We start from the raw sequence: 56,531 nt of genomic DNA, 5'->3' as shown, positions 1-56,531 counted from the left end.
GCGACAAGATCAAGACCACCTTCGTCGAAAGCGTGCCCGAGGGCGCCGACGCAGAGCGTGTGTTCCGCGACATGGTCGGCCAGGGCAACAAGCTGATCTTCGGCACCACCTTCGGCTACATGGAGCCCATGCTCAAGGTCGCGGCCGACAGCAAGGAAGTGAAGTTCGAGCACGCCACCGGCTACAAGACCTCGGACAACATGCGCACCTATGACAGCCGCACGTACGAGGGCGCGTACATGGCAGGCGTCATTGCCGGCGCCATGACCAAGAGCAACACGCTGGGCGTGGTCGGCTCGGTGCCGATTCCCGAAGTGCTGCGCAACATCAACAGCTTCACGCTGGGCGCGCAGTCGGTCAACCCGAAGATCACGACCAAGGTCGTGTGGGTGAACGAGTGGTTCAGCCCGCCCAAGGAAACCGAAGCTGCCACTGCCCTCATCAACGGCGGCGCCGACGTGCTGTTCCAGAACACCGACTCGCCGGCCGTGCTCAAGACCGCACAGGAAAAGGGCAAGCGCGCCTTCGGCTGGGATTCGGACATGACCGCCTACGGTCCCAAGGCCCACCTGGCCTCGGCCACCATCAACTGGGCCCCGTACTACATCAAGGCCACCCAGGAAGCGCTGGACGGCAAGTGGGCCACCGGCCAGAGCTGGTGGGGCGTGAAGGAAGGCGCCATCGACCTTGTGTCGATCGCCGAAGACGTGCCGGCCGAAACCAAGGCCAAGGTCGAGGCCGTGAAGAAGGGCCTGAAGGACGGCAGCTTCGTGATCTGGAAGGGCCCGATCCTCGGCCAGGACGGCAAGGAAGTGGTCGCCAAGGACGCCGTGGCCGACGACAAGTTCCTGTCGGGCGTGAACTTCTACGTCAAGGGCGTCGAAGGCAAGGTGCCGGGCGGCGACAAGAAATAAGCTCGCCCCCAGGCTTCGCGCACTTCGTGTCGCTACGCCAACCCCCTACCGGGGGCGACACCTGAGGCCCGGCGGAGCCGGTTCCTCGGTGTCCGCGAATCGGCCACGTTCGCGAGCGAGGGCGCTTATACATTCAAAAGTTCTAACCTCCCGCGCGTTGCGCGGGTTTTCTTTTTTGGGGCGACCCAGTTGAAAAGTCCTCGCGTCCGCTACAGTAACAATTAGTGTCTAATTCGCGTTCCTGCCGCAGCGCAGATCGCGGCCGCAGCACGCTCCGGAGGACTCTCAACGATCCATCACGACGAGACTGAAATGCAGGATGCCGTCACCAACCCCACGCACGCAGTGTCGCAATCATCATTGCCGAATCCGTTGGAGATTCCGGGCTATGAGCTGCTGGAGGAGCTAGGCGCCGGCGGCTATGGCACCGTGTATCGCGCGCTGCAGAAGAACACGGGCACCGTGGTCGCAATCAAGGTCGTGAAGCTGCAGGTCGGCAGCCAGCGCGTTGCACGTTTCCACCGCGAGACCAAGCTCTGCGCCTCGCTGCACCACCCGCACATCGTCCAGTTGCTCGACAAGGGCGAGCAGGGCCCATGCGTCTATGGCGTCTTCGAGTACGTGCCGGGCGAAACGCTCACCAGCCTGATCCGGCGCAAGGGCGCGCTGACGGCCACCGAGACCGCCCACCTCATGGCGGAAGTGCTGGACGCGCTGGACTGCGCACACAGCGCAGGCATCGTGCACCGCGACCTGAAGCCCGACAACGTGATGGTCACCTTCACCGGCGCCGTCCCGCATGCGAAGGTGCTCGACTTCGGCATCAGCACCGTCATTCCCTCGAACAGGGGCGCCGAGTTCCCTACGCTCACGATGACCGACGAGTCTCTGGGCACGCCGGCCTACAGCGCGCCCGAGCAGCTGCGCGGCGAGCCGCCCGGCGTCAAGTCCGATATCTATGCCTGGGGGCTGATGTTCATCGAGTGCCTGACGGGCGTGCCCGCCATTCGCGGCGCATCGGCGGCAGAAATTCTTCACCAGCAACTGAGCCCGCAAGAGGTGCCTCTGCCGGCGGAAATCGCCAGCCATCCGGTGGCCTCCGTGTTGCGCCAGGCATTGAGGAAAAAGGCGGCCGACCGCAGCGATTCGGCGGCCACGCTGCTGGCCGAACTCGGGCGCCTGCGGCTTGACGACCTGGTGGGCGTGCTGCGATCGGCGAAGCAGGCGCAAGACGAAGCTCTCAGCCACACCGTGGCCACCACGCGCGGCTTTTCCGAAAAGCGGCAGCTCACCGTGCTGTGCTGCAGCGTCTCCGTCTGGCCGGACGCCGGCGCGGACGAAGAGGGCATTGACGACGCTTTGCCCTCCGACATCGAAAACCTGGAACTGCTGCAGCGCAACGAGCTCACCCTGTTCGCGGAAACCGCCACGCGGCGCGGCGGATTGCTGGCCGGCACGCTGGGCGACCGGATGATCGTGCTGTTCGGCTATCCGCACGCCAGCGACACCGATGCGCGGCAGGCCGGCATGACGGCGCTGGAGCTGATCGACCTGAGCCGCGAGCGCTCGGCCGCCATCGAGCAGGCGCACGGCGTGCACCTGGGCATTCGCATGGGCATGCACACCGGCATGGCGGTGGTGGCCGCCGGAGAAATCCCGTCGGGCCATGCCGTCAACGTCGCGGTGCGGCTCGAGGGCGTGGCCGATACCGGCACGCTGCTGGCAAGCGAAAGCAGCTACCGGCTGCTGGGCCGCCATGCGCGCTTCGACAAGGCCGGCAACGTGACCCTGCCGGGGCAGTCCGGCGGCATCCAGACCTACCGCCTGGGCGGTGAACAGCAGGCGCCCGCGCCGCATGGATCCGTGGAGCAGGCACTGCACAACGCGTGCATCGGACGCGAGCCCGAACTGCAACAGTTGCGCGCCGCATGGGCGCAGGCCCGGCAAGGCCACGGCGGCGCGGTGTGGGTCCGCGGCGAGCCCGGCATCGGCAAGTCGTGCCTTGCCGACGTGCTGCGCGAGCAGGTGGCGCGGGAAGGCTGGCAGACCGTCAGCGCGCAGTGCCAGCCCGAGAACCAGAACAACGCGCTGACGCCGTTCCTGACGCTGCTGCGCCAGCGCCTCGAAGCCGCGCCGGACGCAACCACGCCCGACGCCCGGCGCGAGCGGCTGCGCGAGGCCCTGCAGGCCGCCGGCTGCGATGCCGAAGCGGTACTGCCGATCTTCTGCGCATGGCTGTCTCTCCCACTGGGCGATCGCGCACCCAGCCAGGTGTCTCCCGCGATGCAGAAGGGATTGCTGCTGCAGTCGACCGCACAGTGGCTGCTGCACATGGCCGAGGCGGCGCCGCTGCTGCTCCTGCTCGAAGACGTGCACTGGGCCGACCCCACCAGCATCGAGTTCGTCGAGCAGCTGGTTGCCCAATTGCCGCAGCAGCGCGTGCTGCTGGTGCTGACCGCGCGGCCCGAATGGGTGAAGCCGCCGGCGCTGCAGGCCGAGTGCATCGAGGTGCGTCGGCTCGAAGACGCGCAGGCCGCAGAACTGGCCCGGCAGGCGCTGGCGCCAAGAGTCGCCGCGCAGCAGGTGATCGACAACGTGGTCGCGCGCACCGACGGCGTGCCGCTGTTCATCCAGGAAATGGCGCGCATGCTGCTCGACGCCTACCTGGTGGAACAGGAGGGCGTCTGGGTCTTCAAGGACACGGCGCAGCCGGCTGCCATTCCGGTCACGCTGCGCGACTCTCTGGTCAGCCGCTTCGACCGGCTGGGCTCCGTCAAGGGCCTGCTGCAGCTGGCAGCCACCATCGGGCGGCAGTTCGATGCCGAATTGCTGTGCGCCTGTTCGGGCAAGTCGCCCGAAGCGATGGACAAGGACATGGCCGTGCTGCTCGACGCGGGGCTCGTGGCCCCGGCCGGGCCGCCGGGCGCCTTCATCTTCCGCCACGCGCTGATCCGCGACACCGCCTACGAATGCATGCTCGACGCGCAGCGCCGGCAACAGCACCGCAACGTCGCGCAGACGCTGCTGAGCAGCCAGCCTCAGCGCGTGGCCAGCGAACCGGGCAGCGTGGCCCAGCACTGGGCCGATGCGGGCGAGCATGCGGAGGCCGTCGCGCTGGCCGTGCGGCAGCTGCTCATTACCCAGCACCGCTCGCTGAACGACGAAACCATTGCCTATGCCCAGCACATCGACGGCTGGATGGCGCACCTGGACAGCGCCGCGCAGCGCGAGGCGCGGCTCGATGTGAACAGCTATGTCACGCAGGCCATGATGAACAAGTATGGCTGGGCGCATGCGCAGGTGGTGGACCGCATCGCCCTGTCGCAAGAGCTGCTCTCCGACGACGTGGCGCGCGAGAAGCAGGTGCAGCACCTGTGGACGCTGATCACCTTCCACCACGTCGCGAGCAATCGCGCCGAGGTGCAGCAGCTGAGCAACCGGCTGCTCGACCACGCCACCCAGCAGCAGGACGAGGGCGTGTTCGTCGCGGCGCAAACGTACCTCGGGCTCGCGCACTATTCCGATGGCTATTTCGAGCGCGCCGAGCAGTCGCTGACGGACGGCATCGAGCGCTACAGCCCCGAGGGGCATGCGCACCATGCCGCCTACTTCGGCTTCGACACCCGCGTGTGGGCGACCACGGGGCGCGCACTCGTGCGCTGGTTCGCGGGCCACGACGCGGCCGCGCGCGCCGACGCCACCAATGCCGTGCGCTGGGCTCGCGAGATGTCGCACATTCCGTCGCTGAGCATGGCCCTGCTGTACCAGAGCCTTGGCCATCAGGGCCGCAACGACAAGGCGCGGGCGCTGGTGAGCACGGGCGAGCTGCTCGGCATCACCGAGCGCTATGGCCTGCCGGCATTCCAGGGCTACGCGGCAATCATCCGCTGCTGGGCTACCGGCGACGTCGACAACATCGCGCAGGCCGACGGCTGGGTGCAGGCGCTGTGGGGCATGGGCTGCCGCTATTGCCAGACCTACTACCGCGCCTTTGCCGCCGACACGCTGGCCGCCAATGGCCGCTGGAGCGAGGCGCTGGAGCGGATCGACGAGTGCCTGCGCCTGGCGGACGAGCTCAAGGAAGGGCTCTACAGGTCCGAGCTCCATCTGCAGAAGGCCCGTTACCTGCAGGCCTCGGGCGGCGAACACGACGCAGTGGCCGAGTGCTTCTCGCAGGCCGCCAACGTCGCGCGCGAGGGTGCGAAGTACAGAACCGAATACGAAGCCCTGGCGGCGTTGCAGGCACTGGCACCCGCCGGGCACAACGTGGCTGGACGCCTCAAGGAGCTGGCCGACCTGCGGCCGGAACTGTCGTCGCGCATGCCCGTGCATGCGCCTGTTTCTCGAACCATGTCTTGAACCAAGGATGAAGTCACCATGACCTTTCAAAGCCAAGCTGCCGACCCTTTGCTCGAATTCCGCCTTGCCTACCTGCGCGGCATTGCCAAATCGTGGCAAGACGACGCCTATCGCGCAAAGCTGCTCGGCGCGTCGGACATCCAGCAGATGCTGCACGACGACTTCGGCCTGCCGACGCAGTGGCCGCTGCTCGACATCTCGCTCTTCCAGGACCCCAATCCGGACATGCGCGCCGCATGGAAGCCGATGCTGACGTCCGGCTGGGTCGGCCCTGACGATTCCTTTGTCATCGTGCTGCCACAGGCACCGTCGTCGCAGCCTACGGAGGCCCTGGCCGCTTACTACCAGCTGTTCCCGGACTTCATGGGCCCTGCTGCCGCCTTCGAAACGCCGACCGGCCTCATTGGTGGCGCGCTGCCCACCGGCCTCGGCATTCCTGGCGGCGGCGACGGTTCGCTGCTGGCGTTCGGCGGCGTGGTGCTGCGTGCGGTCGCCCTCGCATGGCAATCGCCGGAGTTCCTTTTCGACCTGACGCGCGACCCCGACACCGACAAGGCGCCCGTGCTGAGCCAATGGCTGGGCTACAACAACCCGTTCAACTTCAAGATCCTGTTCACGACCAACTCCGCCTTCACGTGGGACGCGGCGAAGGGCGAATGGAACCTGAAGAACGCCAACGACTCGTTGATCAAGAACGGCATCCGTCTCAACTACCCGACTGCTCCGGTGGAAGTGGAGCTGCGGCCGATCGCGCTCACCTCGTACAACAACACGGGCCCGGCCTATCCCTTCACCTGCTGAGTCCGCTGCCGAACAGGGGCAGGCCACGGGCGCGCTGCAAGGCGCCTCGGCCACGCTCCTGCTGACGCTGGCCGCGCGTGCGGACTCCGGCAGCGTGGCCGAGGCGTCGGTGTTTTCCGATCCCGAGGCGCGGCGCATCGCGGCGTCGCTGCCTTTCGATCTGTCGGCCTATGCGACGGACGCGGCATTCGTCAGGAGCGTTGTCCTGCGCGCCGCACTGTTCGACCGCTACGCGGCCGAGTTCCTCGCAGCCCACCCTGCCGGCCTGTGCATCACGCTCGGCGCGGGGCTGTGCACCCGGCGCAGCCGCCTCGGGGCGGCCGTGACGGCGGATTCCCGCTGGCTGAACATCGATCTGCCGGAGGCCATCGCCCTGCGGGCGCAGCATGTGGTGCGCCACGAGAGCGAGAGCGACCTTGCGTGCTCGGTACTCGACGACGCGTGGTTCGACGTCGCCGGCCTGCCCGGCGAGCGGCCCGTGCTCGCAATGCTGGAGGGCGTCTGCCCGTATCTGCCGCAGGCGCCGTTGGAGGCGCTTTTGCGCCGGTTGGCCGGGCGCTTCGAACACAGCACGGCGCCATGTGTCGTCGTGCTCGACCACGTGCATCCAGTGTTCGCGCGCATGCCCATGGAAGTGGGCGGCATGCGGCTGCCGGTGGTGTCGGGCTTCGAGGATGGCGCCCGCATCGCAGGCCTGCATCCGTCGATGCGGGTGCTGTCCGAAGACCATATCTACGCGCAATTCTCGGAACAGCATCGGCTGTTCGAGGCGGCGTTCCGGGCCACGACGGGGGCCTGGCCCTACGCCGTCGTGCGCCTCGCGCTGGGCCTGAAAGACGATGAGTAGCGCTGCGGCGGCGCCGGATTTCTTCGGCGAGGTTTTTCGTTGGCACGACAAGTACCTGCCGCCGGTGGTGCTGCAAGACCGCCTGCTGCTGCCCAGCGAGAACGACCTGTCGGTGCTCGGTTCCCCGGGCGTCATGGCCGTCGAACGTGTGCTGCGCGAGCGCGTCAGCCTCGCCACCTATTGCCGCACCGAAGGCGCAGCCGCACTGCTCGCACAGATGCTGCATGCGCTCGAAGCATTGACGCGCCAGGGGCTCGTGCGACCCGTTGCGATGGACGGCGGCGAGCCGTACCTCGTGCCCGATTTTTCTGCGGTGCATGTGCGCACGGCCATCTCCGACCACGTGGATGTCATCGCGCTGTCGAACGCGGTGAGCGGCGACGCGGCAAGCGGCTGGGCGCAGGCGTTCGCCGACACCGGCCTCACCCTCGTTTTTTGCGACGACTACCTCGACCCCCGGCTCGGCACCATCGATGCGCAGCAGCGCGCCTCGGGTCGTCCCTGGCTGCTGGTCAAGCCCACCGGAGAACAGGCCATGGCCGGCCCATTCTTCAGGCCGGGCACGGCGACGGCCGGTCCCTGCTGGCATTGCCTCGCGCACCGCTGGCTGAGGAACCGGCCGGCGCGTGCATGGTGGCAGGCGCGGCATGGCACCCCGGGCAGCGGTCTGCCGGTGCGGGCAGGTGACCGGCTAGTCGCCGAACGTCTCGGCCAGTTGCTGCCCATAGCGCAGCAGATCGCCACGCATGCGGACGCACAGGTGCGGACGCTGGATTCACCGCAGCTGCATTCCGTCGCCGCCCGCCCCCAGTGCCCGCATTGCGGAACGCCGGGGCTCGTCGCGCAGCGGCAACGCGAACGCATCGTGCTGGCGCCGGGCCTACCCATTGGCCGGCGCGATGGCGGCTGGCGCACGGTGCCGGCCTCGGTCACGGTGGCGCGGCTGGCGCCACACGTCAGCCCGCTGTGCGGCGTGATCGCGCAGATCGCGCCGCTGAACGCCGAGTCGGAGGGCGCGCTGACGGTCTACCGCAGCGAAATCTTCAGGACGCCGCCGCCCGGCGACGACCTCTTGCCCGGCGCGCTGACCCAGATCTGCCTCGGCAAGGGCATGTCGATGGACCAGTCCCGCGCCAGCGCGCTGTGCGAGGCGGTCGAGCGCTATGCCGCCTTCCACCAGGGCGACGAAGCCTCGGTCGTGGCCTTCGCCGCCGACCTCGATGCGCGCTGCATCCAGCCGCAGGCGCTGGCGCTCTTCAGCGACCGGCAGCGCGAGCGATTCGACACGGCGCAGAAGCCTCCGCATGCCGTGGCGTCGTCCGTGTCGTCCGGGCCCGCATGGTGGACGCCTGCCTGGTCGCTCACGGCCGATGAACGCTGCTACCTGCCGCTGGCCTTCTGCTTTGCCCACGCGCCGGCGCAAAGCCAGTGCCACGTCAGCTGGACATCGAACGGCTGCGCCGCCGGGAACACGCGCGAGGAAGCCATCCTGCAGGGCTTTCTCGAACTGGTGGAGCGCGATGCCGCCGCCATCTGGTGGTACGGCGAAGTTCCCAGGCCGGCCATCGACCTTGGCGGCCTGTCCGACGAAATCCGCCAGCGCGTCGAGCGCACCTGCGGCCCGCAATGGGAGCGCTGGGTGCTCGACATCACCCACGATTTCGGCATTCCGGTGGCGGTTGCCATCGGCCGGCATCTGCAAACGGGCGCGTGGGCCATCGGCTTCGGCTGCAGCCCCGACCGTGCGCTGGCCTGCGAGCGCGCGCTCACCGAAATGAGCCAGCTGATCGCGGCCGGCAAGACCTTCGCGATGCAGCGTGCCGCCGGGGAAGCCAGGGAAGAAGGCCCGCCGCGCTTTCTCATGCCGTCGGGCGCGGGCAACGTCGTGCCGGCGCCAGCCGCGCGCACGGACATCGCCGGGGAGATCCGGCGCTGCGTTGCCATTGCCGCCGCGCTCGGCCTGGAAACCATCGTCCTGGACCACACGCGCCCCGACATTCCCCTGCACACTGTGAAGGTGGTCGTGCCGGGGCTGTGCCACATCTGGCCGGAGCTGGGCAATCCGCGCCTGTACCGCGTTCCAGTCGCCATGGGATGGCGCGACACTCCGGTGTGCGAAAGCGACCTGAATCCGCAGGCGCTGTACGTCTGATACGGTCCGATTTCAAGAGAAGGAGAAAAGGGAAAGCCGATGGCCATTTTCAGGAACAAGCTCGACGAGCGCGCCATCATGCTGCGACCCGTGCACGCCTTCGGCCGCCGCGCCTCGGCGTGCCAGACGGTGCTGAAGGCAGCGGACGTGTCGCAGGTCCATGCGATGGTGCGATGGAACAGGCACACATGGGAAATCGTCGACCAGAGCCGCAACGGCACCACCGTGAACGGCGAGCGGCTGCCCAGCGGCCGATGGACTGCCTTGCCCGTGGGCGCCGAAGTCCGCATGGGCGTGGGCGATGAAACGGCCTGGACCGTGGTCGACCTGGCACCGCCGGTCACCTGCCTTTTTCCTGTCGATGGAGGCGTTGCCCCGCTGGCGCTGGGCCTGCGCGAGAACCTGCTGCCGGACGAGCACCAGCCCGAAGTGAACGTGTATTTCCAGGACGGCAGATGGATGCTCGAGCACATCGACGGCATCGAGCCCCTGAGCGACGGTGCCATGGTCCGCACCGCGGTTCGCACGTGGGAGTTCGTGCTGTGCGACGACCTGGCGTTCACTTCCGAGAACCCGATCACGCCGTCGGCGCCGGGCTCGGCATCGGCGGATGTCGCGCTGCACTTCAACGTCAGCCAGAACGAGGAGCACACGAGCCTGAGCCTGGTGGCGGAAGGCAAGTCGGTATCGCTCGGCGAACGCATCCATCACTACACCCTCGTCACGCTCGCGCGCGTGCGCCAGAAAGACGCGCAAAGAGGAATCGCGCCGCAGAGCCAGGGCTGGATCGGGCTGGACGAACTGTCGCGCATGCTGGGCGTGGAGCCCTCTTACGTGAACATCCAGATCTTTCGCGCCAAGCACCAGATCCTCAATGCATTGCCGCCCCATCTGGCCGAGCCGCCGCTGGTCGAGCGGCGTCGCGGGACCGTGCGGCTGGGCAACTATCCCTTCGAGATCCAGGGCGGTGCACAGCCTGTGTAATCGTCTGTAATTCCATTCGACCCCTGCGCTCCCTAGAGTGACGTCAAGTTCGGTGCCGCCGTCGCGGCATGAACTGGCTGATCAACCACTTCCGGGAAGTTGTCATGGGAATGATCTATTCCGTCACGGTCAACAACCATGCGAGCCATTCGGCTTATTTCATGGTGTTCCAGAACGACCCGACGCAATGGGCGCCGAATGCCCTGTCGCTGGCCTGGTTCGCCAGGTTCTCGAACCCGAGCCCGACTTCGCGCGTCAAGTTCCAGTGGAGCATCGACACCGGCTTCTCCTGGGCCGAGACGGGCGAGCTGCAGCCCGGCATCCAGTTCATCGCCACTGAAACCTACGACCCCAGCGGCCTGAACAACAAGATCACGCTGGACTACAACGGCGCATACCGGTTCGTGAACCCCACCCAGGGGCCCGACCAATCCCGCTTCTATCTCGCCGAATCGCCCAGCATCCCGATCAGGTCCGCGGCCGCCGTGGGCGTGACCATGGGGGGCAGCACGGTGTATGCGGCGCAGGCGCGCCCCAACCAGAACCTGGCCTTCTCGCCGCGGCCCAAGTACTTCATCGCCTACGGTGACTACGAGGAGGGCGGCGTGATCGACGTCAGCACGGTCAACAACCCGCTGGAGCTGCCATTCCCGGCAGGCGTCTACGCGTTGACCACCACGCTGAACGCGGACGGTACCTGGGACCAGCCGGAGAGCCTGGCCCATTCCAATGCGAGCCGCCTGCGACTGCTCGCGGCCTGAAATTCCAAGCCTGTCACACAACGTGCGCCTCCGCCGAGGATGACGACCATGAGAAAGCCACGCCATGTTGCAATACCCCATGCCGCTGAGGCAGCCATCACCGCTGAAGTTCCGGAGTCCGGCGATGCACTCGCAGACCGCCGTTGAAAGAGTCGCCATGCGGCGCGTGTTCCTGGTGCCCCCAGGTGCCCGCCCGGAGGATCCCGGCGTCGACTGCCTGCCCATGGACGAAGAGGTCTGGGAGCGCGGCTACACGCTCGTGATCGACGAAGTCAAGCGCGGCCTGCTGCAGGACTTCTGGAAGAACTACTACGGCGCCTCCGCCGAAATGGCGATGTCCGGCGACCGGCTGATGGAGTTCCGCAAGGACATCATGGCGATCACGCCGGACTGCCTGTGCGAGCCGACCGTGTTCCGCTTTCTCGTGCAGCTGACCCGCATGTGCGTGCGGGCGTACAGCGTGCAGGGCAGCCTGCAGGTCGTCGCCGACTGACTGGGATTGACTAGGATTGCGCCGCCTGGAGCTGCGCCGCCATCTTCTGGTGAATGAGGTTCACCGCCTTCAGGGGGCGCAGCATCACCTTGAACTCGGTGATCCTGCCTGCGTCGTTCCACTTCATCATGTCGACGCCGTTGATCTGGATGCCGTCCAGCTCCAGCGCGAATTCGAGCACGGCGTCGTTCGCGGACCGGAGCTCGCGCACATAGCGGAAGCCCTCGTTGAAGAAGACCTGGAACGCCGCGGCCAGGTACTTCTGCGTGATGGCTTTCCCGACCTGGGGCTTGTGCACCACCGGCGAGTGGAAGACGGCCTCGTCGTCCAGCAGGGCGTCGAGCCCCGCCACGTCGCGTTCCTTGACGAGCCGGTGCCAGGTGGCGAGGGTGTCGATGGCCATGGTTCTCCTGAGGCTGTGAGTGAAGATGCCCGGCATTTGACGCACCCGCGTGCGACATGGCAAGGCTTCCCCCGCGCCTTGGCGACTCGGCTCCCTCAGACGGCAGACGCCGCGGCGGCCCTCGTACCGCGACGGTCGAAGACCGGCGGCGTCTTGACGATCGAGGTCAGCGCGGGTTCGGCCATGCGCAACGAGGCCAGGTCGGGCCGCGGGCGGCGCAGCTGCGCGTGGGCCGAGAAGGCTTCTTCCATCGCCCGCGCTGCGCCCAGCACCTGGTGGTCGGCGCGAAAGCCGCCCACCACCTGCAGCCCGAAGGGCATGCCCGCATGGTCGAGTCCGCAGGGCAGCGAAATGGCCGGGTGCGTGGTGAGCGTGACCACGTAGGTCAGCGCCAGCCAGCGGTAGTAGTTGGCCTGCTGCTCTCCGTTGATGTGGCCGGCATACAGCTGCGTCCACGGAAAGGGAGACACCGGCGTGGTGGGCGACAGCACCAGGTCGTAGTCGGCGAAGGTCGTCTGAAAGCGCTTGATGAGCCGCGTCTGCTCGGCCTGCGCCCAGGCGCTGTCGAGCAGGCTCATGCGAGCGCCCATCTCGTAGTTCGCGCGCGGGTTGGGTCCCAGGCTGGCGGGGTCGCGCTCGTAGGCCGCCTGCATGCCCGCCACGAAGGCCTCGGCACGCAGCACGTCGAAGCAGCGGTGCGCCTCGCCCATGTCGAACTCGACCTTGTCGCAGCGGCGGAACAGGTGCCGCATGGCTTCGATCTTCTGCCGGAAGGTGGCGCGGATGCCGTCGTCCACTGCGCAGGTGCCGAAGTCTTCGGTCCACGCCACACGCAGGCCGGCCAGGTCGACCTGCGCGGGCGCCAGAAAAGACATCGGGTCGAGCGGATAGCTCAGCGGGTCGCCCGCGTGCATGCCGGCGGATGCAGCCATCTGCAGGCAGGCGTCTTCCACCGTCCGGCCCATGGGGCCGACGACCGAAATAGGCGTCCAGCCCAATGGCTTGCGCACGCTGGGCACGATGCCCGGCGACGGCCGGAAGCCCACCACGCCGCACTTGGCCGCCGGAATGCGGAGCGACCCGCCGGTGTCGGAGCCGGTGCACACGGGCAGCATGTCGCAGGCCAGCGCAGCCGCCGAGCCGCCCGAGGAGCCGCCGGCATTCAGGTTCGGATTGAAGGGGTTGCCCGTGGCGCCCCACACGTCGTTGCGCGAGTTGGCGCCCGCGCCCATCTCGGGCACGTTGGTCTTGCCCGCCACGATGGCGCCCGCGCGGCGCAGGCGGGCGACCAGCTCGATGTCTTCCGTGGGCACGTGGTCGCGGTAGATCGCCGAGCCCCAGGTCGTGAGCAGGCCTTCGGTGGGCTCCAGGTCTTTCACGCCCAGCGGAAGGCCGTGCAGCAGGCCGAGCGAGTCGCCGCGCATCACGGCGCTTTCGGCCACCATGGCTTCGTTGCGCGCTCGCTCGAAACAGGTTGCGGTCACCGCGTTGACGAAGGGGTTCACGCGCTCGATGCGCGAGATGCATGCTTCAAGGAGCTCGACGGGCGAGATGGCCTTGCTGCCGATGAGGCGGCGCAGTTCGACGGCGGATTTTTCGACGAGCTCAGTGCTGGTGTCGCGGGAAGTGTTGTTCGTCGGGTTCATCAGTCGGCTGTGATGTTTGCGCGAGCCGCAACGGCACGCATCAAGGGCAGTTCGCGGTTGATCAGCTCACTCGACGCGGTACTGCTGCTGAACGCCGGCTCCAGCCCCTGGCCCAGCAGCTTGGTACGCGTTTCGGGGTCGGCGATGGTCGCGGCCAGCGCCTTCTCAAGCTTGGCCTTCACGTCGGCGGGCACGCCCTTCGGGACGGCGATCATCAGCCACGAGTCCATGTCGACGCTGGCATAACCGCTCTCGGCGAAGGTGGGCACGTCGGGCAGCAGGGCGGAGCGCTTCGCAGTCGTCAGCGCAATGGCCTTGATCTTTCCGCTCTTGAGTTGCGGGATCGCCGCGCTCACCGTGTCGATGCTGAACGGAATCTGGCCTCCCATCAGGTCGGTCATTGCGGGCGCGCTGCCCTTGTAGGGGATGTGCGTCATCTTCAGGCCAGTGGCATGCAGCATGGTTTCGCCGGCGAACTGCGCGGTGGTGCCGGTGCCGAAGGAGCCGTACGAATACTTGCCCGGCGAAGCCTTCACGTAATCGACGAACTGCTTCACCGTCTGCACAGGCACCTCGCTGTTCGCCAGCAGGATCAGCGCGACGCGACCCGCGATGCCGATGGGGTCGAAGCTCTTCACCGGGTCGTAGGGCAGGGTGGCGCGGATCGCGGGGTTGACGGTGAACGTCGAGCCCGAGCTGATCAGCAGCGTGTAGCCGTCGGGCGCGGCCTTCGAAACATAGCTTGCGCCGACCACCGTGCCGGCGCCCGCGCGGTTCTCGATGATGACGGGCTGGCCGAGCTCCTTGCCCAGACGTTGCGCGATCACGCGCCCGTTGACGTCCGTCGCCCCACCCGGCGGGAACGGAATGACCAGCGTGATCGGGCGCGAGGGAAAGTCCGCCGCCGCGGCGGCGGGCGCGGTCAGCGGCAGGGCGCCAAGTGCGAGGCCACATACCAGTGCCATGCGCGCCATGAGCGGGAGACGGTTCATCGGGAACTCCTGGATTTCGACGGGGATTTCGATGGGGATCGGGGGAGGGCGGGTTCATCCTAGGAGCGTCATGCCGGTGTCACAAGCGCAATGTTTAGAATTCTGCGTTGCCGAATCGGCAATCCACGCAATTCGTTTCGGGCCACGCCACAGGAGAAATTCATGCAGCTTCGTGCCTTGCAGGAGACCGCGGTGCGCTACTTTCTCGAGGTCGTGAAAACCGGCTCCGTGAAGGAGGCAGCGCTCAAGCTCAACGTGGCGCCCTCGGCGGTGAGCCGGCAGGTGGCGCGGCTGGAGCGCGAACTCGACACCCTGCTGTTCGAGCGCCATGCGCGCGGCATGGTGCCCAATGCCGCGGGCGAGCTGCTGGCGGCACACGCCAAGCGGGCGCAACAAGACATCGAGCGGGTCACGAACGACATCGCCGGCCTGCGCGGCCTGCGCAGCGGCCATGTGCGCGTGGCGAGCACCGAGGGCTTTGCCTTTGACTTCATTCCCAGGCTGATCGCGGACTTCCGCCGCAAGCACGAGGGCATCCGCTTTCACCTGGAGGTCTGCTCGCCCACCGATATTTCGAGCCAGGTGCGCGACGGCGAGGCCGACGTAGGAATCACCCTGAGCGCTGCGCCCGAGCCCGGCATCGAGATCCAGCTGCGGTACCCCAGCCCCATCCTCGCCGTGATGGCCAGGGACCACCCATTGGCGCAGCAACGGCAGCTGTCGCTGCGCCAGGTGGTCGCGTATCCGCTGGGGCTGCCGCAGGAAGACAGCTCCATACGCCGCCTGCTCGACGCAAGCTGCGCCCGGCAGGGGCTGCGCTATTCACAGGCCATGTCCAGCAACCACGCGAATGCGCTGCTGAGCTTTGCAGCGGCCGGCGGCGGCAGCATCGCCTTCTACGGCCCGCTGTCGATACGCACGCTGCTGCAGAGCAAGGCGCTGGTCGCCCTCCCCGTGAAAGACCGCGAAATGAACGAGCGGCACCTGGAGATAGAGACCATGGCGGGCCGCTCGCTGCCCGATGCCGCGAAAGCCTTCGTGCGGCATCTGGTGGAGGCCGTCAAGGCCAGCGGATAGGCCCTGGGGTTGCGCCGCCTTCAGCGGGCGTCAGGCTGGTTTCAGCTATCCGCGCCGTTCGAGCGCAGCCTTGATGAGCGAAGGGTAAGGCGGCCGCGATTGCGGCGTGGCTGCAAAGCGCTGGCCGGCGATGTCGATTTCGTACTCGCCGTGCATTGCCTCTTCCCTCGTCAGTGGCTCGGCGCTGCGTACGTAGCCCATCACCACCATCCGCTCCAGTACCGCGCTGTAAGCCGTGGAGGTCAGCTCGCCGACGGCCTTGCCGTTGCGCAGGATCGGTTCGCCACCCCATGCGAAGGCCTGCGGGTCGTCCAGCGTGAACATCATCAGCCGCTTGGAGAGCCGTTCGGGTGTGATCTTCGCGAGCGCGGCCTGTCCGATGAAGGCAACCGGCTTGTCCAGCTGGACCGCGAATTCCAGGCCCGCCTCGAACGGGTTTTCGTCCGGACCAAGTTCGAGGCCGAAGGCCCGGCGCCCGGCCTCGATGCGCAAGGCGTCGATCGTGTAGTAGCCGCCGTCGCGAAGGCCCAGGTCGGCGCCCGCGTCGAACAGCGTGTCGTACACATGCACCGCCATCTCAGTCGGGATGTACAGCTCCCATCCCGGACCGCCGACGTACGAGACCTTGGCCGCGAGTGCGCGCGCGTAGCCGACATCGATCTCGATCACTGCCGATTGCGGAAACGCCTCCTTGCCCAGGTCCTGCGGCGTGACCCGGGACAGCAGCTGCTGCGCCTTCGGGCCGGTCACCGTGAGGGTGCAGTAGCTGGAGGTCACGTCCGTCACCGTCACATGCTCGTGCGCATGCAGGTGGCGCCTGATGTGGCCGATGTCGCGGCAGGGCTGAGCGGAGCCGGTGATGATCAGGAAGCAGTCTGCCGCCAGCCGCATCACCGTGAGGTCGCTCTCGAAGCCGCCGCGTTCGTTGAGCAGCGCGGTGTAGACCATGCTTGCAGGCCGGATCGCCACATCGTTGGCGCACAGGCGCTGCAGCAGCAGCTCGGCGTCGCGGCCCTGCACCATGAGCTTGCCGAACGAGGTCTGGTCGAAGACAACCACGTCTCGCCGCACCGCCATCTGCTCTTCGATGCAGGCATCCAGCCAGTCGGGGCGGCCGAAGCCGTAGCGGGCATGCGCCTCTTGCCCCGGCAATGCGAACCAACTCGCGCGCTCCCATCCCAGCTTGCTGCCGAAGGCGGCGCCCTTGGCCTTGAGCCGGTCGTACAGCGGCGAGCGGCGCAGCGGTCGTCCGGACTCCAGCTCGTGGCGCGGCCAGCGCATTGCGTAGTGCAGCCCGAGCGCTTCCACCGTGCGGTCCTTCAGCCAGCGCTTGTTGCTGTTGAAGGGCGCGAAGCGGCGGATGTCCACGTCGAGCAGATCGGCCGGCGCGGCGCCGCCGACGATCCATTCGGCGATCAGCTTGCCCGCGCCGCCCGCGTTGGCGATGCCGGCCGAGTTGAAGCCGGCGGCCACGAAATAGCCGCGCACTTCGGGCGCTTCGCCGAGGATGAAGTTGCCGTCCGGCGTGAAGCTCTCGGGGCCGTTCAGGAACAGCTTGATCTCGGTGGTCTCCAGCGCCGGCGTGCGGTGCACCGCTTCGTCGAGCAGGATCTGGAACTGGTCCATGTCGTCCGGCAGCAGCTGGAACTCGAACTTCGGCGGGATGCCGTCCATGCCCCAGGGCTTGGCCACCGGCTCGAAGCCGCCCATCACCAGGCCGCCGACTTCTTCCTTGTAGTAGATGTAGCCGTCGGGGTCGCGCAGCACCGGCAGGTCCCGGTGGACGCCTTCGATCTCCTTGGTGACCAGGTAGAAGTGCTCGGCCGAATGCAGCGGAATGTTGACGCCCGACATCTTGCCCAGCTCGCGCGCCCATTGGCCGGCGCAGTTGAGAAAGCTCTCGCAGCGCACCGTGCCCTGGCTGGTCTCGACGCCGACGATGCGGCCGTTCTCGATGATCGTGCCGGTGATCTGCACGCCCTCGAAAATTTTCGCGCCGCGGTTGCGCGCGCCCTTGGCCAGCGATTGCGTGAGGTCGGTCGGGTTCGCCTTGCCGTCGCCGGGCAGCCAGACTGCGCCCACGAGATCGTCGATGCGCATCAGCGGCCACAACTCCAGCGCTTCGGCCGGCGTGATGAACTCGGCCTCGATGCCGAAGCTGCGGGCTGTGGCGATGGTCCGTCGCAGAAGAGTCATGCGCTCGGGCGTTCGGGCGACCGTGATGCTGCCGCACTGCTTCCAGCCGGTGGCCAGGCCCGTCTCGGCTTCGAGCGAGGCATACAGGTCGATGCCGTAGCGGCTCATCTTCGTCATGCTGCGGTTCGCGCGCAGCTGGCCGACCAGCCCGGCGGCATGCCAGGTCGTGCCGCAGGTGAGCTGGCCTTGTTCGAGCACGATCACGTCGGTGCAGCCGAGCTGGGTGAGGTGGTAGGCCGCGCTGCAGCCGGCAATGCCGCCGCCCGCAATGACGACCTGCGCATGGGAGGGAAGTGGCGTCGCCATGATGTGTCGGAGGACTCGTTGATTGGGGGAGGGTTACTTGAAGACCACCGTCTTGTTGCGATGGACCAGGATCCGGTCTTCCAGGTGGAGGCGCACGCTGCGCGACAGCACGCTCTTTTCGATGTCCTTGCCGAGCCGCACCATCTCCTCGATCGAGTTGCCGTGGTCGATGTCGATCACGCCCTGTTCGATGATCGGGCCGGCGTCGAGCTCGGCCGTCACGTAGTGGCTGGTTGCGCCGGTCATCTTCACGCCGCGCTCGAAGGCCTGGTGGTAGGGCTTGCCGCCGACGAAGGCCGGCAGGAAGCTGTGGTGGATATTGATGATGCGGTTGCGCAGGCGCTGGGTCATGTCGTCCGACAGCACCTGCATGTAGCGCGCGAGCACCATGAAGTCGCCGCTGAACTCGCGGAACAGCCGCTCCACTTCGGCGTAGGCCTGCGTCTTGGTGTCGGGCGTCACCGGCACGTGGAAGAACGGGATGCCGTGCCACTCGACGAAGGATCGCAGGTCGTTGTGATTGGAGATCACGCACGGAATTTCGCAGTGCAAGTCCTTGTTGCGCCAGCGGTGCAGCAGGTCGTTCAGGCAGTGGTCGAGCTTGCTCACCAGCACCAGCATGCGTTTCTTCACCGAGCTGTCGGAAACGCTCCACTCCATGTCGAACTGCTTCGCGACCGGCGCGAAGCGTTCGCGCAGTTCGTCCAGGTAGAAGGGCAGCGTGTCGGCCTGGATCTCCACCCGCATGTAGAAGCGGTTGTGCAGCGCGTCACCGTGCTGTGCGGCCTGAGTGATCAGGCCGCCGTGGCTTGCGATGAAACTGCCTACGCCCGCCACGATGCCCGTGCGGTCCGGGCAGGTGAGGGTGAGGATGTAGCGGCGTGGTGTTTCGTCGCCCATTGCCATGCCTTCAGGCGGCAACGGGTGCGGTGACGCGCCTGATGCCCATGGCCTTGAGCGTCTCGCCGATGGCGGCCACGGCGCCCGGAATGCCCGCCTCGCCGAAGTGGCCCATGCAGCCGACGCGGAAGGTCTCCACCTGCGTGAGCTTGCCGGGGTAGAGGATGTAGCCGCGCTTCTTCACCTCCTGGTAGAAGGTCTTGAAGTCGTAGTTGGCATCGTCGGGCGCGTGGAAGGTGACGATGATCGGCGCCTGGATGGCGGACTCCAGGAAGCTGCGGATGCCCAGCGAAGCCAGGCCTTCGATCAGCGCCTTGCAGTTGCGCGCATAGCGCCCGCCACGCGCCGCAAGGCCGCCTTCCTCGATGTACTGCGCGATGGCGGTGTCGAGCGCGGCGACCACGTGCGTAGGCGGCGTGAAGCGCCACTGCGTGGTCTTCTCCATGTACACCCACTGGTCGTACAGGTCCATGCTCAGCGAGTGGCAGTTGCCTTCGCACTTCTCGAGCGTGCTGCGCTTGATGACGACGAAACCCATGCCCGGCACGCCTTCGAGGCATTTGCCCGAAGCGGCGACGACCGCATCGAAGGGCGTCTTGCGCGCATCGATCTCCAGCGCGCCGAAGGAGCTCATGGCGTCGATGATCAGCCCGCGGCCGTGCCTGGCGACAACCACCGCGATCTCGTGCAGGGGGTTGAGCACGCCGGCGCCGGTTTCGCAGTGCACCACCGCGACGTGGGTGATGCCTGGGTCGGCCGCGAGCGCCCGGTCAACGTCGGCCGGCGAGACCTGCTTTTCTTCCGTGTAGTCGATGGTGGTCAGCTTGCGGCCGAGCACCTTGCAGATCTTGGCGAGCCGCTGGCAGTACGCGCCATTGCTCGGCACCAGCACGTGGCCGTCGCGCGGCACGACGGTGCCGATGGCAGCTTCCACCGAGAAGGTTCCGCTGCCCTGCAGCGGCACGCATTCGTGCGTGCCGGTGCCGTGCACGATCTCCAGCACATGCTTGCGGATGCGCGCGGTGATCTGGTTGAAGTCGGCGTCCCACGATCCCCAGTCGCGCAGCATCGCCTGCCGCGTGCGGTCCGAAGTGGTCAGGGGGCCGGGCGTGAGAAGAATGGGGTAGGGGGCTTGACTCATGATGTCTCCAGGCAGGGAAAGAAATGAGAGGAAGGGGAAGACAGAGGGGCCGCCGCTCAACCGCGGCTCAGGTTGCGCCAGGCCTGCGTGCGCGACAGCAGCACGCGCGTCAGCAGCGAGTAGGCGATGCACACGATGGTCGAGGTGACGACGATCAGGCTGGCCAGCGCCGCGGCCGGGCCGATGTCGCCGGCGTCGTCAAGATGCATGATCGCGACCGAGGCCAGGATGGTCTCCGGCGTGTAGAGAAAGATGGCGCACGACAGGCTGGCCATCGACACCACGAAGAAGTAGCGCCCGATGTCCAGGATCGCCGGCAGGCACACCGGCACCGTCACGCGCAGGAAGGTCTTGAAGAACGGCACCTTGAGCGAGGCCGACACGGCTTCGAACTCGTTGTCGATCTGCTTGAGCGCCGTCACGGCCGTGAGATGGCTCGAGGTGTAGTAGTGCACCACCATCGAGATGATCAGGATCGCCATCGTCTGGTAGAGAAAGTTCAGCGGGTTGGCCGGATGGTTGAAGAACATCACGTAGCCCAGCCCGAGCACAAGGCCCGGCACCGCCATCGACAGCACCGCCATCAGATGCATGCCCTTGCGCATCAGGCCGAGGTTGCGCGTCTTCTCGATCAGGTAGGCGCCCACGAAGACGATCAGCGAGCCGGCCACGGCGGTGGCCATGGCAACGATCAGGCTGTTGCCGTAGGCCGCGGCCATGTCGCTTTCGACCAGCACGAAGTGGTAGTGCTTGAGCGTGAGCGAAAGGTCGTAGGGCCACAGCGAGATCAGCGAGGTGTAGATCGCCATGCCGATGGTGGCCAGCAGCAGCCCGCACACGACCGCGCAGAACAGCACCAGCAGTGGATCGGCGAGCTTGCGGCGCTTGGGGCTGTAGGGCACCGAGCGCGCCGTGAGCTGCGCCTTCAGCTTGCGCCGCACCACGTAGTCGATCACGAAGGAAATGATCGAGGGAAGCAACAGCAGCATGCCCACCACCGCGCCGATGGAGAAGTTGTGCTGCCCGACTACCTGCTTGAACACATCGACCGACAGCACGTTGAAGTTGCCGCCGATCACCTTGGGCGCGCCGAAGTCGCTCACCACGTAGGTGAAGACAACGGTCGCCGCGCTGATGAGGCCGTACTTGCACGAGGGCAGCGTGATGGTCATGAACTGGCGCGACGGCCGCGTGCGCAGCGCGGTGGCCGCCTCGTACAGCCGGCCGTCGGCGAGCGACAGCGCGGTGACCAGGATCATCAGCGCATGCGGAAAGGTGTTGTAGACCTCGGCCAGGATGATGCCGGGCGCGCCGTAGATCGACGCGCCGCCCAGCAGGAACTTGAGAGCCCCCTGGTTGCCGAACCACTGCACGAAGGAAATGGCCGAGAGCAGCGAGGGCGCCAGCAGCGGAATCAACGCAATGAGGCGGAACACCGCCTTCAGCGGCGCCGGCATGCAACTGCGCGTGAGCGCGTAGGCAAAGACGAAGGCGGTGGGCACCGAGATCATCACCACGGCCGCCGAGACCCACACCGAGTTCCACGCCGCGCGCAGCAGGCTCGGCGTCTGGAAGTAGGTGATGAAGTGGGCGAGGCCGACGAAGCGGCCGTCCTTGTCCTGCACCGCATGGGCCAGGATGGTCGCCAGTGGTGCGATCAGGAACACGAAGAGCATCGCCATCACCACGAACAGGATGACCCGGGCAATGGTCTCGTCGCGGCTCCAGCGCATGGCCGGTCGCGCGGCGAACGAAGGGCGAGGGTGTGCCAGCGTGTTCATGGCTTCGGGCTGCGTGCGGAGAAGGCGCGGATGCGGTTGGCTCGCAGCGCGATGTCGATGGTGTTGCCTTCGCGGATGTCGAGGTCGTGCAGCTGGTTGAGCGAGAAGTGCAGGCCGAGCGTTTGTCCGTGCAGCGCATCGGCCGTCACTTCGGCGATGCACAGGCCGCCGAGGAATTCGACCTTGGTGACCAGCGCCTGCAGGCGGTTGGCCGTGTCGTCGCCCAGGTGCTCGACCGCACGGTCTTCGGGGCGCAGGTAGAGGTTGACGGCTTCGCCGGGCTCGAAGGCGCCGTCGCAGGCATCGCACTGCAGTTCCATGTCGCCCACCTTGAAGCGATGGTTGCCCAGCGCCACCGCGCGCAGCACGTTGACCTTGCCGACGAAATCGGCCACGAAGGGCGTGGCCGGCTGTTCGTAGACTTCCATCGGCGTGCCGACCTGCTCGATCACGCCGTGGTTCATGACCACGATGCGGTCGGCCATCGACAGCGCCTCTTCCTGGTCATGCGTGACCATGATGGTCGTGATGCCGACCTGCTTCTGCAGCCGGCGGATTTCGCCGCGCAGGCGGATGCGCTCCAGCGCATCGAGCGCCGACAGCGGCTCATCGAGCAGCAGCAGGCCGGGACGCGTGGCGAGCGCGCGGGCCAGTGCCACGCGTTGCTGCTGGCCGCCCGAAAGCTGGCTCGGGTATTTGTTGCCCGAGGTCGGCAGGCCGACGAGCTTCAGCAGCTCTTCGACTCGCACCTTGATCTCACCCCGTTTGGCGCGGCTGTTGACCAGCCCGTAGCCGATGTTCTCGGCAATCGACAGGTTGGGAAAGAGCGCATACGACTGGAACACGATGCCGTAGTCGCGCCGGTCCGGCGGCAGCCACGAGACGTCCTTGCCGTTCTGCAGGATCTGCCCGGCGGTCTGCGTTTCCAGCCCCGCGATGATGCGCAGCAGCGTGGTCTTGCCGCAGCCCGAGGGGCCCAGAAAGCACAGCATCTCGCCCGGGTTCACGCGCAGGTGCACGTCGCGCAGCGCACTGAAGGATTCGAAGTCCTTGCGAACGCCGACGATCTCGAGCGCTGCAGGAGCGCTAGCAGGCACCGGGCTGGCAATGAACTTGGTGTCGGTCATATCCATTTTTCGCACTCGTCGTTGGCGCACGCCACAGAAATGGGCGTCGCGGGTTGGGATAAGAGCTGCAGGCCTGTCGAGCCGATTCGTGGGACACCGCGGAACCGGCTTTGCCGGGCCGCAGGTGTCGCCCCCGGTAGGGGGTTGGCGAAGCGACACGAAGTGCGCGCAGCCTGGGGGCGAGCCTTATTTCGGTTCAGCCTTGCCTTCGTAGCGCTTGCTCCATTCCGCCAGGATGCGCTCGCGGTTCTTCGCTGCCCAGTTGATGTCGTTCTTGGCGAGCAGCTTTTCGTAGTTGTCCGGAATGCCTTCGAGCTTCGAGGCCACGCCGGGGTAGGCCACCACCGCCCACCATGTGGAGGTGATCTGGTTGGCCTCCTTGCTGGCCATCCAGTCGGCGAAGCGCTTGGCCTGTTCCGTCTTCTTGCTCGTCTTCATGATGCTGGTGGCCTCGATGTCCCAGCCCAGGCCTTCCTTCGGAAAGATCAGGTCGACCGGCGCGCCCGACTTCTTGACCTGATGCGCGCGGAACTCGAACGAGATGCCGATGGGGAACTCACCCGCGCCGGCCTGCTTGCAGGGCTTGGAGCCCGAGTGCACGTACTGGGCGATGTTCTGGTGCAGCGCGTCCATGTACTTCCAGCCTTCGGCGTCGCCCATGTTCTGCAGCCATGACGACACGTCGAGATAACCGGTGCCGCTGGAGGCCGGGTGCGGCATCGAGATGGTGCCCTTGTAGACGGGCTTGGCCAGGTCCTTCCAGCTCTCGGGCTTGGGCAGGCCGAGCTTCTGGGCCTCGACGCGGTTGAAGCAGATGGTTGCGGCCCAGACGTCCATGCCGACCCAGGCCGGCGGGCGGGCGCTGTCGGAGTAGGCGGGGTTCAGGTCCTTGAAGCCCTTGGGCTCGTAGGGCAGGAGCATGCCTTCCTGCTGCAGCAGCGCGAGGCTGCTGGCGGCCAGGCCGGCCACCACGTCGGCCTGCGGGTTGGCTTTTTCGGCCAGCAGCTTGGCGGTGACGATGCCGGTGGAGTCGCGCACCCACTTCACTTCGATGTCGGGGTTGGCTTTTTCGAAGGCGTCCTTGTAGAGCTTCATGGCGTCGGTCTCGAGCGCCGTGTAGACCAGGAGCGGAGTCTTCTGCGCCCAGGCGGCGCCGCCGGCCATGAGGCCTAGCGCCGCAACGCACAGGGCCGCCGTGAGACGGCGCGTGCTTTGTTTCATCGTCATCTGTTTCTCCTGAAGTGGCTTGCTGTCACAGGGGGTTGGTGAGTGGCGGGCTCCGGCGCGTGGCGTTCCAAGGTCCGGTGAACGCAATGTAGATTGCTGATTGAAGACTGTCAATAAAAAATTGTTGACAGTTTTCAATCTTCGGGGAAAATATGCCCCATGGTCACCACCAATCACTCCGCCGCCCTCGCGTTTCTCCAGTCCAGCTCGCTGCCGATGCTGATGCAGGAAGAAATCGAGCGTTTGATCATGACGGGCGAGCTCCCCGTGGGCAGCCGCATCAACGAGAGCGAACTCTCGCAGCGCTTCAACACCAGCCGCGGCCCTATCCGCGAGGCGTTGCGTGCGCTGGAAGAGGCCGGCCTCGTGCGCAACGAAAAGAACCGTGGCGTCTTCGTGCGCGAGATCGCATTCGAGGAAGCCGACGAGATCTACGAACTGCGCGAGGCGCTGGAAGAAATCATCGGCCGGCGCGTGGCGCTCGCCATCAAGCCCGACGCGGTCGAGCGCCTGCGCGCCATGCTCGATGCAATGCGCTCGGCAGCCCAGGCGCAGGACGTGGAGCAGTACGCGCAGCTCAACCTGCAGTTCCACGAGATCCTGCTCGACACGGCCGGCAGCAAGAAGCTCACCGAAACCTACAAGCGCCTGGTCAAGGAGCTGCACCTTTTCAGAATGCGTGCGCTCGACAGCGGCGGCGGCCTGCGCGTGTCGGCCGACGAGCACCGCGACATCGTCGACGCCATTGCCAGCGGCGACCCCGACACGGCAGGGCGCGCGCTGCGCCAGCACGTCGCGGGCAGCCGCGCGCGCATGCACAAGGCCTTCGGCCGCGCCGATTCCGACGCGGCGACCGCATCGAACAACCCACCCCAAAAGGAAGTCTGAAATGACACCGGAGACACTCGAAGTCAATGCCCGCAGCTACCGCTGGATGAGCCGCCCCGTCGTGGTGGTGTGCGTCGATGGCTGCGAGCCTGCGTACCTGGACGCGGCCATCGCAGCCGGCGTAGCCCCGTACATCGAGCGCATGCGCAAGACCGGAGCAGACCTGCTGGCCGACTGCGTGGTGCCCTCCTTCACCAACCCGAACAACCTGTCCATCGTCACCGGCGCCCCACCGGCCGTGCACGGCATCTGCGGCAACTACTTCTTCGACCGCGAACTCGGCCAGGAAGTCATGATGAACGACCCCAAGTACCTGCGCGCAGGCACCGTGCTCGCAGCCTTCGCCGATGCGGGCGCTTCGCTTGCCGTGGTCACCGCCAAGGACAAGCTGCGCAAGCTGCTGGGCCACCGCATGAAGGGCATCTGCTTCTCGTCCGAGAAGGCCGACCAGGCCACCATCGAGGAGAACGGCATCGACGGCGTGGTCGAGATGGTCGGCATGCCCGTGCCCTCGGTGTACAGCGCGGAGCTGTCGGAGTTCGTCTTCGCCGCAGGCGTGAAGCTCATGGAATCGCGCCGCCCCGACCTGATGTACCTGTCGACCACCGACTACGTGCAGCACAAGGCCGCCCCCGGCAGCCCCGCGGCCAACGCCTTCTACGCCATGATGGACGGCTACCTCGCGCAGCTCGATGCGCTGGGCGCCACCATCGTGCTCACGGCCGACCACGGCATGAACGACAAGCACGACGCCGATGGCGCCCCCAAGGTCATCTACCTGCAGGACGTGCTCGACGACTGGTATGGCAAGGACCAGGCCCGCGTGATCCTGCCGATCACCGACCCGTACGTGGTGCACCACGGCGCGCTGGGCTCGTTTGCCACCGTGTACGCCCCCGACGAGGCCCGCGTGCCGGGCTGGATCGAGCGCATCCAGCGCCTGCCGGGCATGGAGCTGGTGCTCTCGCGCAAGGACGCGGCCGCGCGCTTCGAGCTGCCGCCCGACCGCATCGGCGACATCGTGGTGGTCAGCGAGCAGAGCACGGTCATCGGCACCTCGGCCAGCCGGCATGACCTGTCGGCGCTGGAGGTGCCGCTGCGCTCGCACGGCGGGGTGTCGGAGCAGCGCGTGCCGCTGATCTGCAACCGGCCGGTCACCGGTATCGCCGCCAGCCGCCGGCTGCGCAACTTCGATGCGCTGGACCTTGCGCTGAACCACGCCCAGTAAACCGTCGCCCGGAGCACTCCCCCATGAGCCAAGCCACCCTGAAGCCAGGCACCATTCACCGCGAAGCCCTGCGCATTGCCGGCGAGCGGATTCACCGCGACCGCACGATCGACGTCACCTACCCCTACACCGGCGAAGTGATCGCCACCGTGCCCAAGGCCACGCTCGAAGATGTTCGGGTTGCCTACAAGATCGCACGCGACTACAAGCCCACCCTCACGCGCTACGAGCGCTACAAGATCCTGATGCGCGCGGGCGAGATCATCGCCTCGCGCCTGGACGAGATCTCGCGCGTGATCACGATGGAGTCGGGCCTGTGCCGCAAGGACTCGCTGTACGAGGTGGGCCGCGCCTCCGACGTGCTGCTGTTCGCGGCCAACCAGGCGCTGGTGGACGACGGCCAGGTGTTCTCCTGCGACCTCACGCACCACGGCAAGAGCCGCAAGGTCTACACGCTGCGCGAGCCGCTGCAGGGTGCGATCACGGCCATCACGCCGTTCAACCATCCGCTGAACCAGGTGATCCACAAGGTGGCGCCCTCCATTGCCACCAACAACCGCATGGTGCTCAAGCCCAGCGAGAAGACGCCGCTGACGGCCTTCATCCTGGCCGACATCCTGTACGAGGCGGGCCTGCCGCCGCCGATGCTGTCGGTGATCACGGGGGACCCGCGCGAGATTGCCGACGAGATGCTCACCAGCGCTGACGTGGACCTGGTCACCTTCACGGGGGGCGTGGCCATCGGCAAGTACATCGCGGGCAAGGCGGTGTACAAGCGCCAGATCCTGGAGCTGGGGGGCAATGACCCGATCATCGTGATGGAGGATGCGGACGTCGAGGAGGCGGCCACGCTGGCGGCCAGCGGCTCGTACAAGAACTCGGGCCAGCGCTGCACGGCGATCAAGCGCATGCTGGTGCACGAGGCGGTGGCGGACCGGTTCGTGGAGCTGCTGCTGGCCAAGACGCGGGCGCTGAAGTACGGCGACCCGATGGACCCGGCCACGGACATGGGCACGGTGATCGACGAGGCGGCTGCGATCCAGTTCGAGGCGGTGGTCAACGAGGCGATCAAGGCGGGTGCGAAGCTGCTGTACGGCAATGAGCGCAGCGGCGCGCTGTATTCGCCCACGGTGCTCGACCATGTGGACCCCGGGATGACGGTGGCCAGGCACGAGACCTTCGGGCCGGTCTCGCCGGTGATCCGCTTCAGGACGATCGAGGAGGCGATCCGCATCTCCAACGGCACGGCCTACGGGCTGTCTTCGGCGGTGTGCACGAACCGCATGGACTACATCACGCGCTTCATCCGCGAGCTGAACGTGGGCAGCGTCAACGTGCGCGAGGTGCCGGGCTACCGCCTGGAGCTCACGCCCTTCGGCGGCATCAAGGACTCGGGCCTCGGATACAAGGAAGGCGTGCTCGAGGCCCTGAAGAGCTTTACCAATACCAAGACTTATTCGTTGCCGTGGTAGTCGCCGCATCGCTCGCTGTACCGCTGGACGTGGAGGGCATCGTCGCCCTGTTCGAGGCCAAGGGCCACGCGCAGTACGACGGTGAACCCGTCACGCAGCTCCAGCACGCGCTGCAGTCCGCGCACCTGGCCGAGCAGGCCGGTGCATCCAGCGAACTCATCACCGCAAGCCTGCTGCACGACCTGGGGCACCTGCTGCACGACATGGACGGCACGCCGACGCAGCAGGGCCTGGACGACCTGCACCAGTACCGCAGCCGCGCCTTCCTGAAGCACCTGTTCGGCCCGGCCACGCTCGATCCTATCCGGCTGCACGTGGACGCCAAGCGCTTCCTGTGCGCGCGTGAACCGGGGTATCTCGAAGCGCTGTCGGCCGATTCGCAGCGCAGCCTGGTGCTGCAGGGCGGCGTGTTCGACGAAGCGCAGGCAAGGCAGTTCGAAGCGCTGCCGCATGCGCTCGACGCGGTGCGTCTGCGCCGCTGGGACGACAGCGCCAAGTGCGCCGATGCGAAGACGCCCGACCTGATGCACTACGCGCGGCACATGGTGCTCGCGTCGAGGCAGGCTGCCACGCCGCAGCCATAACCTGAAACCGAGAGCCTTCCGACATGCGCCCCTTCTGGATCGAACAGGCCCTCTTCAACGACGGCGACCTCGCACCTGCACTGCAGGGCGCACAGCGCGCCGACGTCTGCATCGTCGGTGGCGGCTTCACCGGGCTGTGGACCGCCATTCAGGCGAAGCAGCGCAACCCGGCGCTCGACATCGCCATCGTCGAGAGCGATCTCTGCGGCTCCGGTGCGAGCGGGCGCAACGGCGGCTGCCTGCTGACGTGGTCGACCAAGTTCTTCACGCTGCGCAGGCTGTTCGGCGAAGCCGAGGCCATCCGCCTCGTCAGGGCCTCGGAAGATGCGGTGCAGCACATCGCCGACTTCTGCCGCGCGCAAGGCATCGACGCCGAGCTGCGGCAGGACGGCACGCTCTACACAGCAACCTCGCAGGCCCAGGTCGGCGCGCTCGACCCCGTGATGAAGGGGCTGGAGAACTGCGGCATTCATTCTTACCGCACGCTGCCGCCCGAAGAAGTCGCGCGCCGCTCGGGTTCCGCGCGCAACCTGGCAGGCGTGTATTCGCCCATCGCCGCGACCGTGCATCCGGGCAAGCTGGTGCGCGGGCTGAGGCGCGTGGCGCTGGGCATGGGCATTCGCATCTACGAGCGCAGCCCGATGATCGACTTCACGCAAGGCCATCCGGTCACGGTGCGTACGCCGGCCGGCAGCATCGAGGCGCCGAAGCTGGTGCTGGCGATGAATGCGTGGATGGCCAGTGCCTTGCCTCAGTTCGAGCGCACGATCGCCATCGTGTCGAGCGACATGGTCATCACGGAAAAATGCCCCGAGCTGCTGCGCGCGATGGGGTTGGTCGATGGCGTCTCGGTGCTCGATTCGCGCACCTTCGTCTATTACTACCGCACCACCGTGGACGGCCGCCTGATGCTGGGCAAGGGCGGCAACACCTTCACCTGGGGCGGGCGCATCGCGCCGGTGTTCGACCAGCGCTCACCTTACGAGGCCGAGCTCACGCGCGCGCTGCATGGCTTCTTTCCTTCGCTGCGCGACGTGCCAGTGACCGCGAGCTGGAACGGGCCGTCGGACCGCTCCGTCACCGGCTTCCCGTTCTTCGGCAAGCTCAACGGCGCGCCGCACATCTACTACGGCTTCGGCTACTCGGGCAACGGCGTGGGGCCGACCTACATGGGTGGGCAGATCCTCTCTTCGCTGCTGCTGGACGAGGACAACGCCTGGACGCGCAGCCCGCTCATCCAGGGGCCGCTGGGGCAGTTTCCGCCCGAGCCGATCCGCTACATCGGCTCCATCGTCGTGCGCGACGCGATCCGCCGCAAGGAAGCGGCGGAGGACCGCGACAGCCGGCCGTGGATGGTCGACCGGCTGCTGAGCAAGTTCGCCGACGCGGCAGGCAAGTCGGACAAGGGCTGAGCGCGTTCAGGCCAGCCGGTCGAGCAGGCTGTACCAGGCCACGCCGCCTGCCACGTAGAAGCGCTGCAATCCGTGCAGCGGAATCGGCTGGATCGGCGTTACCGGGTACGGAAAATCGGCGCCCGCATCGACCAGTCGCGTCGCCACGTGCTTGCCCATGCTCGTGGCCAGCGCGATGCCGCGTCCGTTGTAGCCCAGCGCCACCGTCACGCCCGGCGCCGGCGTGTGCACGTGCGGCATGAAGTCGCGCGTGACCGCGATGCGGCCGGCCCAGCGGGACTCGTAGCGCAGCGGCCCCAGTTGGGGAAACAGCAGTTCGAGCGAGCGCTCGAGGTGCGCGAAATCCGCGGGCCCGGCCGGGTCGGCAAAGTGGCCGCGACCGCCCATCAGCAGGCGGCCCTGCGCGTCCTTGCGGAAGTAGAGCAGCAAGCGCTGCGAGGTCGAGGCGGTTTCGCCGCCCGGAAGAATGGCGTCGGCCGCTGCGCCTTTGAGCGGTTCGGTCGCGACGATGAAGCTGTTGGCGGCCAGCACGGTGCTCGACAGCTTCGGCCACAGCGCGCCGGTGTAGCCGTTGGTGGCAATCAGCACCTGCTCGGCAGTGACGCTCGCGCCAGTCGATGTGCTCGCATGCCAGTGCGTGCCGCGGCGCTCCAGCGCCGTGACTTCGGTGCCACCGTGCACGGCAGCGCCCGCGGCCTGCGCGGCGCGCACCAGCCCGCGCGTGTAGGCCAACGGCTGGATGCTGCCAGCGCGGCCGTCGAGCCAGCCGCCGGCAAAGGCTTCGGTGCCGAGCCGCGCGCTGACGGCGGCGCGGTCGAGCTGCAGTGTCGTCACGCCGCGCTTCGCCCACTGCTCGGCGCGCGCATGCAGCGCGGCCACGTCCTTCTGTGCGTAGGCGGCCTGGATCCAGCCTTTGCGCACCGGCTGGCAGTCGATGCCGTGGCGGGCGATCAGGTCGAACACCAGGTCGGCCGAGCGCGAGACCGCATCGATCAAGGGCTCTGCACGCGCATGGCCATAGAGCTGGACCAGCTCGTCGGGGTCGTGCTTGAGCGAAGGATTCACCTGCCCGCCGTTGCGCCCCGATGCACCCCAGCCGGGTTCGTGCGCCTCGAGCACGCAGGCCTGCACGCCGGCCTCGGCCAGATGCAGCGCAGCCGAGAGGCCGGTGAAACCGCCGCCGACGATCAGCACGTCGGCCTTGCGCGATTCGGCCAGCGGCGGTGTCGGTGGAGCGGGTGGTGCGGTGTCGGCCCAGAGCGAAGGAGGCAACGCGCGAACGCTCATGCGCGCACCTCCGCGGACGCCACGGCACCGGAGGGGTGCAGCACGCGCCGCAGAAAGTCTTGCGTACGCGCCTGGCGCGGCGCGCCCAGCACCTGCGCGGAAGGGCCTTCCTCGACGATGCTGCCGCTGTGCAGGAAGCACACGCGGTCGGCCACTTCGCGCGCAAAGCCCATCTCGTGCGTGACCACGATCATCGTCATGCCCTCGTCGGCCAGTGCGCGCATCACGCCGAGCACGTCGCCGACCAGCTCGGGGTCGAGCGCGGACGTGGGCTCGTCGAACAGCATGGCCTCGGGCTTCATCGCGAGCGCGCGGGCGATTGCCACGCGCTGCTGCTGCCCACCCGAGAGCTGCGCCGGATACGCCTGTGCCTTCTCGGCCAGCCCCACCTTGGCCAGCAGCGCCAGCGCTTCTTCGCGCGCCTGCGCCGCGTTCTGGCGCAGCACGTAGACCGGGCCTTCCATCACGTTCTCCAGCACGCTGCGGTGCGGAAACAGGTTGAAGCGCTGGAACACCATGCCCATGCGGCTGCGCAGCCGGTGGATGTTGGGCGCGTTGCGGTCCACCCGCTCGCCGAAGGCGCGCACTTCGCCGCCTTCGTACGACTCCAGCCCGTTGATGCAGCGAAGCACCGTCGACTTGCCCGAGCCCGAAGGGCCGATCAGACACACGACCTCGCCCTTGTCCACGTTCAGGCTCACACCCTGCAGCACGCGGTGCGTGCCGAAGCGCTTTTCCAGTCCTTCGACGTGGATCATGGTTGTTTTCTCCCGGCGGCAAAGCGCTTCTCTAGCCGGCGCAGGCCGTAGACCAGCGGCAGGCTCATCAACAGGTAGAGCAGGGCGACCAACGTGTAGACCGTCATGTTCTGGAAGGTCGACGAGGCGATGAGCTGGCCGGCACGCGTCATCTCGGCCACGGTGATGGTCGAGACCAGCGAGGAGTCCTTCAGCATCATCACCAGCGTGTTGCCGTAGGGCGGCAGCGCGATGCGAAAGGCTTGCGGCAATATCACGCGCCGCATGATCAGTGCCGAGCGCATGCCCATGGCTTGCGCCGCCTCGCGCTGGCCCGGATCGACCGCCTCGATGCCGGCGCGGAAGTTCTCGGCCTGGTACGCCGAGTAGGCAATGCCCAGCCCGATCACGCCGGCCTGGAAAGCCGTGAGTTGCACGCCGAACTCCGGCAGCACGAAGTAGATATAGAAGAGCTGCACGATGATCGGCAGCCCGCGAATCACGTTGATGGCCACCGTGGCGGCCCACGAGAGGGCGCGCACGGGCGACAGCTTCATCAGCGCGAGCGCAAGGCCGAGCGCGCTGCTCAGCAGGAAGGCGAGCACCGTAACCTGCACGGTGACCACCGCGCCCTGCAGGAGGATCGGCAGGAAGTCCTGCGCGTTCTGTAGAAAGGTGGGAGCAGCCATCTGCATCAGCCTCGTCGCTTGATGCGCGGCGCATCGAACTGGTCGGCCGACGCAGTCAGGCCCATTCGGGGAACACCGCGGAACCGGCTTTGCCGGGCCGCAGGTGTTGCCCCCTGCAAGGGGGTTGGCGAAGCGACACGAAGTGCGCGAAGCCTGGGGGTGTGCATCAGATCCCCCATTTCTGGACGATCTTGGCGAGCGTGCCGTCGGCCTTCACGGCGGCAATGGCCTTGTTGATGCGGGCCATCGTCTCGGTGTCGCCCTTGCGCACCACCAGGCACACGTCGCCCACGTTCACGGCCTTGTAGCTGTCGACCAGCTTCACGCCGGGGAAGGTGTTCTGGCGGATCTGGTAGGCCATGATGGGTTGGTCGCCCAGCCCTGCCTTGATGCGTCCGAGCGAAAGGTCGCGCGTCATGTCGGCCACTGAGTCGTAGCTGCGCACTTCCTTGAAGATGCCTTTCTTGTTCAGCATGTCGAGAAACACGGTGCCGACCTGCGCGCCCACCACTTCGCCCTTGAGCTCGTCGAGCGAGACATACGCGCGGGTGTCGTCGGCCTTGACGATCAGGCCCTCGCCGTACGAATACACCGGGTCGCTGAAGTCGACCACTTCCTGGCGCGCCGCTGTCTTGAGCATGGCCGCCGAGACGATGTCGATCTTGCGGGCCGTGAGCGAGGGAATCAGCGCCGAGAACACCGTCTGCTGCACGTTGACGTTGAAGCCGCCCGCCTTGCCTACGGCAGTGACGGTGTCGACCATCATTCCCTGGATGGTGTTGGTCTTCACGTCGAGGAAGGTGAAGGGCACGCCGGTGGCGGTGGCGCCCACGTTGTAGGTCGGCGTGGCGCCTTGTGCCATGGCCAGCGAGGCGGTGCCGGCGATGCAAAGACCCAGGGCCAGGCGGTGAAGGCGGCGAACGATGCGATTCATGGAAGCACTCCTCGGAGGAAAAGGACGTTGAAAAGTGGAAATGAACGGAAAGGGAACGGAAAAAGGTGATGCACCCTGCGATGCAACATGCATGCCAATAGTCGATTCTTTTGAATCTCTAATCAATAAATAGAAACCACTAGTCGAGTTTTAAGAATCGATATTCGATATTTCAAGAGACTGTAGCTATACTCCAGCGCCATGGACGCCACACCCGACACAGCCCCCGAAGACAGCCAGAGCCTGCTTTTCAACCAGTCGCTGGAGAAGGGCCTGGCCGTGCTGCGCGCCTTCAGCGCACGGCGGCGCACCATGACGCTGGCCGACGTGGCCGAGGCCACCGACATCACCAAGAGCTCGGCCCAGCGCATGGTCTTCACGCTCGAAAAACTGGGCTACGTGCGCAAGCACCCGAAGACGCGGCGCTACCAGCTCACGCCGCGCGTGATGGAAATCGGCTTCAACTACCTGGCGGCCCATTCGCTGATCGACATGGCCAACCCCTTCCTGTCGGAGCTGACCAAGGTGACGACGGAAACCTCCTGCCTCACCGAGCCCGACGGGCTCGACATGGTCTACGTGGCGCGTTTCGTCAGCGCGCAGTTCGTGCCGGTGCACATGCCCATCGGCAGCCGCATTCCCATGTACTGCACGGCTTCGGGGCGCGCTTTTTTGAGTGCGCTGCCCGAGGAAGAGGCGCGCTCGCTCATCGAGGCCTCCGACCGCGTGGCGCACACCATGCACACGTGCACCGATGTGGACGCAATCCTCGAAACGCTGCGCCAGGCGCGGCTGCAGGGCTTTGCCACCAATGCCGAGGAGCTGTTCCTCGGCGACATGACCATCGCGGCGCCCGTGCTGGGAAGCCAGGGGCGGCCGGTGGCCTCGGTGCACATCGTGGCGCCTACCAGCCGCTGGACGATCGACGAAGCCGTGCGCAAGCTGGCGCCCACGCTGCTGCTGTGCGCGCGCTCGCTGACCAGTTCGGCGCGCAGCATCGACTGACTGACGGCTATACGGTTTCAGGCATCGCGCCGGGCATGGCTGGCTTTATGCTGTGCGGGATCACAACGCAGCAGCAGAGCCCCCACCATGACCGATTTCCGCCCCGTCTACGACAAGAGCTTCGACCGCATCGCAGCCGACCGCCTGCCCGAGTTGCTGCGCGCCATGCCCAAGGCCGAACTGCACATGCACATCGAGGGTTCGCTCGAACCCGAGCTCATCTTCGCGCTCGCGCAGCGCAATGGCGTGTCCATTCCCTACGCCAGCGTCGAAGAATTGCGCAAGGCCTACGCCTTCACCAACCTGCAGAGCTTTCTCGACATCTACTACGCCGGCGCCAGCGTGCTGCTGAAGGAACAGGATTTCTACGACATGGCCTGGGCCTACCTGGAGCGCGCGGCAGCAGACAACGTGGTGCACACCGAGATGTTCTTCGACCCGCAGACGCACACGGCGCGCGGCGTGTCGATGGAGACGGTCATCAACGGCCTGCACCGCGCCTGCGTCGATGCGCAACCGAAGCTGGGCGTGAGCGCCACGCTCATCCTGTGCTTCCTGCGCCACCTGAGCGAAGAAGAAGCCTTCGAGACGCTGGAGCAGGCGCTGCCATTCCGCGACAAGTTCATCGGCGTGGGGCTCGATTCGAGCGAAGTCGGCCACCCGCCAGAGAAGTTCGCGCGCGTGTTCGCACGCTGCCGCGAGCTGGGCTTTCACCTTGTCGCGCATGCGGGCGAAGAGGGCCCGCCGGCCTATGTGTGGAGCGCGCTCGACGTGCTCAAGGTCGAGCGTGTCGACCACGGCGTGCAAAGCACCAAAGACCCGGCGCTGATGAAGCGGCTCGCGCAAGACCGCATTCCGCTCACCGTGTGCCCGCTGTCGAACCTCAAGCTCTGCGTGTTCCCGGACCTGTCGCAGCACAACCTTGGCGCGCTGCTGGGTGCAGGCCTGGTCGCTACCGTCAACTCGGACGACCCGGCTTACTTCGGCGGCTACATGAACCAGAACTTCACGCAGACCTTCGCGGCCACCGGGCTCAATGTGCAACAGGCCTGGCAGCTCGCGGCGAACAGCTTCGAAGGCAGCTTCATCGACGCGGCGGCCAAGCGCGCCTATGTCGACCGGCTCAACGCGGCCTTCGCGACCTTCTGATCCGCAACGGCGGGCCGCGGCACCAGCAGCGGCATCGCCACCAGCGCGCAGGCGCTGGCCGCCAGCCACACCATCGGCCAGCCCTGCAGCGCCAGCAGGTGCGGAATGGAAAACGGCGTGACGAAGCACACCAGGAACACACTGGTGTTGGCCATGCCCAATGCCGTGCCGGCGCGGGCTGCACCGGCCAGCGTGGCGAGTTCGGTGTAGGCCACGCCGTGCCAGGCCGACACGCACACGCCGCTCACGCCCAGCAGAACGACCAGCGCGATGCGCAGCGCCGGTGAATCGGCGGCGTGCGTGCCTGAGGCCATCACCAGCACCGCGAGGCCCGCGAACAGCAGCACGCTGAGCGCACTGCAAGCCCGCAGGTAGGCCGGCCGGTTGCGCCGCCGATCCGTCCAGCGACCGCTCCACACGCGCATGACCATCGCGCCGACCTGCGTGAACACCATCGTCGCGGTAATCGTCGCGAAGCCCGCATGGCCGAAGTCGTGCAGAAACACGGTGCCGAAGGACAGCACCGCGAACTGCGGCGCGCAGAGGATGCCGATGCCGGCCACGATGCGCCACACGCGCACGTCGCGCAGCGGGCCGCTCTTCGGTGTGATCGCTTCCGCGGTCTTGTTGCCGCGCGGCGCAATGGGCGGCTCGTGCACCCACGCCCAGCTCATCGCCGCGCTCAGCGCGCACAGCAGCGCGAGCAGGCCGTACAGCGCGGCAAAGCCGAAATGCAGGGCGACGAAAGGCAGCACCAGCGCGCCGATGCCGCCGCCCAGTGGCACGGCCGTCTGCCGGATGCTCATCGCGAGGCCGCGCTCGCTGGCGTCGAACCACGTCATCACCGCGCGGCCACTGGCACCGTTCACGCTGCCGCCAAGCAGGCCGACCAGCAGCAGCCCGGCGCCGAGCCAGCCCAGGCCGGGAATGTGCCCCGCCGCTGGTGCGGCCCACAGCGCCATCGCCACGAGCGCGATGGCCGTGCTGCCCAGGCCCATCAGCAGCACCGGCCGGTCGCCCCAGCGGTCGGTCAGCAGACCCCATGGCAACTCGCTCACCGCGATGCCTAGCCCCATGAGGCCGAGCACCAGCCCGAGCGTGGCGTTGTCGAGCTGGTAGCCGGTGCGCATGAGCACGGCGGTCATCGGGATGCCGCTGAAGGCCACGGAGAAGGCTGCGTTGGCGGCCACGCCGGCAGTCAGCACCTTCCAGCGGTGGTGCGGTGAGAACGAAGAGGAGGAATGGGAGGATTGCGTCATGTTGCGGCGCAGTGTCCGCCGTCGCCAAGGTTTTGAAAATCAGAAAATAATGTGCCAATCGTCCTGAAAAACAGGATGGTCAAAAAAGGAGCCCCGACATGAGCCAGGTGATGTTCGATCTCGACGTGCTGCGCACTTTCTCCACCGGCATCGCGCTCGGCAGCTATGCGCGTGCCGCCGACAAGCTGGGCCGCTCGACTTCCGCAGTGAGCGCGCAGCTCAAGAAGCTGGAGTCACAGGCCGGCACCGTGCTGTTCCGCAAGGCCGGCCGCGGGCTGGAGCTAACCGACGCCGGCGAAACGCTGCTGGCCTATGCGCACCGCATGCTCGAACTGAATGAAGAAGCCAGCGCCGCCATGCGCGGCGCCGACCTGCAGGGCTGGGTGCGCCTCGGCTTGCAGGAAGACTTCGGCGAGACGCTGCTGCCGGCCGTGCTCGGCCGCTTCGCGCGCGCGCATCCCAAGGTGCGCATCGAGGCCTGCGTGGCGCGCAGCGGCGAGCTGCGGGAGCGGCTCGAACTCGGCCAGCTCGACCTGGCGCTGGCATGGGACGCGGGCGACCAGCCCCTGTCGCCGTATGCCGAGCGCGTGGCGCGCTTGCCCCTGCTGTGGATCGGCCCCAAGGCGCCCGACCGGATCGAAGCCGACTGGTGGACGCAGCGCGAGTACCGCGGCACCGGCACGCGCCAGGCCAAGAGCAAGGAGCCGTTGCCGCTCATCATGCTCGACGCCCCGTGCCCGCTGCGCGAGATCGTCATCACTGCGCTCGACCGCGCCGGCGTGCCATGGCGCCGGGCCTTCGGCAGCGCCAGCCTGGCCGCGCTGTGGGCCGCTGCCTCGGCCGGCCTGGGCCTCACGGTGCGCACGCCTTTCGGGCTGCCATCGCACGTGCGCATCATCGATCGCACGATGCTGTCCCTGCCGGCACTGCCGCAGATATCGCTCGTGCTCTATCGCGCGCAGGCCCACTCCGAGGCCCCGGTGGGCCGACTGGCCACGCTGCTGCTGGAGGCGGTGCGCCAGCATGTGCAGCCCATGGCCGTTCCGATGCGGGAGAATCCGCCGCTGGAGACAAAAACAAAAGTGATACGGCATGGCAACGCAAAACTTCCTGCACCTGTGGGATGACCGGTTCCTCTACATCACGCCGGCGATCCAGTCGGGCCTGACGGCCCGCTCGTCGGCCACGCTGCTGGCGTCGATCAGCGGGCATCCCTTCGCGCTGGAGGCGGTCGACGGCACGCGCGTGCACTGCACCGCGGCGCTGGTCGCTCCGCACGTGTCGCGCCGGCTCGACGTCGATGGCTGCGGGCTGCTGTCGCTCAATCTCGATCCCGCCTCGAGCGCCTACCGCATGCTCGCCAAACGCATGGGCGGCCACGGCATCCTGCCGATCGATGCGCGCCGCTTCGGCCGGCTGCGCGACGATTTCGATCCGGCGCAGCACGGCGCGCTTTGCAGCCGCGGGCTACGGGCGCTGAGCGTGAAGCTGGTCGAGGCCATCAACGAATTCCCCGAGAGCGAAGCGGCCATCGACCCGCGCATCGAACGCGTGCTGCAGGCCATCCGCGCGCATGCGGGGCAGATTCCGCTGCGCGACCTGTCGGCGGTGGCCTGCCTCTCGCCCGACCGGCTCACGCACCTGTTCGCCCGGCAGGTGGGGGCGTCGGTCAAGCGCTATGCGCTGTGGACCAAGGTGCGGCGCACGGTGCAGCAGTTCACCGTGCGGCGCCCACTTACCGACGTGGCGCTGGTCAGCGGCTTCACCGACGCGGCGCACATGAGCCGCACTTTCCAGCGCTACTTCGGCCTGTCGCCGTCCTTCCTGGCGAGCCAGGTGCGCGTGACCGCCGACGACGGGGCCTCGCACGCCTGGGGCCACCAGCAGGGGCTGGCGTCAATGTAAAGAAGGGCACGCGCGCGAGGCGTTCGCGTCGCCCGTCTTAAGATTGCCGCCGAACGCGCCACGCACGCTCATCGCCCACGCAGCTGCGTTCCTCATACACAACAGGAACACTGCATGCGCTCGAAATTCAAGTGCGGCCTCGGGTCGCTTTTTCTCGTGCCGGTTGCCATGGCCCTCGTGGCATGTACCGGCATTACCGACCGTTCAACGCCACCGCACGGCAGCTACAAGGCCGAGATCCGCCGCACCGCCATGGGCGTGCCGCACATCAAGGCGGACGACTGGGCAGGTGCCGGCTATGGCTACGGCTATGCGCAGGCGCAGGACGATCTCTGCACCATGGCCGACAGCTTTCTCACCTACCGCGGCGAGCGCTCACAGTTCTTCGGCGCCGAGGCGTTGCTGCTGGCCAAGAGCACCATCGGCCAGCCCAGGAACATCGACTCCGACTTCTTCCACAAGCACGTGATCACGGCCGACGTGGTGGGGGCCATGGCCCGCGCGCAGCCGGCCAGCATCCGCGGCATGGTCGAAGGCTTTGCCGCTGGCTACAACCGCTACGTGCGCGAGCTGAAGGCTGGTGCCGGTGCAGGCAACGCACATGCGGCCTGCCGCAACGAGGCGTGGGTGCGGCCGGTGAGCGCCGACGACATCTACCGCCGCATGTACGCCACCAACCTGGCGGCGGGCTACAGCAACTTCCTCTCGAACATCGCGAACGCGGCGCCGCCTGCCGCCAAGGTGTCGTCACGCGAGGAGCACGGCGCGCAGCCGCTGGCGTTGCAGGTCGGCGGCGAGGCGGGCGTGGGCAGCAACATGATCGGCTTCGGCACAGCGAGCACAGGCGACGCGAGCCCGCTGCTGTTCGGCAACCCGCACTGGTACTGGCGCGGTCCCGACCGCTTCTATCAGGCGCAGCTCACCATTCCGGGGCAGCTCGACGTCAGCGGCACGTCTTTCCTCGGCGTGCCGGTGATCCTGATCGGCTTCAACGACAACATCGCGTGGAGCCACACGGTGTCGGCGGCGCGGCGCTTCGGCCTCTTTCAATTGCAGCTCGCTCCGGGTGACGCCACGAGCTACCTGCGCGACGGTCGCGTGGTGAAGATGCAGGCCCGCGCTGTCACCGTGAACGTGAAGCAGGCCTCTGGCAAGGTCGAGCCGGTGACGCGCACGCTCTACACCTCCGAATACGGCCCGCTGGTGAACCTGGGCGCGATCAACCCGGCGCTGGCCTGGAGCCAGAGCATGGCCTTCGCCATCCGCGACATCAACGCCGACAACTACCGCACCTTCCGCACCTGGCTGCGCTGGGCGCAGGCGAAGTCGCTCGACGAGCTCATCGCCGTCCAGCGCGAGGAGGCAGCGATTCCCTGGGTCAACACCGTGGCCGTGGGCCGCGGCAGCGCCAAGGCCTGGTATGCGGACATCGGCGCGGTGCCCAACGTGTCGCCCGAGCAGATGGCTGGCTGCACCACGCCCGCCGGCAAGGCGATGGCGGCCGCGCTGCCGCGCGTGCCGGTGTTCGACGGCTCGCGCAGTGCCTGCGACTGGCAGAGCGACGCCGACTCGGTGCAGAAGGGGGCAGTCGGCCCTTCGCGCATGCCGAGCCTGCTGCGCGACGACTACGTCGCCAACATGAACGACAGCTACTGGCTCGCCAACCCGAACGCGCCGCTCACGGGCTACCCGGCCATCTTCGGCCCGACGGGCAGCAACGCGCAGACATTCCGCACGCGGCTCGGCCACCTCATTGCGCAAGACACGAGCAAGGGCGCAACGGTCGATGCCGTCGAGCGCATCACGCTCGGCAGCCGCGCCTACACAGCAGAACTGTTCAAGGCCCGCGCGCTGGAGCTGGTGTGCGGCGTGCCTCGCATTGCGGTGACGGGCGATGCGCAGACCGGTGAGGCGTTCTCGCCGCCGCGCAGCGTCGACACCGGACCCGCCTGCGCGGTGCTGAAGGCGTGGAACAACACCGGCCTGGCCTCGGCGCGCGGCGCTCATGTGTGGGACGAGTTCTGGGCGCGCGCCTCGCGCCTGCCTGCGGACAGGCTCTATGAAGTGCCTTTCAGCGCGAGCGATCCGATCAACACGCCGAGTGGCCTCAAGACTTCAGCCGCCGAAGATCTGCGGCAGGCCTTCGGCGCCGCAGTGCTGCGCGTGCAGGCCAGCGGCTACGCGCTCGACGCGCCGCGCGGCGACACGCTGTTCGTGACGCGCAGCGGCCAGAAGATCCCGCTGTCGGGCGGCTGCGACGGCCAGGGCTACTTCACGATCCTTTGCTCGGAGAACCGGCTCGACAAGGGCGGCTACACGATGGACGCCAACCCCAACGGCAACAGCTACATGCAGATCGTGCGGTTCCCCGCGGGGGGCGTCGAAGCTCACACATTCCTCACCTTCTCGCTGTCGGACGATCCGGCGTCGCCGCACAACGCCGACTACACACGCGCCTACAGCGCCGGGCAGTGGCTGCGCCTGCCGTTCTCCGAATCGGAGATCAAGGCCGACGCCGCCTACAGCAGCGTGACCATCAGCGAGTAGGGAGGAGGGCGCAGCGGTGCTTCTTCAGCGCCGCTTCGCCAGCCAGTTCCACCCGGCGCCTGCGGCCATCAGCACGCAGGTGCCGAGGAACACGGCGCGCATGCCGATGTGCCCGCCCACGAAGCCGCCGAGCAGCGGCCCCGCGACTTGGCCCGTGTACTGCGCAGAGGTCGAGTAGCCGAGCATGTTGCCCGCCACGCGTTCGGGCACGTTGTGGCGGATCACGCTCGCGATGCAGGGCAGCAGCCCGCCGAGCGACAGCCCCATCAGAAAGCGCAGCACCACCAGCTGCCAGCCCGAGCTGACGAAGGCCTGCGGCACCAGCAGCAGTGCCGACACCGCAAGGCAGCCGACGATCACGTTCCAGTGACCCACGCGGTCGGCCAGCTTGCCCAGCCACGAGGCCGAGAGGATGCTACCGAGCGCCGCTGCCGACATCACGAGGCCGGCCATCATCGTCACGCGGTTCGGGTCTTCGACCAGCGTGGCAACGTAGACGGTGATGATCGGCTCGATCGACATGTTCGCGAGCATCAGCAGCATGCCGGTGAAGAGCATCGCGACCAGCGGTCGCTTGTCGGGCACGGCGGCCCAGCCGGTGTCGTCGGAGGCGCCGCGTTGCTTCGATGCGGAAGGCGCCTTCTTCTCTTCGCGGATGAGGAAGGCCGTTGCGAGAAAGGCCACGAAGATCATCGCGCCCGCCGCGAAGAAGGTGTTGCGAATGCCGACCAGCGGCGGCAGCATGCCACCCACCAGCGGCCCCACGAGGTTGCCCGCCATGATGGCCGACGACATCGTGCCCAGCGCCCAGCCGGTGCGGTCCTTGGGCGTCTGCGTTGCGACCAGCACCATCGAGCCCGAGGCATAGCCGCCGAGCAGCCCCGCCAGCAGCCGCAGCCCCACGAGCTGCCACACGTTGCCCGCAAGGCCGATCAGCGCCATCGCCACCGCCATGCCGAGGCTCGCGCGGATCAGCATCGGCTTGCGCCCGTAGCGGTCGGCCAGCCGGCCCCACAGCGGCGCGACCAGCGCGGCGCTGAAGAAGGTGGCACCGTAAGCCGCGCCCGACCACTGCACGATGGCCGCATGGTCCTTCACGCCGAGCTGCTCGACGTACAGCGGCAGGAAGGGCAGCAGCAGCGTCATCGCGATGATGGTGGTGAAGGAGCCGAACATGCAGACGGCGAGGTTGCGCTGCCAGTGGGTGTGGGCGCCCGGCTCGGCTGGCGGGGCGTTTGTTGCGTTCGTTGTTGTCGGGTGCGTCATGGGGAGCGCCCATTGTGGGACGACGCGGCCGGGTTGGCGCTTGCCGATTGGTGGCGGCACCCATCGCCGCGCGGGAAGGCCGTGCTGCGTATCCCTCACGCCAACGCGGTCAGCGCAGGTCGTCTAGCCTCGCGTCCGTCATTCAGTGCAACCCTCTTTTCAGGACATGGCCATGAAACGCATCGGCGTGCTCGTCTTTCCCGGCTTCCAGATCCTCGACCTCGCTGCGATCGCGGCGTTCGAGCTTGCCAACATCCATGCCGGCAAGGCGGTCTACAAGGTCGAGCTGCTGTCGGAAGAGGGCGGCCCCGTGACCAGCTCGTCGGGCGTGGCCACCGACAGCAAGCGCTTCGGCACGGCGAAGTTCGACACGCTGGTGATGAGCGGCGCGCTCTTCATCGCGCCCACGTCCGAGAAGATGCGCCGCTTTCTGCGTGCGGGGCTGCGCAATGCGCGCCGTGTGGCCAGCATCTGCACCGGCGCCTTCGGGCTGGCAGATGCAGGCCTGCTCGACGGACGCCGGGCGACCACGCACTGGTCCTTTGCGGGCGAACTGCAGAAGCGCCATCCAGCCATCAGGGTGCAGCCCGACCGCATCTTCATCAACGACGGGCCGGTGTGGACCTCGGCCGGCATGACGGCCGGCATCGATCTCGTGCTGGCACTGGTGGAGGACGACCTCGGCGTGGAGGCTGCCCGGTTCGCGGCGAGGAAGCTGGTCGTGTATCACCGCCGCGCGGGCGGGCAGTCGCAGTACTCCGCGCTGCTCGAGCTGGAACCCAAGTCCGATCGCATCCAGAAGGCGCTGGTGCATGCGCGGGCCAACCTGCGCGAGACGCTTTCGGTGGAGGAACTGGCCGAGGTCGCGCACCTGAGCCCGCGCCAGTTCAGCCGCGCCTTCAAGGCAGAGACCGGGCATTCGCCCGCGCATGCGGTCGAGAACCTGCGCGTGGAGGCGGCGCGCGCGCTGATCGACGAGGGCAGCCTTGCGCTCGGCGTGGTCGCGCGCGAAACGGGCTTCGGCGACCCCGAGCGCATGCGCCGCGCCTTCCTGCGCACGCTGGGGCAGCCGCCGCAGAGCGTGCGCCGAGTGGCCCGGAAAGAGGCCGCCACGGCCTGAAGCGCCGGATGTCCTGAAAGGTGGCTTATATGACATTTACGCCATAGCCTTGCAGGAGGAGACTTCCCCTCATGGCCACAACCCCGTGGCGATCAAAGGAAACTCCATGACTGCAACTTCAAATCCCGGCAAGGGCACAGCCCTCATCACCGGCGCCTCGTCGGGCATCGGCGCCGTGTACGCGGACCGCCTCGCGCGGCGCGGCTTCGACCTGATCCTGGTGGCGCGCAATCGCGAGCGCCTCGCCGCACTGGCCGCGAAGCTCGTGGACGAGACCGGGCACAAGGTCGAGGTCCTTTCTGCCGATCTGTCCGACCGAAAGGACATCGCGTCCGTGGAAGCCGTGCTGCGCACTCGCGGCGACATCACCGTGCTGGTGAACAACGCCGGCTTCGGCGCCGCCGCACCGCTGCTCGGCTCGGACATCGACAGGATGGAGGAAATGATCGAGCTCAACGTGAGCGCGCTCACGCGGCTCACCTATGCGGCCGTGCCCGGTTTCGTCGAGCGCGGCGCCGGCACGCTGGTGAACATCGCCTCCATCGTGGCGATCTCGCCCGAGACGCTCAACGGCGTGTACGGTGGCACCAAGGCCTTCGTGCTGGCGCTGAGCCAGTCGCTGCAGCACGAGCTGAAGGACAAGGGCGTGCGCGTGCAGGCGGTGCTGCCCGGTGCGACGGCCACCGAGTTCTGGGGCGTCGCGGGCGTGCCGATCGAGCACCTGCCCAGCGAGATCGTGATGACCGCGCAAGACATGGTCGACGCGGCCCTCGCGGGGCTCGACCAGGGCGAGCAGGTCACGATTCCCGCGCTGCCCGACCTTGCCGAGTGGGATGCCTTCGATGCGGCGCGGCGTGCGATGTCGGGGCGGTTGTCCAGCACCGTGCCCGCGGTGCGCTACCGCGCCGCCTAGACGGCTCGGGCATAAAATCCCCACCCCGCAGCAGGCGTCCCGGCCTGCTGCGGGGTTTTGCTTTTCCGGGGCCATGTAGAGGAACACCATGTACAAAAACCTCGCGGGCCGCGCCGTTCTGGCGCTGGCCGCCGCGTGCTTTTTATCTCCCGCCTTCTCGCAAACGCAGCAAGCCAAGGGTCCGCTGAAGATCGGCTTCGTCTACGTCACGCCCGTCACCGATGCCGGCTGGGTGCGCCAGCATGAAGAGGGCCGCAAGGCCGTCGATGCGGTGCTGGGTGACAAGGTCAAGACCACCTATGTCGAAAACGTGGCCGAAGGCGCCGACGCCGAGCGCGTGATCCGCGACCTCGCGCAGCAGGGCAACACGCTCATCTTCACGCCGAGCTTCGGCTACATGGAGCCGACGCTGAAGGTGGCGAAGGACTTCCCCGAGGTGAAGTTCGAATCGATCACCGGCTACAAGACCGCGCCCAACGTGGCGACCGCCAATGCGCGCTACTACGAGGGCCGCTACCTCGCGGGCATCGCGGCCGGCCGCATGACGAAGACCAATATTGCGGGCTACGTTGCGGGCTTTCCGATTCCCGAGGTGCTGCAGGGCATCAACGCCTTCACGCTCGGCATGCGCTCGGTGAACCCGGCCGCTAAGGTGCACGTGGTGTGGCTCAACGAGTGGTTCGATCCGCCGAAGGAGCGCGATGCGGCGATGGCGCTGTTCAACCAGAACGCCGACGTTGTCGCCTTCCACACAGGCTCCACCGCCGTGATGGCTGCGGCGCAGGAGCGCGGCAGGATGGCCATTGCCTACCATTCCGACATGCGCAAGATCGCGCCCGACGCGCAGATCGTCGCGGTCACGCACCAGTGGGGCGGCTACTACACGCAGCGCGCGAAGGCCGTGCTCGACGGCAGCTGGAAAAGCGGCAACCTCTGGGGCGGCGTGAAGGAAGGAATGATCCGCGTCGGCGACTTCGGCACGAAGGTGCCCAAGGCCGTGCAGGACGAGGTGCTGGCGCGGCAGAAGGACATTGCGGCAGGCAAGCTGCAGCCGTTTCGCGCAACTGCCGGTGACGTGCGTGACAACGAAGGTCACGTCGTGATCGCCAAGGGCGCGCAACTGAGCGACGAGCAGATCCTGAAGATGAACTGGCTGGTCGAGGGCGTGCAGGGGCGGGTGGCGCGCTAGCTCTATTGACCTGCGGGAGCAGCACGAGGCAACAGAGCCTTGATGCGCTGGCGAAGCAGCGCGGGCGTCACGGTCGGAGTCATTTGCAGCACGGCCATGCAACGGTCCATTCGACCCGGTCGTGCAAGCAGCGCCTCGGCGGCCTTGGTGAGATCGGTGTCGATGCTGTTGCCGTAGGCGCGGCTGGCTTTGCTCGTTGCTCGACGCAACAGTGCCGCCCCGGGTTTCATCATGGCCAGGTCGATGATGTCGCGGCTGAAGACGCTGTCGTCGGCCCAACGGTCCGAGTTTGCGAGCAACTTGCTCGTTGCCATGTCGAGCGGCGTAAGGGTCGCGATGTCGCCGACTCGGTCCTCTGCTCCCGGCAATTCAAGTTCGATGCGCGCTTCGAGAACGATTTCAAACTTGATCTCGGTGTTGTCTACGCGAACCGACGATCGAATGCCGTATTGATCGGCGCGAAGTTCAGCCGATTGCTGAATCTCGGAGCCTTGGCGTGCGAGTGCGCCGAGGCCTTGATTCCTCGTCAGCAGTTGGCGCAGTTGGCGATAGCCATCGATGTCGGATACGAGGAAGTCGATGTCCACGGACTCGCGGTACTCGCCGTAGCGAAGCGCGATAGCCGTGCCTCCGCCGAAGAAGCAATGGCTTTGGGCGAGCAGGTTTGCGTCGAGTGAGGCCAGCACCTGAGCGACGCGTTGATGGTGTGGCCGTTCAAACATGCAATGGCTTCCTGCCAAGGGTGCGCGCCAGGTCTTCCAACAAGTCGCGCTCTTTGGCGTCCAGTGCGGATGTGTCGACATGGCGCCAGTTGCGCTCGTAGGTTCCCCATGCTTCTTCGGGCGTGAGTTCGGTGGTCGGGGCCAATTGCCAGGCAAGTCGGCGCAACTGGGGGTAATCGGCAATTCGAATGCCCCCTGGGAGCGGCGCAAGGGCTGGCGGCTCAGTGGACATCACCACATCGACGTCGAGACCCAATGCTCCCAGCGCATTCATATAGGCGCCCATCGTGACCGAAGGTTCTCCGCGCTCGATCCTGTGCAGCGTCATGCGAGACACGCCCGCTGCCTCTGCGGCGGTGGTAGCGCTGACCTTCAACGCCTTGCGGTGTGCATGAATGCGGCTGCCGAGCGTTGCGAGGCGCCGGTCTGCTGTGGCTGTGGTGGGCGGGGAAGTGGAGGGCATTGTGTCTCCCATGTTAGACAAATTTGAAAATTTGTCCAGAATGAGTGACATTAAACGCTATCTTTCAGCCCAGCCGCTCGACCACGAAGTCCACAAAGGTCCGCAGCTTCGCACTCGGCCGCGCTTCCGGCAGCCGCATGATGTGCACCTGTCGCGTGGGCAGTTCCCAGTCGGGCAACAGCTGCACCACCTGGCCTGATGCGAGTGCAGGTCCGAGCAGCGCATCGGCCTGCACGATCACACCCACGCCGGCCATGGCCGCGGCCAGCAGTGCCTGGCCGTTGTTGGTGATGAGTGGGCCGCGCACCGGCACGTGCACCGTCTCGCCCTTGCGCGTGAAGCGCCACGAATGGTTCGGCCCCCAAGTCGCGAAGCCCAGCAGCGGAAAGGCCTCCAGGTCGGACGGGCGCTTCGGCTGACCGTGGCGCGCGACCCACGCGGGGCTGGCGACGGCATACATGCGCGCCAGCGCGAGCGGTCTTGCAATGAGCCGCTCGTCGACCGCGGCGCCCGAGCGGATGCCGCAGTCGAAGCCCTCCTCCGCGAGATCGACCACGCGGTCGTTGAGGCTCAAGTCGACCTTCACCTGCGGGTAGGCGGCGATGTAGTCGCCGATCACCGGCGTGAGCCGGTGCGCGCCGTAGGCCACGGGCGCGGTGACGCGCAGCACGCCCTGGGGCATGGCGCGCAGCGACTCGGCCACGCCGTCGGCGGTGTGCACGCTGGCCAGCACGTCGCGGCAGCGCTCGAGGTAGGCGGTGCCGATCTCGGTGAGCGAATGGCGGCGCGTGGTGCGCTCCAGCAGGCGGGCGCCAAGCTGCTCTTCGAGCGCGCGGATGTGCTTGCCGACCATCACGGCCGACAGGTCGAGCGCCTCGGCGGCAGCGGCGAAGCTGCCCGCATCCACCGTGGCGACGAAGACTTCCATGGCGCGGAGCTTGTCCATATTGAGAATCCAGAGTTTCGAATGGCCGAACCAGATGGCAATTTATCAAATCAACGGTTCGTAAAAAAAATCGCTGCTTGTTGATTCACTTTTGGCGAGGTTCTCCATGAAGGTTCTTGTTGTGGGCGCGACGGGCGCAATTGGCAGTGCGGTGGCTCAGACGCTGGCTGAGCGCGGTCACGAGGTGATTCGCGCAGGCCGCACGCGCGGCGACTACCAGGTCGACATCACGAGCGATGCGAGCGTCGAGGCGCTGTATGCGGCGGTGGGACGCGTCGATGCCATCGTGTCGGCGGCGGGCGGGCTGTTCTTCGGTCCGCTGAATGAAATGCGGCCGGCCGACTTCAACGTCGGCCTGCAGGACAAGCTGCTCGGCCAGGTGCGGCTCGCGTTGCTGGGCCAGCATGTGCTGACCGATGGCGGCTCGATCACGCTGACCACGGGCATCGTGGCGGACGAGCCGATCCGCCAGGGCGCGAATGCCACGGCCGTCAATGCAGCGGTCGAGGGTTTCGTGCGCGGCGCGGCGATCGAGTTGCCGCGCGGCATCCGCATCAACGTGGTGAGCCCGACGGTGCTGACCGAGTCGCTGCCGCTGTACGGGTCGTTCTTTCCCGGATTCGAGTCGGTGTCGGCGGCGAAGGCTGCGCAGGCCTATGTTCGCAGCGTCGAAGGGCCGCAGACGGGGCGCGTGTATCGCGTGTGGCAATGAGAGTGCGCGCGTTGCTCGGGGGCGTGTCGCTCGCGTTCGTGGCGGCGATGGCCTCGGCTGCGCCGACCGGGGTGCAGGCCTTGCCGGACGACTGGTATCCGGAAAGCGTCGCCATCGGCCCGGACGGTTCGTTCTACGTCGGCAGCTGGCGCGAGGGCGCGGTCGCGCGCCTGAAGCCGGGTGTCGCGCCGAAGGCCGAGGTGCTCGTGAAGCCAGGCGCCAATGGTCTGGCGAACGGGCAGGGCGTGCTGGTCGATGCGAAGCATCGGGCGCTGTGGGTCTGCTCGGGCAGCAGCGGCTTCACCACCGTGCCGCAGACGCCGAGCGCACTCAAGCGCTACGACCTGGCCACGGGCGCGCCGCGCGCGAGCTATGCAATGCCCGACAGCGGCTACTGCAACGACCTCGCGCAGGACGCACGCGGCAATCTCTACGTGACCGACTCCTACCACCCGCGCGTGCTGAAGCTCGCACCGGGCGCCACCGCGCTCACGGTGTGGAAGGAAGACCCGGCGCTGGCCGGACCGGGCCCCTACAAGGGCCTGAACGGCATCGCCATCGATGGTGGACGCGATGTCTATGTGAGCCTCGTGGCGGCGGTTCCTTACGTGCTGCGCATCGGTTTGGGCGCTGAAGGCAACGCCGGCGAGGTCACGCGCATCGAGGCGCCGCGAGTGCTGAAGAACGTCGACGCAATCCGCGCCTGGAAGCCCGGCCGGTTCGTGCTGTTCGAGAGCAATGCCTTCGGCGAAGGCCCCTACGGTGGCCAGATCACAGTGGCGCGTGTCGACGGCACGAAGCTCGGCCTGCAGACGGTAGTGACAGGGCTCAACGACCCCTCGTCGGGCGCGGTGCGGGGCGACCGCGTCTACTTCATCGAATCGAAGTACGCGCTGCTGACCAAGCGCAAGGACGGCGACGGGCCCGTGCCGACCGGCGTGCCCTTCGACATCCAGTCGCGTGCGCTGCCGCCGCGGTGAGTGCGTTCCGCATATAGCACTCATATGCGCATGGAAATTGCGGTGCGGTGGGGCTGGATTACCCTCCGCACCCACGATGAAAAAAGCCTACCGCGCCTCCCTCCTGCGATTCGACGCCGCCGGCCAGCCCGTTTTCGATGAAGACGGCCTGCTGGTCGTGGCCCCCGACAGCACCGGCCGCCAGCGCGTGCTCGATGCCGGCAGCCACGCCGCCGTCGCGCCGCGCCACCCCGGCGCCCACGTGACCCATCTGCCGGGGCGCATCCTCGCGCCGGGCTTCGTGGACATGCACATCCACTATCCGCAGACCGACATCATCGGTTCGCCCTCGCCGGGCTTGCTGCCCTGGCTCGAGAACTACACCTTCCCTGCCGAAAGCAAATTCGCAGACCCCGCGCATTCGAACGAAGTGGCGGACGTGTTCTTCGGCGAACTGCTGCGCAACGGCGTCACTACCTCATTGACCTTCGCGACTTCGCATGTGGCCTCGGTCGATGCCTTCTTCGAAGGCGCGCAGCGCCGCGGCCTGCGCATGATGACCGGCAAGGTGCTGCAGGACCGCAATTCGCCCGACGGCGTGCGCGATGAAACCGAGCAGAGCCTGATCGACTCCGAAGCGCTGATCCGCAAGTGGCACAACGTCGACCGGCTGGGCTATGCCATCGCGCCGCGCTTTGCACCCGCGAGCACCGATGCCCAGATGCGCGGTGCGAGCGAGTTGGCCGCCAAATACGCCGACACCTGGATCCAGTCGCACGTGGCGGAGAACCGCGACGAAGTGAGCTGGGTGCGCGAGCTGTACCCCAAGGCGCGCTCGTATCTCGACGTGTACGCCGGCTTCGGCCTGATGCGCGAGCGCGCCGTGTACGCCCACTGCATCTACCTCGACGACGCCGACCGCGCCCTGCTGCGCGAGACGAAGACGGCGGCGGCCGTGAGCCCGACGAGCAACCTGTTCCTCGGCAGCGGCTTCTTCGACTTCGGCGCGGCCGACCGCGTGGGCTATCCGTACGGCCTCGCCAGCGACGTGGGCGGCGGCACCAGCTTCAGTCCCTTCCACACCATGATGGCCGCCTACTACGTCGGCCGTGAAGGCCAGACCAAGACCGGCCTGAGCATTGCGCCTTCGGAACTCTGGTGGCGCCACACCGGCGGCGCGGCGCGCGCGCTGGGGCTCGACGGCGTGGTGGGCAACCTGCAGCCGGGCTGCGAGGCCGACTTCCTGGTGCTCAACCCGGCGGCCACGCCGCTGCTGGCGCGCAAGACAAAACTGGCGAGCACGCTGGAAGAAATGCTCTTCGCGATGATCGTGCTGGGCGATGACCGCCTGGTCGAGCGCACGGTGATTTCGCAGGCGCTGTAGCACCCGGGGCGGCGGGGAGGGCAGTGGCGCATGCCACAATTCGCGCCATCTCCCCCCGCAGCAGCAGTAGCGACCGCATATGAGCATCAAGAGCGACAAATGGATCCGGCGCATGGCCGAGCAGAACGGCATGATCGAGCCCTTCGAGCCCGGTCAGGTGCGCGAGAGCGACGGCCACAAGATCATCAGCTACGGCACCTCCAGCTATGGCTACGACATCCGGTGCGCGCCTGAATTCAAGGTTTTCACCAACATCCACAGCACCGTGGTCGACCCGAAGAATTTCGACGAGAAGAGCTTCGTCGACATGCACGGCGACTACTGCATCATTCCGCCCAACAGCTTCGCGCTGGCGCGCACCGTCGAATATTTCCGCATCCCGCGCAACGTGCTCACCATCTGCCTCGGCAAGAGCACCTATGCGCGCTGCGGCATCATCGTCAACGTCACGCCCTTCGAGCCCGAGTGGGAAGGCTACGTGACACTCGAATTCAGCAACACCACGCCTCTGCCGGCCAAGATCTACGCGGGCGAAGGCTGCGCGCAGGTGCTGTTCTTCGAGAGCGACGAGGTTTGCGAGACCAGCTACAAGGACCGCGGCGGCAAGTACCAGGGCCAACGCGGCGTCACCCTGCCAAAAACCTGACGAAACACCAAGCCGTCTGCTGACGGCCGGTTACCCCGGAGGGCGCCGGGGCAAGTACCATCCTGCGACCGCCGGCAAATCCTCCTGCAATGGCCGGCAAGGAGACTGCGATGAGATGGGAAGGCAACGAACAATCGGACAACGTCGAAGACCGCCGCGGTGAAGGTGGCGGGGGCGGCGGCTTCATCGGCGGTCGCGGCATCGGCATCGGCACCATCGCGGTCGCGCTGATCGCGGGCTGGGTCTTCGGCATCAACCCGCTCACGGTACTGAGCCTGCTCAGCGGTGGCGGCGGTCCGGCCCCGGTGCAGCAACAGCAACAGGGGCCCGCACCCAAGCCACCGTCCGGCGACCGCGAGGCGGCTTTCGTCTCCACTGTGCTCAAGAACACCGAAGTGGTCTGGACGGGCATCTTCAAGCAGAACGGCGGCACGTACCACGCACCCCGGCTCGTGCTGTTCCGCAATGCCACGCCCACGGCCTGCGGCACGGGGCAATCGGCCATGGGCCCGTTCTACTGCCCTGGCGACCAGAAGGTCTACATCGATCTCGGCTTCTACGACACGCTGAAAAACCAGCTCGGCGCGCCGGGCGAGTTTGCGCAGGCGTACGTCATTGCGCACGAGGTCGGCCATCACGTGCAGGACGAACTCGGCATCACCGCCAAGGTCGACGGCATGCGCAGCCGCCTGAGCCAGACACAGAACAACGCGATGAGCGTGCGCGTCGAACTACAGGCCGACTGCTTCGCGGGTGTGTGGGCCCACCATTCGCAAGAGTCGAAGAAGTGGCTCGACCCGGGCGACATCGAGGCCGCCATGAACGCCGCGCAGAAGATCGGCGACGACGCCCTGCAGCGTTCCGCAGGCCGTGCAGTGGTGCCCGACAGCTTCACCCACGGCTCGAGCGCGCAGCGTCAACGGTGGTTCGGCGCGGGTTATCAAAGCGGCGATATCAAGTCCTGCGACACCTTCAATGCGCGTAGCCTCTGAGCTGCATCGTCTTGAAGGGCCTGCCAGTGCTGAATTGGTTGCTATCTAATAAATAGCAATTCCGCTGGCGCGGGCGTTGTCATGCCGCCGTCACTGCCGTTTTTTGCGGCAATGCGACAATAGCAGGCTCAATGACAAGCTCCTTCTCCAATCTATCGCTGGCGGAACCGCTGGCGCGCGCCGTAGCCGAAATGGGCTACGAGACCATGACACCGATCCAGGAGCAGGCCATTCCGGTCGTGCTCGCGGGCCAGGATGTGATGGGCGCCGCCCAGACCGGCACCGGCAAGACGGCGGCGTTTTCGCTCCCGCTGCTGCAGCGCATGCTCAAGCATGAAAACGCCTCGACCTCGCCCGCGCGGCATCCGGTCCGGGCTCTCGTGCTGCTGCCCACGCGTGAACTGGCCGACCAGGTCGCGCAGCAGGTCAAGCTGTACGCCAAGTACACCAACCTGCGCAGCACGGTGGTGTTCGGCGGCATCGACATGAAGCCGCAGACGCTGGAGCTGAAGAAGGGCGTCGAAGTGCTGGTCGCCACGCCGGGCCGGCTGCTCGATCACATCGAAGCCAAGAACGCGGTGCTCAACCAGGTCGAATACGTCGTGCTCGACGAAGCCGACCGCATGCTCGACATCGGCTTCCTGCCCGACCTGCAGCGCATCCTGAGCTACCTGCCCAAGCAGCGCACCACGTTGCTGTTCTCGGCCACGTTCTCGCCCGAAATCAAGCGACTGGCCGGCAGCTACCTGCAGAACCCCGTCACCATCGAAGTGGCGCGGCCGAACGAAACGGCCTCCACCGTCGAGCAGCATTTCTACAGCGTGGCCGACGACGACAAGCGCCGCGCGCTCAAGCAGATCGTGCAGCAGCGCGGCATCACGCAGGCTTTCGTGTTCGTCAACAGCAAGCTCGGCTGCGCGCGCCTCGCACGCTCGCTGGAGCGCGATGGCCTGCGTACCACCGCACTGCATGGCGACAAGAGCCAGGACGAACGCCTAAAGGCGCTCGCTTCGTTCAAGGCCGGCGAAGTCGACCTGCTCGTGTGCACCGACGTCGCGGCCCGTGGCCTCGACATCAAGGACGTGCCCGCGGTCTTCAACTTCGACATTCCGTTCAACGCTGAAGACTACGTGCACCGCATCGGCCGCACGGGCCGTGCCGGCGCCTCGGGCCTGGCCGTGAGCTTTGCCAGCGGCGGCAACGATGCGCGCCTGGTGGCCGACATCGAGAAGCTGATCAAGAAGAAGATCGAGCTCGAACCCGTCGAGTTCGAAGAAGACCGCCCGCGCGGCCGCATCAATGACGGACGCCGCCACTGGCGCGAAGAAGGCGAAGCCGGCGACGCACGCGATGTGCTCGACCAGCCGCGCGAACGCCGCGAGGCCGAAGCCCGCCGCGGCGGTGGACGTCCGCACCGCGCACCGTCGGCGCCGCGCGATCCGTTCTTCGACAAGCCTTACGAAGCCGGCGAGCCCGATGCCACACCGGCATGGGAAGCTGCCGCCAAGGCTGCAACGCCCGCACGCGGCATCTCCAGCAACATCAAGACCAAGCGCAAGGTCGCCGCTCTGTTCAAGAGCGCCGAGCCGAGCTGATCCAGGCGTGTAGAGGCGGCATCAGCCGCCTCGGTTCAGCGCCAGCCGCGGTGCCATCCGTATTGCGGGTGGTGCCAGCCCCAGCCGTAGCGCGGGTGGTAGGCCCACACGAAGCCGACACCGGGCGACACATACGTGGGTGCCACATAGGCCACGCCCGGAGGCGCTGAGTACACGGGGGCTGCCGGTGCGACCACGCAGCCGGTCAGGACTGCTGCCAGCGCGGCGGCGGACAAGGCAAGAACAGGGAATCTCATGGCAAAGCTCCTGGGACGAGTTGTTGTCGGTATGAACAACCAACGTCCCGTGGCATCGCCGGATGACGGCCTTTACCCAGCCTACACAGTGTCACCACCGTGTTGTCATCCTTTCAAAACGCTTGCATCTAGATCACGTTGAAATGATGCGTGCCGTCGCGCCCTAGCTGCGCCACCAGGCCGTACTCCCAATCGAGATAAGCCTGCATCGCTTCGGCCGGCGCATCGGTGCCTTCGTAGGGCCGGCGATAGCGATCAGTGCGCGCGGTTGCAAGGCGCGTCTCGCCGGTCTCCGCGTCGAGGCCTGCGGCGAACCATGCCGCGTTGCCGCCGGTCAGCACCAGCACCTCGATATCGCCCTTGCCGCGCGCATCGAGCAGCGCGCGCAGGTCGGCCGCGGCATATCGGGCGAGCAGGCTGCTGCCGCAGGTCAGCACGTAGCGCTGCGCCGGTGGAATGACCGCATCGAGGGCCTGCGCAAGTTGCGCGCGGATTACATACCAGGCGCCGGGAATGTGGCGCTTCACGTAGTTCGCGCTCGTCGTCACGTCGATCACCGCGGTGCCGGGTTGCTTCAGCAACGCAGCCAGTTCCTTCGGCGCGAGCTCGCCCGCAACGGCCGCAACCGGCGGGTATGAGCTCGGCGGCGCCGAGGTCTCGATGAAGTCCGCAGCCGCTGGCACGACCTCCGGCACGTAGACCTCCCACCCCATCTGCGCAAGCCACGACGCGCTCATCGAAGCCCGCACGCCATCGTCGTCCGCCAGCACGATGCGCGCGCCGCGCACGGGCACCTGGTGATCGGTTTCCTGCACAAGTTGCCCGCCGGGCGCACTGGCAAAGCCGGGCAGGTGGCCCGCCGCATATTCCTCGGGCGTGCGCACGTCGAAGCGGTACACGGTGCGTCCCGGCGCTTCGAGCGTCTGCAGTGCGTCGAGCGCGATGCGGCGCACGCCAGCCAGATCGGCCACGCGTTTTGCATCGGCCTGCGCCTGTGCGCGATGCGTTTGCGACACCACGGCAGGCGCCTGCCGGTCGGCACCATGGTCCAGCACCTGCCCCGCAAGCTTCCAACCGATCGTGCCGTTGCGCAGCGCAGCCACCGGGTTCGGAATGCCCGCGTTCACCAGCGACTGCGTACCGATGATGCTGCGTGTGCGTCCTGCGCAATTGACGATCACCTGCGTCGAAGGATCAGGCGCCAGCTCGCGCACGCGCAGCACCAGCTCCGCGCCCGGCACGCTGGTGGCCGAGGGAATGCTCATCGTCTGGTACTCGTCGAAGCGGCGCGCATCGAGCACCACCACGTTGGCCTTCGCATCGACCAGCGCCTTCACCTCGGGCGCGGACAGCGAAGGTGTGTGCCGCTCATGCTCGACCAGTTCGCCAAACGACTTGCTCGGCACGTTCACGTCACGGAACAACTCGCCGCCCGCGCGCCGCCAGCCTTCAAGGCCGCCTTCGAGCAGATGCAAGTTCGTGTAGCCCAGCGCAGCCAATGTCTTCGCGGCCAGCGGCGCAAGGTCGATACCGCCGTGCTCGCCGTACAGCACGATCAGCGTGTCGCGCCGCGGAATGCGCCGCCACGCTTCGATCTCGATGCGCGACAGCGGCAGGTTCGCAGCCCACAGCGGATGCTCCTGTGCGAACGGATCTTCCTCGCGCACGTCGAGCAGGGCGGTTTCGTCGCGGGCGATGAGCCGCTCGCGCACGGCGGCAAATGAAAGAACGGGAAAGGAGGCAGTCGTCATACGGTGTTCGAGGATGCGAGTTCAGCGGAGCGGTCCCACAGGTTGGGCAGCAGCGCGTTGGAGTATCCGGAGACAAAGGGCTTGCGGCCGCCCTCCGTCGGGTAAGTATGCCGCCGCACGGCGCCGATGTTCGCGCCGTACACGTGGATGCTGATCGACACGCGGTCAGCATGCGCGTTGTGCACGCGATGCAAGTCGCCGACGGTGGGCGACACGGCTTCCACGTCGCCAACATCGAGCCGCACCGCCTCGCCCTGCGGCTGCGCACGGCCCTGCGCATCGAGCACATAGCCCTGGCTGTACTCCGCGCCGCGCAGCATGCCGATCAACCCCCACACCGTGTGGTTGTGCACCGGCGTGGCCTGCCCCGGCCCCCACACGAAGCTCACGACCGAAAAGCGCTCGGTGCTGTC

Annotated in this window: 49 protein-coding genes (2 of these 49 only partly in view); 28 read left to right on the top strand and 21 right to left on the bottom strand. The window is 67.0% G+C overall.

What is annotated here, in order from left to right; all coding sequences use genetic code 11:
• From ACTG4X_RS25325 to ACTG4X_RS25290, 8 genes are all read left to right on the top strand, one after another.
• Window positions 1-914 carry the 3' portion of a BMP family ABC transporter substrate-binding protein gene (locus ACTG4X_RS25325; RefSeq protein ID WP_093058837.1) on the top strand. It extends 259 nt beyond the left edge of the window, so the window shows 914 of its 1,173 coding nt (coding positions 260-1,173); its start codon lies beyond the left edge, outside the window; its stop codon occupies window positions 912-914.
• Window positions 915-1,226: 312 nt separating this feature from the next.
• Entirely contained in the window at window positions 1,227-5,273 is a 4,047-nt protein-coding gene (locus ACTG4X_RS25320; RefSeq protein WP_440532210.1) for a TOMM system kinase/cyclase fusion protein, read from the top strand.
• A gap of 18 nt (window positions 5,274-5,291) precedes the next feature.
• Entirely contained in the window at window positions 5,292-6,074 is a 783-nt protein-coding gene (locus ACTG4X_RS25315) for a BMA_0021/BMA_0022 family TOMM bacteriocin (RefSeq protein ID WP_440532209.1), read from the top strand.
• Window positions 6,075-6,168: 94 nt separating this feature from the next.
• Window positions 6,169-6,921, top strand: a complete 753-nt coding sequence (locus ACTG4X_RS25310; RefSeq protein WP_440532208.1) for a class I SAM-dependent methyltransferase — start codon at window positions 6,169-6,171, stop codon at window positions 6,919-6,921.
• Window positions 6,914-9,073, top strand: coding sequence for a TOMM precursor leader peptide-binding protein (locus tag ACTG4X_RS25305; protein WP_440532207.1), 2,160 nt, complete (start codon window positions 6,914-6,916; stop codon window positions 9,071-9,073). Before ACTG4X_RS25310 ends, ACTG4X_RS25305 begins: the two co-directional genes overlap by 8 nt.
• A gap of 39 nt (window positions 9,074-9,112) precedes the next feature.
• The gene (locus ACTG4X_RS25300) at window positions 9,113-10,057 is read left to right on the top strand and encodes an FHA domain-containing protein (RefSeq protein ID WP_093081415.1); all 945 of its coding nucleotides are present in this window, start codon (window positions 9,113-9,115) and stop codon (window positions 10,055-10,057) included.
• A gap of 68 nt (window positions 10,058-10,125) precedes the next feature.
• Window positions 10,126-10,818 carry a hypothetical protein gene (locus ACTG4X_RS25295; protein WP_354339298.1) on the top strand — a complete coding sequence of 231 codons (693 nt, stop codon included), beginning with the start codon at window positions 10,126-10,128 and terminating at the stop codon, window positions 10,816-10,818.
• A 124-nt stretch (window positions 10,819-10,942) separates the two neighbouring features.
• Window positions 10,943-11,311, top strand: coding sequence for a hypothetical protein (locus ACTG4X_RS25290; RefSeq protein ID WP_256216981.1), 369 nt, complete (start codon window positions 10,943-10,945; stop codon window positions 11,309-11,311).
• A gap of 10 nt (window positions 11,312-11,321) precedes the next feature.
• Here ACTG4X_RS25290 and ACTG4X_RS25285 read toward each other — a convergent pair whose 3' ends face one another.
• From ACTG4X_RS25285 to ACTG4X_RS25275, 3 genes are all read right to left on the bottom strand, one after another.
• The gene (locus ACTG4X_RS25285) at window positions 11,322-11,714 is read right to left on the bottom strand and encodes a nuclear transport factor 2 family protein (protein WP_093081417.1); all 393 of its coding nucleotides are present in this window, start codon (window positions 11,712-11,714) and stop codon (window positions 11,322-11,324) included.
• 95 nt (window positions 11,715-11,809) lie between these two features.
• On the bottom strand, window positions 11,810-13,360 hold the full coding sequence (locus ACTG4X_RS25280) for an amidase (protein WP_093179728.1): 1,551 nt from the start codon (window positions 13,358-13,360) through the stop codon (window positions 11,810-11,812).
• Entirely contained in the window at window positions 13,360-14,352 is a 993-nt protein-coding gene (locus tag ACTG4X_RS25275) for a Bug family tripartite tricarboxylate transporter substrate binding protein (protein ID WP_093179730.1), read from the bottom strand. The genes ACTG4X_RS25280 and ACTG4X_RS25275 overlap by 1 nt, the downstream gene beginning before the upstream one ends.
• Before the next feature lie 162 nt (window positions 14,353-14,514).
• Here ACTG4X_RS25275 and ACTG4X_RS25270 point away from each other — a divergent pair, with 162 nt between their 5' ends.
• A complete protein-coding gene (locus tag ACTG4X_RS25270; protein WP_093058829.1) occupies window positions 14,515-15,429 on the top strand; it encodes a LysR family transcriptional regulator in 915 nt (304 codons plus the stop codon).
• Window positions 15,430-15,474: 45 nt separating this feature from the next.
• On the opposite strand, the gene ACTG4X_RS25265 is transcribed toward ACTG4X_RS25270, so the two are convergent.
• The 6 genes from ACTG4X_RS25265 to ACTG4X_RS25240 form a co-directional block, all read right to left on the bottom strand.
• On the bottom strand, window positions 15,475-17,931 hold the full coding sequence (locus ACTG4X_RS25265; protein WP_440532206.1) for a GcvT family protein: 2,457 nt from the start codon (window positions 17,929-17,931) through the stop codon (window positions 15,475-15,477).
• 33 nt (window positions 17,932-17,964) lie between these two features.
• Entirely contained in the window at window positions 17,965-18,831 is an 867-nt protein-coding gene (gene purU, locus ACTG4X_RS25260) for a formyltetrahydrofolate deformylase (RefSeq protein ID WP_426389701.1), read from the bottom strand.
• Between the two features lie 10 nt (window positions 18,832-18,841).
• Entirely contained in the window at window positions 18,842-19,972 is a 1,131-nt protein-coding gene (locus tag ACTG4X_RS25255) for a 2-aminoethylphosphonate--pyruvate transaminase (RefSeq protein WP_093058827.1), read from the bottom strand.
• A 56-nt stretch (window positions 19,973-20,028) separates the two neighbouring features.
• A complete protein-coding gene (locus ACTG4X_RS25250) occupies window positions 20,029-21,753 on the bottom strand; it encodes a putative 2-aminoethylphosphonate ABC transporter permease subunit (RefSeq protein ID WP_440532205.1) in 1,725 nt (574 codons plus the stop codon).
• Entirely contained in the window at window positions 21,750-22,886 is a 1,137-nt protein-coding gene (locus tag ACTG4X_RS25245; RefSeq protein ID WP_093179733.1) for a putative 2-aminoethylphosphonate ABC transporter ATP-binding protein, read from the bottom strand. Before ACTG4X_RS25245 ends, ACTG4X_RS25250 begins: the two co-directional genes overlap by 4 nt.
• Before the next feature lie 180 nt (window positions 22,887-23,066).
• Window positions 23,067-24,107: a putative 2-aminoethylphosphonate ABC transporter substrate-binding protein gene (locus tag ACTG4X_RS25240; protein WP_093058824.1), complete on the bottom strand. Its 1,041-nt coding sequence runs from the start codon at window positions 24,105-24,107 to the stop codon at window positions 23,067-23,069.
• A 159-nt stretch (window positions 24,108-24,266) separates the two neighbouring features.
• Between ACTG4X_RS25240 and ACTG4X_RS25235 the strand changes: the two genes are divergently transcribed.
• Genes ACTG4X_RS25235 through ACTG4X_RS25215 form a run of 5 tightly spaced genes read left to right on the top strand, consistent with a single transcriptional unit; the run spans window position 24,267 to window position 29,691 of the window.
• Window positions 24,267-24,995 carry a phosphonate utilization associated transcriptional regulator gene (locus ACTG4X_RS25235; RefSeq protein WP_093058823.1) on the top strand — a complete coding sequence of 243 codons (729 nt, stop codon included), beginning with the start codon at window positions 24,267-24,269 and terminating at the stop codon, window positions 24,993-24,995.
• Window position 24,996: 1 nt separating this feature from the next.
• Window positions 24,997-26,223, top strand: a complete 1,227-nt coding sequence (gene phnA, locus ACTG4X_RS25230) for a phosphonoacetate hydrolase (RefSeq protein WP_258353600.1) — start codon at window positions 24,997-24,999, stop codon at window positions 26,221-26,223.
• A 23-nt stretch (window positions 26,224-26,246) separates the two neighbouring features.
• The gene (phnY, locus tag ACTG4X_RS25225) at window positions 26,247-27,695 is read left to right on the top strand and encodes a phosphonoacetaldehyde dehydrogenase (RefSeq protein WP_440532204.1); all 1,449 of its coding nucleotides are present in this window, start codon (window positions 26,247-26,249) and stop codon (window positions 27,693-27,695) included.
• Window positions 27,689-28,279: a phosphonate degradation HD-domain oxygenase gene (locus tag ACTG4X_RS25220; RefSeq protein ID WP_371127409.1), complete on the top strand. Its 591-nt coding sequence runs from the start codon at window positions 27,689-27,691 to the stop codon at window positions 28,277-28,279. Before phnY ends, ACTG4X_RS25220 begins: the two co-directional genes overlap by 7 nt.
• Window positions 28,280-28,302: 23 nt before the next feature.
• Window positions 28,303-29,691 (top strand): FAD-dependent oxidoreductase, encoded by a 1,389-nt coding sequence (locus ACTG4X_RS25215; protein ID WP_440532203.1) that lies wholly within the window; start codon window positions 28,303-28,305, stop codon window positions 29,689-29,691.
• Window positions 29,692-29,697: 6 nt separating this feature from the next.
• Here ACTG4X_RS25215 and ACTG4X_RS25210 read toward each other — a convergent pair whose 3' ends face one another.
• The 4 genes from ACTG4X_RS25210 to ACTG4X_RS25195 all read right to left on the bottom strand — a co-directional run bounded on the left by ACTG4X_RS25210 (window position 29,698) and on the right by ACTG4X_RS25195 (window position 33,338).
• Entirely contained in the window at window positions 29,698-30,978 is a 1,281-nt protein-coding gene (locus tag ACTG4X_RS25210) for an NAD(P)/FAD-dependent oxidoreductase (protein WP_440532202.1), read from the bottom strand.
• Window positions 30,975-31,736, bottom strand: coding sequence for an amino acid ABC transporter ATP-binding protein (locus ACTG4X_RS25205; RefSeq protein WP_440532201.1), 762 nt, complete (start codon window positions 31,734-31,736; stop codon window positions 30,975-30,977). The genes ACTG4X_RS25210 and ACTG4X_RS25205 overlap by 4 nt, the downstream gene beginning before the upstream one ends.
• Window positions 31,733-32,404 (bottom strand): ectoine/hydroxyectoine ABC transporter permease subunit EhuD, encoded by a 672-nt coding sequence (ehuD, locus tag ACTG4X_RS25200; protein WP_093058542.1) that lies wholly within the window; start codon window positions 32,402-32,404, stop codon window positions 31,733-31,735. Before ehuD ends, ACTG4X_RS25205 begins: the two co-directional genes overlap by 4 nt.
• A 166-nt stretch (window positions 32,405-32,570) precedes the next feature.
• On the bottom strand, window positions 32,571-33,338 hold the full coding sequence (locus tag ACTG4X_RS25195) for an ABC transporter substrate-binding protein (RefSeq protein ID WP_093080879.1): 768 nt from the start codon (window positions 33,336-33,338) through the stop codon (window positions 32,571-32,573).
• Window positions 33,339-33,539: 201 nt separating this feature from the next.
• Between ACTG4X_RS25195 and ACTG4X_RS25190 the strand changes: the two genes are divergently transcribed.
• Complete coding sequence (locus ACTG4X_RS25190; RefSeq protein WP_093058521.1) at window positions 33,540-34,343, top strand: IclR family transcriptional regulator; 804 nt, start codon at window positions 33,540-33,542, stop codon at window positions 34,341-34,343.
• An 87-nt stretch (window positions 34,344-34,430) separates the two neighbouring features.
• A complete protein-coding gene (locus ACTG4X_RS25185) occupies window positions 34,431-35,492 on the top strand; it encodes an adenosine deaminase (RefSeq protein WP_426389691.1) in 1,062 nt (353 codons plus the stop codon).
• Here the strand turns inward: ACTG4X_RS25185 and ACTG4X_RS25180 are convergent.
• The gene (locus ACTG4X_RS25180) at window positions 35,453-36,751 is read right to left on the bottom strand and encodes an MFS transporter (protein WP_440532200.1); all 1,299 of its coding nucleotides are present in this window, start codon (window positions 36,749-36,751) and stop codon (window positions 35,453-35,455) included. The genes ACTG4X_RS25185 and ACTG4X_RS25180 overlap by 40 nt on opposite strands.
• 98 nt (window positions 36,752-36,849) lie before the next feature.
• Here ACTG4X_RS25180 and ACTG4X_RS25175 point away from each other — a divergent pair, with 98 nt between their 5' ends.
• The 3 genes from ACTG4X_RS25175 to ACTG4X_RS25165 all read left to right on the top strand — a co-directional run bounded on the left by ACTG4X_RS25175 (window position 36,850) and on the right by ACTG4X_RS25165 (window position 41,203).
• On the top strand, window positions 36,850-37,878 hold the full coding sequence (locus ACTG4X_RS25175) for a LysR substrate-binding domain-containing protein (protein ID WP_426389688.1): 1,029 nt from the start codon (window positions 36,850-36,852) through the stop codon (window positions 37,876-37,878).
• Window positions 37,844-38,656, top strand: coding sequence for a helix-turn-helix domain-containing protein (locus tag ACTG4X_RS25170; protein ID WP_426389687.1), 813 nt, complete (start codon window positions 37,844-37,846; stop codon window positions 38,654-38,656). The genes ACTG4X_RS25175 and ACTG4X_RS25170 overlap by 35 nt, the downstream gene beginning before the upstream one ends.
• A gap of 114 nt (window positions 38,657-38,770) precedes the next feature.
• A complete protein-coding gene (locus tag ACTG4X_RS25165; protein WP_440532199.1) occupies window positions 38,771-41,203 on the top strand; it encodes a penicillin acylase family protein in 2,433 nt (810 codons plus the stop codon).
• 24 nt (window positions 41,204-41,227) lie between these two features.
• On the opposite strand, the gene ACTG4X_RS25160 is transcribed toward ACTG4X_RS25165, so the two are convergent.
• Window positions 41,228-42,469 (bottom strand): MFS transporter, encoded by a 1,242-nt coding sequence (locus ACTG4X_RS25160; RefSeq protein ID WP_440532198.1) that lies wholly within the window; start codon window positions 42,467-42,469, stop codon window positions 41,228-41,230.
• Between the two features lie 172 nt (window positions 42,470-42,641).
• Between ACTG4X_RS25160 and ACTG4X_RS25155 the strand changes: the two genes are divergently transcribed.
• The 3 genes from ACTG4X_RS25155 (at window position 42,642) to ACTG4X_RS25145 (ending at window position 45,691) form a co-directional block, all read left to right on the top strand.
• The gene (locus tag ACTG4X_RS25155; RefSeq protein WP_440532197.1) at window positions 42,642-43,589 is read left to right on the top strand and encodes a GlxA family transcriptional regulator; all 948 of its coding nucleotides are present in this window, start codon (window positions 42,642-42,644) and stop codon (window positions 43,587-43,589) included.
• A 106-nt stretch (window positions 43,590-43,695) separates the two neighbouring features.
• Complete coding sequence (locus tag ACTG4X_RS25150) at window positions 43,696-44,502, top strand: SDR family NAD(P)-dependent oxidoreductase (protein WP_440532196.1); 807 nt, start codon at window positions 43,696-43,698, stop codon at window positions 44,500-44,502.
• Window positions 44,503-44,590: 88 nt separating this feature from the next.
• Window positions 44,591-45,691, top strand: a complete 1,101-nt coding sequence (locus tag ACTG4X_RS25145) for a BMP family ABC transporter substrate-binding protein (protein WP_440532195.1) — start codon at window positions 44,591-44,593, stop codon at window positions 45,689-45,691.
• A gap of 2 nt (window positions 45,692-45,693) precedes the next feature.
• Here ACTG4X_RS25145 and ACTG4X_RS25140 read toward each other — a convergent pair whose 3' ends face one another.
• The 3 genes from ACTG4X_RS25140 to ACTG4X_RS25130 all read right to left on the bottom strand — a co-directional run bounded on the left by ACTG4X_RS25140 (window position 45,694) and on the right by ACTG4X_RS25130 (window position 47,822).
• Window positions 45,694-46,413 carry a nucleotidyl transferase AbiEii/AbiGii toxin family protein gene (locus ACTG4X_RS25140; protein WP_093058513.1) on the bottom strand — a complete coding sequence of 240 codons (720 nt, stop codon included), beginning with the start codon at window positions 46,411-46,413 and terminating at the stop codon, window positions 45,694-45,696.
• On the bottom strand, window positions 46,406-46,876 hold the full coding sequence (locus ACTG4X_RS25135; protein ID WP_093058539.1) for a helix-turn-helix domain-containing protein: 471 nt from the start codon (window positions 46,874-46,876) through the stop codon (window positions 46,406-46,408). The genes ACTG4X_RS25140 and ACTG4X_RS25135 overlap by 8 nt, the downstream gene beginning before the upstream one ends.
• A 64-nt stretch (window positions 46,877-46,940) precedes the next feature.
• The gene (locus tag ACTG4X_RS25130; RefSeq protein ID WP_097198526.1) at window positions 46,941-47,822 is read right to left on the bottom strand and encodes a LysR family transcriptional regulator; all 882 of its coding nucleotides are present in this window, start codon (window positions 47,820-47,822) and stop codon (window positions 46,941-46,943) included.
• A gap of 106 nt (window positions 47,823-47,928) precedes the next feature.
• On the opposite strand from ACTG4X_RS25130, the gene ACTG4X_RS25125 reads away from it, so the two are divergent.
• From ACTG4X_RS25125 to ACTG4X_RS25100, 6 genes are all read left to right on the top strand, one after another.
• On the top strand, window positions 47,929-48,534 hold the full coding sequence (locus tag ACTG4X_RS25125; protein ID WP_097198527.1) for a short chain dehydrogenase: 606 nt from the start codon (window positions 47,929-47,931) through the stop codon (window positions 48,532-48,534).
• Window positions 48,531-49,514: a hypothetical protein gene (locus tag ACTG4X_RS25120; protein ID WP_440532194.1), complete on the top strand. Its 984-nt coding sequence runs from the start codon at window positions 48,531-48,533 to the stop codon at window positions 49,512-49,514. The genes ACTG4X_RS25125 and ACTG4X_RS25120 overlap by 4 nt, the downstream gene beginning before the upstream one ends.
• A 76-nt stretch (window positions 49,515-49,590) precedes the next feature.
• Window positions 49,591-50,877, top strand: coding sequence for a guanine deaminase (gene guaD / locus ACTG4X_RS25115; protein ID WP_440532193.1), 1,287 nt, complete (start codon window positions 49,591-49,593; stop codon window positions 50,875-50,877).
• A 79-nt stretch (window positions 50,878-50,956) separates the two neighbouring features.
• Window positions 50,957-51,523, top strand: a complete 567-nt coding sequence (dcd, locus tag ACTG4X_RS25110) for a dCTP deaminase (protein ID WP_093058509.1) — start codon at window positions 50,957-50,959, stop codon at window positions 51,521-51,523.
• Between the two features lie 110 nt (window positions 51,524-51,633).
• Window positions 51,634-52,515, top strand: a complete 882-nt coding sequence (ypfJ, locus tag ACTG4X_RS25105; protein ID WP_440532192.1) for a KPN_02809 family neutral zinc metallopeptidase — start codon at window positions 51,634-51,636, stop codon at window positions 52,513-52,515.
• 131 nt (window positions 52,516-52,646) lie between these two features.
• On the top strand, window positions 52,647-54,110 hold the full coding sequence (locus ACTG4X_RS25100; RefSeq protein WP_093080851.1) for a DEAD/DEAH box helicase: 1,464 nt from the start codon (window positions 52,647-52,649) through the stop codon (window positions 54,108-54,110).
• Window positions 54,111-54,145: 35 nt separating this feature from the next.
• Here the strand turns inward: ACTG4X_RS25100 and ACTG4X_RS25095 are convergent, their stop codons facing one another.
• From ACTG4X_RS25095 to ACTG4X_RS25085, 3 genes are all read right to left on the bottom strand, one after another.
• Complete coding sequence (locus ACTG4X_RS25095; RefSeq protein WP_093080849.1) at window positions 54,146-54,367, bottom strand: hypothetical protein; 222 nt, start codon at window positions 54,365-54,367, stop codon at window positions 54,146-54,148.
• A gap of 128 nt (window positions 54,368-54,495) precedes the next feature.
• The gene (locus ACTG4X_RS25090; RefSeq protein WP_440532191.1) at window positions 54,496-56,118 is read right to left on the bottom strand and encodes a rhodanese-related sulfurtransferase; all 1,623 of its coding nucleotides are present in this window, start codon (window positions 56,116-56,118) and stop codon (window positions 54,496-54,498) included.
• Window positions 56,115-56,531 carry the 3' portion of a cysteine dioxygenase gene (locus ACTG4X_RS25085; RefSeq protein WP_440532190.1) on the bottom strand. It continues 195 nt past the right edge of the window, so only the last 417 of its 612 coding nucleotides appear in the window; its start codon lies off the right edge, out of view; its stop codon occupies window positions 56,115-56,117. Before ACTG4X_RS25085 ends, ACTG4X_RS25090 begins: the two co-directional genes overlap by 4 nt.

The organism is Variovorax sp. YR566 (assembly GCF_051992195.1).
Lineage (GTDB): Bacteria > Pseudomonadota > Gammaproteobacteria > Burkholderiales > Burkholderiaceae_C > Variovorax.
The sequence above is the reverse complement of the archived record's forward strand: the minus strand, read 5'-3'. Positions and strand labels throughout refer to the sequence as shown.

Coding starts and splice junctions, on each gene's coding strand:
- ACTG4X_RS25320 (WP_440532210.1), top strand. CDS start 1,227: ATGCAGGATGCCGTCACCAACCCCACGCACGCAGTGTCGCAATCATCA.
- ACTG4X_RS25315 (WP_440532209.1), top strand. CDS start 5,292: ATGACCTTTCAAAGCCAAGCTGCCGACCCTTTGCTCGAATTCCGCCTT.
- ACTG4X_RS25305 (WP_440532207.1), top strand. CDS start 6,914: ATGAGTAGCGCTGCGGCGGCGCCGGATTTCTTCGGCGAGGTTTTTCGT.
- ACTG4X_RS25300 (WP_093081415.1), top strand. CDS start 9,113: ATGGCCATTTTCAGGAACAAGCTCGACGAGCGCGCCATCATGCTGCGA.
- ACTG4X_RS25295 (WP_354339298.1), top strand. CDS start 10,126: ATGAACTGGCTGATCAACCACTTCCGGGAAGTTGTCATGGGAATGATC.
- ACTG4X_RS25290 (WP_256216981.1), top strand. CDS start 10,943: ATGCACTCGCAGACCGCCGTTGAAAGAGTCGCCATGCGGCGCGTGTTC.
- ACTG4X_RS25285 (WP_093081417.1), bottom strand. CDS start 11,714: ATGGCCATCGACACCCTCGCCACCTGGCACCGGCTCGTCAAGGAACGC.
- ACTG4X_RS25280 (WP_093179728.1), bottom strand. CDS start 13,360: ATGAACCCGACGAACAACACTTCCCGCGACACCAGCACTGAGCTCGTC.
- ACTG4X_RS25275 (WP_093179730.1), bottom strand. CDS start 14,352: ATGAACCGTCTCCCGCTCATGGCGCGCATGGCACTGGTATGTGGCCTC.
- ACTG4X_RS25270 (WP_093058829.1), top strand. CDS start 14,515: ATGCAGCTTCGTGCCTTGCAGGAGACCGCGGTGCGCTACTTTCTCGAG.
- ACTG4X_RS25265 (WP_440532206.1), bottom strand. CDS start 17,931: ATGGCGACGCCACTTCCCTCCCATGCGCAGGTCGTCATTGCGGGCGGC.
- purU (WP_426389701.1), bottom strand. CDS start 18,831: ATGGGCGACGAAACACCACGCCGCTACATCCTCACCCTCACCTGCCCG.
- ACTG4X_RS25255 (WP_093058827.1), bottom strand. CDS start 19,972: ATGAGTCAAGCCCCCTACCCCATTCTTCTCACGCCCGGCCCCCTGACC.
- ACTG4X_RS25250 (WP_440532205.1), bottom strand. CDS start 21,753: ATGAACACGCTGGCACACCCTCGCCCTTCGTTCGCCGCGCGACCGGCC.
- ACTG4X_RS25245 (WP_093179733.1), bottom strand. CDS start 22,886: ATGGATATGACCGACACCAAGTTCATTGCCAGCCCGGTGCCTGCTAGC.
- ACTG4X_RS25240 (WP_093058824.1), bottom strand. CDS start 24,107: ATGACGATGAAACAAAGCACGCGCCGTCTCACGGCGGCCCTGTGCGTT.
- ACTG4X_RS25235 (WP_093058823.1), top strand. CDS start 24,267: ATGGTCACCACCAATCACTCCGCCGCCCTCGCGTTTCTCCAGTCCAGC.
- phnA (WP_258353600.1), top strand. CDS start 24,997: ATGACACCGGAGACACTCGAAGTCAATGCCCGCAGCTACCGCTGGATG.
- phnY (WP_440532204.1), top strand. CDS start 26,247: ATGAGCCAAGCCACCCTGAAGCCAGGCACCATTCACCGCGAAGCCCTG.
- ACTG4X_RS25215 (WP_440532203.1), top strand. CDS start 28,303: ATGCGCCCCTTCTGGATCGAACAGGCCCTCTTCAACGACGGCGACCTC.
- ACTG4X_RS25210 (WP_440532202.1), bottom strand. CDS start 30,978: ATGAGCGTTCGCGCGTTGCCTCCTTCGCTCTGGGCCGACACCGCACCA.
- ACTG4X_RS25205 (WP_440532201.1), bottom strand. CDS start 31,736: ATGATCCACGTCGAAGGACTGGAAAAGCGCTTCGGCACGCACCGCGTG.
- ehuD (WP_093058542.1), bottom strand. CDS start 32,404: ATGGCTGCTCCCACCTTTCTACAGAACGCGCAGGACTTCCTGCCGATC.
- ACTG4X_RS25195 (WP_093080879.1), bottom strand. CDS start 33,338: ATGAATCGCATCGTTCGCCGCCTTCACCGCCTGGCCCTGGGTCTTTGC.
- ACTG4X_RS25190 (WP_093058521.1), top strand. CDS start 33,540: ATGGACGCCACACCCGACACAGCCCCCGAAGACAGCCAGAGCCTGCTT.
- ACTG4X_RS25185 (WP_426389691.1), top strand. CDS start 34,431: ATGACCGATTTCCGCCCCGTCTACGACAAGAGCTTCGACCGCATCGCA.
- ACTG4X_RS25180 (WP_440532200.1), bottom strand. CDS start 36,751: ATGACGCAATCCTCCCATTCCTCCTCTTCGTTCTCACCGCACCACCGC.
- ACTG4X_RS25175 (WP_426389688.1), top strand. CDS start 36,850: ATGAGCCAGGTGATGTTCGATCTCGACGTGCTGCGCACTTTCTCCACC.
- ACTG4X_RS25170 (WP_426389687.1), top strand. CDS start 37,844: ATGGCAACGCAAAACTTCCTGCACCTGTGGGATGACCGGTTCCTCTAC.
- ACTG4X_RS25165 (WP_440532199.1), top strand. CDS start 38,771: ATGCGCTCGAAATTCAAGTGCGGCCTCGGGTCGCTTTTTCTCGTGCCG.
- ACTG4X_RS25160 (WP_440532198.1), bottom strand. CDS start 42,469: ATGACGCACCCGACAACAACGAACGCAACAAACGCCCCGCCAGCCGAG.
- ACTG4X_RS25155 (WP_440532197.1), top strand. CDS start 42,642: ATGAAACGCATCGGCGTGCTCGTCTTTCCCGGCTTCCAGATCCTCGAC.
- ACTG4X_RS25150 (WP_440532196.1), top strand. CDS start 43,696: ATGACTGCAACTTCAAATCCCGGCAAGGGCACAGCCCTCATCACCGGC.
- ACTG4X_RS25145 (WP_440532195.1), top strand. CDS start 44,591: ATGTACAAAAACCTCGCGGGCCGCGCCGTTCTGGCGCTGGCCGCCGCG.
- ACTG4X_RS25140 (WP_093058513.1), bottom strand. CDS start 46,413: ATGTTTGAACGGCCACACCATCAACGCGTCGCTCAGGTGCTGGCCTCA.
- ACTG4X_RS25135 (WP_093058539.1), bottom strand. CDS start 46,876: ATGCCCTCCACTTCCCCGCCCACCACAGCCACAGCAGACCGGCGCCTC.
- ACTG4X_RS25130 (WP_097198526.1), bottom strand. CDS start 47,822: ATGGACAAGCTCCGCGCCATGGAAGTCTTCGTCGCCACGGTGGATGCG.
- ACTG4X_RS25125 (WP_097198527.1), top strand. CDS start 47,929: ATGAAGGTTCTTGTTGTGGGCGCGACGGGCGCAATTGGCAGTGCGGTG.
- ACTG4X_RS25120 (WP_440532194.1), top strand. CDS start 48,531: ATGAGAGTGCGCGCGTTGCTCGGGGGCGTGTCGCTCGCGTTCGTGGCG.
- guaD (WP_440532193.1), top strand. CDS start 49,591: ATGAAAAAAGCCTACCGCGCCTCCCTCCTGCGATTCGACGCCGCCGGC.
- dcd (WP_093058509.1), top strand. CDS start 50,957: ATGAGCATCAAGAGCGACAAATGGATCCGGCGCATGGCCGAGCAGAAC.
- ypfJ (WP_440532192.1), top strand. CDS start 51,634: ATGAGATGGGAAGGCAACGAACAATCGGACAACGTCGAAGACCGCCGC.
- ACTG4X_RS25100 (WP_093080851.1), top strand. CDS start 52,647: ATGACAAGCTCCTTCTCCAATCTATCGCTGGCGGAACCGCTGGCGCGC.
- ACTG4X_RS25095 (WP_093080849.1), bottom strand. CDS start 54,367: ATGAGATTCCCTGTTCTTGCCTTGTCCGCCGCCGCGCTGGCAGCAGTC.
- ACTG4X_RS25090 (WP_440532191.1), bottom strand. CDS start 56,118: ATGACGACTGCCTCCTTTCCCGTTCTTTCATTTGCCGCCGTGCGCGAG.